At 31.4% G+C, this 57,671-nt stretch carries 56 protein-coding genes and 2 tRNA genes (2 of these 58 running past the window's edge); 16 read left to right on the top strand and 42 right to left on the bottom strand.

What is annotated here, in order from left to right:
• The 5 genes from ABMY20_RS02500 to ABMY20_RS02480 form a co-directional block, all read right to left on the bottom strand.
• On the bottom strand, positions 1 to 464 hold the 5' portion of the coding sequence (locus tag ABMY20_RS02500; protein ID WP_349264554.1) for an aminopeptidase P family protein. 1,324 nt of this gene lie to the left of the window's left edge; only the first 464 of its 1,788 coding nucleotides appear in the window; it begins with the start codon at positions 462 to 464; the stop codon falls past the left edge of the window.
• A gap of 10 nt (positions 465 to 474) precedes the next feature.
• Positions 475 to 1,719 carry an FAD-dependent oxidoreductase gene (locus ABMY20_RS02495; RefSeq protein ID WP_349264553.1) on the bottom strand — a complete coding sequence of 415 codons (1,245 nt, stop codon included), beginning with the start codon at positions 1,717 to 1,719 and terminating at the stop codon, positions 475 to 477.
• A 59-nt stretch (positions 1,720 to 1,778) separates the two neighbouring features.
• Positions 1,779 to 2,786 carry a 4-hydroxyproline epimerase gene (locus ABMY20_RS02490; RefSeq protein WP_047788642.1) on the bottom strand — a complete coding sequence of 336 codons (1,008 nt, stop codon included), beginning with the start codon at positions 2,784 to 2,786 and terminating at the stop codon, positions 1,779 to 1,781.
• Positions 2,787 to 2,942: 156 nt separating this feature from the next.
• Entirely contained in the window at positions 2,943 to 4,529 is a 1,587-nt protein-coding gene (locus tag ABMY20_RS02485; RefSeq protein ID WP_349264552.1) for an aldehyde dehydrogenase (NADP(+)), read from the bottom strand.
• A 22-nt stretch (positions 4,530 to 4,551) separates the two neighbouring features.
• On the bottom strand, positions 4,552 to 5,475 hold the full coding sequence (locus ABMY20_RS02480) for a dihydrodipicolinate synthase family protein (RefSeq protein ID WP_073181885.1): 924 nt from the start codon (positions 5,473 to 5,475) through the stop codon (positions 4,552 to 4,554).
• Positions 5,476 to 5,630: 155 nt separating this feature from the next.
• On the opposite strand from ABMY20_RS02480, the gene ABMY20_RS02475 reads away from it, so the two are divergent.
• Entirely contained in the window at positions 5,631 to 6,476 is an 846-nt protein-coding gene (locus ABMY20_RS02475) for a helix-turn-helix transcriptional regulator (RefSeq protein WP_073181883.1), read from the top strand.
• Between the two features lie 93 nt (positions 6,477 to 6,569).
• Positions 6,570 to 7,550 (top strand): type IX secretion system membrane protein PorP/SprF, encoded by a 981-nt coding sequence (locus ABMY20_RS02470; protein WP_349264551.1) that lies wholly within the window; start codon positions 6,570 to 6,572, stop codon positions 7,548 to 7,550.
• Here ABMY20_RS02470 and murI read toward each other — a convergent pair.
• The 8 genes from murI to ABMY20_RS02430 form a co-directional block, all read right to left on the bottom strand.
• Complete coding sequence (gene murI, locus ABMY20_RS02465) at positions 7,547 to 8,335, bottom strand: glutamate racemase (protein WP_156166993.1); 789 nt, start codon at positions 8,333 to 8,335, stop codon at positions 7,547 to 7,549. The genes ABMY20_RS02470 and murI overlap by 4 nt on opposite strands.
• 74 nt (positions 8,336 to 8,409) lie before the next feature.
• A complete protein-coding gene (locus tag ABMY20_RS02460; RefSeq protein WP_047788636.1) occupies positions 8,410 to 8,919 on the bottom strand; it encodes an OmpH family outer membrane protein in 510 nt (169 codons plus the stop codon).
• 37 nt (positions 8,920 to 8,956) lie between these two features.
• Positions 8,957 to 9,760: an OmpH family outer membrane protein gene (locus ABMY20_RS02455; protein WP_159493290.1), complete on the bottom strand. Its 804-nt coding sequence runs from the start codon at positions 9,758 to 9,760 to the stop codon at positions 8,957 to 8,959.
• A 63-nt stretch (positions 9,761 to 9,823) separates the two neighbouring features.
• Positions 9,824 to 12,367, bottom strand: a complete 2,544-nt coding sequence (bamA, locus tag ABMY20_RS02450) for an outer membrane protein assembly factor BamA (RefSeq protein WP_349264550.1) — start codon at positions 12,365 to 12,367, stop codon at positions 9,824 to 9,826.
• Positions 12,360 to 13,112 (bottom strand): isoprenyl transferase, encoded by a 753-nt coding sequence (locus tag ABMY20_RS02445; RefSeq protein ID WP_047788633.1) that lies wholly within the window; start codon positions 13,110 to 13,112, stop codon positions 12,360 to 12,362. The genes bamA and ABMY20_RS02445 overlap by 8 nt, the downstream gene beginning before the upstream one ends.
• Before the next feature lie 2 nt (positions 13,113 to 13,114).
• On the bottom strand, positions 13,115 to 13,795 hold the full coding sequence (locus ABMY20_RS02440; protein WP_349264549.1) for a DUF6089 family protein: 681 nt from the start codon (positions 13,793 to 13,795) through the stop codon (positions 13,115 to 13,117).
• 104 nt (positions 13,796 to 13,899) lie between these two features.
• On the bottom strand, positions 13,900 to 14,796 hold the full coding sequence (locus ABMY20_RS02435) for an NAD kinase (protein WP_082118619.1): 897 nt from the start codon (positions 14,794 to 14,796) through the stop codon (positions 13,900 to 13,902).
• Positions 14,797 to 14,827: 31 nt separating this feature from the next.
• The gene (locus ABMY20_RS02430; RefSeq protein ID WP_047788630.1) at positions 14,828 to 15,487 is read right to left on the bottom strand and encodes a CBS domain-containing protein; all 660 of its coding nucleotides are present in this window, start codon (positions 15,485 to 15,487) and stop codon (positions 14,828 to 14,830) included.
• A 59-nt stretch (positions 15,488 to 15,546) separates the two neighbouring features.
• Between ABMY20_RS02430 and ABMY20_RS02425 the strand changes: the two genes are divergently transcribed.
• Together ABMY20_RS02425 and ABMY20_RS02420 are read left to right on the top strand one after the other, a co-directional pair.
• Positions 15,547 to 16,260: a pyridoxine 5'-phosphate synthase gene (locus ABMY20_RS02425; RefSeq protein ID WP_349264548.1), complete on the top strand. Its 714-nt coding sequence runs from the start codon at positions 15,547 to 15,549 to the stop codon at positions 16,258 to 16,260.
• Positions 16,261 to 16,262: 2 nt separating this feature from the next.
• The gene (locus ABMY20_RS02420) at positions 16,263 to 17,030 is read left to right on the top strand and encodes an alpha/beta fold hydrolase (protein ID WP_125064430.1); all 768 of its coding nucleotides are present in this window, start codon (positions 16,263 to 16,265) and stop codon (positions 17,028 to 17,030) included.
• 74 nt (positions 17,031 to 17,104) lie between these two features.
• Here ABMY20_RS02420 and ABMY20_RS02415 read toward each other — a convergent pair whose 3' ends face one another.
• A complete protein-coding gene (locus ABMY20_RS02415; protein WP_047788627.1) occupies positions 17,105 to 17,362 on the bottom strand; it encodes a hypothetical protein in 258 nt (85 codons plus the stop codon).
• 145 nt (positions 17,363 to 17,507) lie between these two features.
• Between ABMY20_RS02415 and ABMY20_RS02410 the strand changes: the two genes are divergently transcribed.
• Positions 17,508 to 17,879 carry a hypothetical protein gene (locus tag ABMY20_RS02410; protein ID WP_047788626.1) on the top strand — a complete coding sequence of 124 codons (372 nt, stop codon included), beginning with the start codon at positions 17,508 to 17,510 and terminating at the stop codon, positions 17,877 to 17,879.
• 9 nt (positions 17,880 to 17,888) lie between these two features.
• On the opposite strand, the gene ABMY20_RS02405 is transcribed toward ABMY20_RS02410, so the two are convergent.
• The 4 genes from ABMY20_RS02405 to ABMY20_RS02390 all read right to left on the bottom strand — a co-directional run bounded on the left by ABMY20_RS02405 (position 17,889) and on the right by ABMY20_RS02390 (position 20,188).
• A complete protein-coding gene (locus ABMY20_RS02405; RefSeq protein WP_349264561.1) occupies positions 17,889 to 18,311 on the bottom strand; it encodes a redoxin domain-containing protein in 423 nt (140 codons plus the stop codon).
• A gap of 53 nt (positions 18,312 to 18,364) precedes the next feature.
• A complete protein-coding gene (locus tag ABMY20_RS02400) occupies positions 18,365 to 18,859 on the bottom strand; it encodes a DUF2867 domain-containing protein (protein ID WP_349264547.1) in 495 nt (164 codons plus the stop codon).
• Between the two features lie 121 nt (positions 18,860 to 18,980).
• Entirely contained in the window at positions 18,981 to 19,559 is a 579-nt protein-coding gene (locus ABMY20_RS02395; RefSeq protein WP_349264546.1) for an NAD(P)H-dependent oxidoreductase, read from the bottom strand.
• Positions 19,560 to 19,621: 62 nt separating this feature from the next.
• Positions 19,622 to 20,188, bottom strand: a complete 567-nt coding sequence (locus ABMY20_RS02390; protein WP_159493295.1) for a Crp/Fnr family transcriptional regulator — start codon at positions 20,186 to 20,188, stop codon at positions 19,622 to 19,624.
• A 196-nt stretch (positions 20,189 to 20,384) separates the two neighbouring features.
• Between ABMY20_RS02390 and ABMY20_RS02385 the strand changes: the two genes are divergently transcribed.
• From ABMY20_RS02385 to clpX, 4 genes are all read left to right on the top strand, one after another.
• The gene (locus ABMY20_RS02385; RefSeq protein ID WP_047788622.1) at positions 20,385 to 20,732 is read left to right on the top strand and encodes a phage holin family protein; all 348 of its coding nucleotides are present in this window, start codon (positions 20,385 to 20,387) and stop codon (positions 20,730 to 20,732) included.
• A 131-nt stretch (positions 20,733 to 20,863) separates the two neighbouring features.
• The gene (gene tig / locus ABMY20_RS02380; RefSeq protein WP_047788621.1) at positions 20,864 to 22,186 is read left to right on the top strand and encodes a trigger factor; all 1,323 of its coding nucleotides are present in this window, start codon (positions 20,864 to 20,866) and stop codon (positions 22,184 to 22,186) included.
• A gap of 129 nt (positions 22,187 to 22,315) precedes the next feature.
• On the top strand, positions 22,316 to 22,975 hold the full coding sequence (gene clpP / locus ABMY20_RS02375) for an ATP-dependent Clp endopeptidase proteolytic subunit ClpP (protein ID WP_047788620.1): 660 nt from the start codon (positions 22,316 to 22,318) through the stop codon (positions 22,973 to 22,975).
• Positions 22,976 to 23,019: 44 nt separating this feature from the next.
• Positions 23,020 to 24,258: an ATP-dependent Clp protease ATP-binding subunit ClpX gene (gene clpX / locus ABMY20_RS02370; protein ID WP_047788619.1), complete on the top strand. Its 1,239-nt coding sequence runs from the start codon at positions 23,020 to 23,022 to the stop codon at positions 24,256 to 24,258.
• A 73-nt stretch (positions 24,259 to 24,331) separates the two neighbouring features.
• On the opposite strand, the gene ABMY20_RS02365 is transcribed toward clpX, so the two are convergent.
• Positions 24,332 to 25,252, bottom strand: a complete 921-nt coding sequence (locus ABMY20_RS02365) for a hypothetical protein (RefSeq protein ID WP_349264545.1) — start codon at positions 25,250 to 25,252, stop codon at positions 24,332 to 24,334.
• A 136-nt stretch (positions 25,253 to 25,388) separates the two neighbouring features.
• On the opposite strand from ABMY20_RS02365, the gene dnaG reads away from it, so the two are divergent.
• Positions 25,389 to 27,398, top strand: a complete 2,010-nt coding sequence (gene dnaG, locus ABMY20_RS02360) for a DNA primase (protein WP_349264544.1) — start codon at positions 25,389 to 25,391, stop codon at positions 27,396 to 27,398.
• A 47-nt stretch (positions 27,399 to 27,445) separates the two neighbouring features.
• Here the strand turns inward: dnaG and nadE are convergent, their stop codons facing one another.
• Positions 27,446 to 28,234: an NAD(+) synthase gene (nadE, locus tag ABMY20_RS02355; RefSeq protein WP_047788616.1), complete on the bottom strand. Its 789-nt coding sequence runs from the start codon at positions 28,232 to 28,234 to the stop codon at positions 27,446 to 27,448.
• Positions 28,235 to 28,326: 92 nt separating this feature from the next.
• Here nadE and gldB point away from each other — a divergent pair, with 92 nt between their 5' ends.
• Positions 28,327 to 29,289: a gliding motility lipoprotein GldB gene (gldB, locus tag ABMY20_RS02350; RefSeq protein WP_349264543.1), complete on the top strand. Its 963-nt coding sequence runs from the start codon at positions 28,327 to 28,329 to the stop codon at positions 29,287 to 29,289.
• Entirely contained in the window at positions 29,289 to 29,627 is a 339-nt protein-coding gene (gldC, locus tag ABMY20_RS02345) for a gliding motility protein GldC (protein WP_047788614.1), read from the top strand. Before gldB ends, gldC begins: the two co-directional genes overlap by 1 nt.
• 28 nt (positions 29,628 to 29,655) lie before the next feature.
• Here the strand turns inward: gldC and folK are convergent, their stop codons facing one another.
• From folK to ABMY20_RS02315, 6 genes are all read right to left on the bottom strand, one after another.
• The gene (gene folK, locus ABMY20_RS02340) at positions 29,656 to 30,786 is read right to left on the bottom strand and encodes a 2-amino-4-hydroxy-6-hydroxymethyldihydropteridine diphosphokinase (protein ID WP_349264542.1); all 1,131 of its coding nucleotides are present in this window, start codon (positions 30,784 to 30,786) and stop codon (positions 29,656 to 29,658) included.
• A 277-nt stretch (positions 30,787 to 31,063) separates the two neighbouring features.
• Positions 31,064 to 33,292, bottom strand: coding sequence for a polyribonucleotide nucleotidyltransferase (locus ABMY20_RS02335; protein WP_349264541.1), 2,229 nt, complete (start codon positions 33,290 to 33,292; stop codon positions 31,064 to 31,066).
• A gap of 187 nt (positions 33,293 to 33,479) precedes the next feature.
• Positions 33,480 to 33,749, bottom strand: coding sequence for a 30S ribosomal protein S15 (gene rpsO / locus ABMY20_RS02330; protein WP_047788611.1), 270 nt, complete (start codon positions 33,747 to 33,749; stop codon positions 33,480 to 33,482).
• A 129-nt stretch (positions 33,750 to 33,878) separates the two neighbouring features.
• The gene (gene accD, locus ABMY20_RS02325; RefSeq protein ID WP_047788610.1) at positions 33,879 to 34,736 is read right to left on the bottom strand and encodes an acetyl-CoA carboxylase, carboxyltransferase subunit beta; all 858 of its coding nucleotides are present in this window, start codon (positions 34,734 to 34,736) and stop codon (positions 33,879 to 33,881) included.
• A 51-nt stretch (positions 34,737 to 34,787) separates the two neighbouring features.
• Positions 34,788 to 35,846, bottom strand: coding sequence for a class II fructose-bisphosphate aldolase (gene fbaA / locus ABMY20_RS02320; RefSeq protein ID WP_047788609.1), 1,059 nt, complete (start codon positions 35,844 to 35,846; stop codon positions 34,788 to 34,790).
• 95 nt (positions 35,847 to 35,941) lie between these two features.
• Positions 35,942 to 38,395, bottom strand: a complete 2,454-nt coding sequence (locus tag ABMY20_RS02315) for a BamA/TamA family outer membrane protein (protein WP_349264540.1) — start codon at positions 38,393 to 38,395, stop codon at positions 35,942 to 35,944.
• Positions 38,396 to 38,466: 71 nt separating this feature from the next.
• Between ABMY20_RS02315 and ABMY20_RS02310 the strand changes: the two genes are divergently transcribed.
• Positions 38,467 to 39,201, top strand: a complete 735-nt coding sequence (locus ABMY20_RS02310) for an RNA methyltransferase (RefSeq protein WP_349264539.1) — start codon at positions 38,467 to 38,469, stop codon at positions 39,199 to 39,201.
• On the opposite strand, the gene ABMY20_RS02305 is transcribed toward ABMY20_RS02310, so the two are convergent.
• The 4 genes from ABMY20_RS02305 to ABMY20_RS02290 all read right to left on the bottom strand — a co-directional run bounded on the left by ABMY20_RS02305 (position 39,198) and on the right by ABMY20_RS02290 (position 45,648).
• A complete protein-coding gene (locus ABMY20_RS02305) occupies positions 39,198 to 40,442 on the bottom strand; it encodes a radical SAM protein (RefSeq protein ID WP_349264538.1) in 1,245 nt (414 codons plus the stop codon). The genes ABMY20_RS02310 and ABMY20_RS02305 overlap by 4 nt on opposite strands.
• A gap of 76 nt (positions 40,443 to 40,518) precedes the next feature.
• The gene (locus ABMY20_RS02300) at positions 40,519 to 40,746 is read right to left on the bottom strand and encodes a hypothetical protein (protein ID WP_047788604.1); all 228 of its coding nucleotides are present in this window, start codon (positions 40,744 to 40,746) and stop codon (positions 40,519 to 40,521) included.
• A 411-nt stretch (positions 40,747 to 41,157) separates the two neighbouring features.
• On the bottom strand, positions 41,158 to 41,772 hold the full coding sequence (locus ABMY20_RS02295) for a deoxynucleoside kinase (protein ID WP_047788603.1): 615 nt from the start codon (positions 41,770 to 41,772) through the stop codon (positions 41,158 to 41,160).
• 168 nt (positions 41,773 to 41,940) lie between these two features.
• A complete protein-coding gene (locus ABMY20_RS02290; protein WP_349264537.1) occupies positions 41,941 to 45,648 on the bottom strand; it encodes a reprolysin-like metallopeptidase in 3,708 nt (1,235 codons plus the stop codon).
• Between the two features lie 86 nt (positions 45,649 to 45,734).
• Here ABMY20_RS02290 and lipB point away from each other — a divergent pair, with 86 nt between their 5' ends.
• Complete coding sequence (gene lipB, locus ABMY20_RS02285; protein ID WP_349264536.1) at positions 45,735 to 46,439, top strand: lipoyl(octanoyl) transferase LipB; 705 nt, start codon at positions 45,735 to 45,737, stop codon at positions 46,437 to 46,439.
• A 48-nt stretch (positions 46,440 to 46,487) separates the two neighbouring features.
• Here the strand turns inward: lipB and ABMY20_RS02280 are convergent, their stop codons facing one another.
• The 11 genes from ABMY20_RS02280 to trxA form a co-directional block, all read right to left on the bottom strand.
• On the bottom strand, positions 46,488 to 47,132 hold the full coding sequence (locus ABMY20_RS02280) for a YceI family protein (RefSeq protein WP_349264535.1): 645 nt from the start codon (positions 47,130 to 47,132) through the stop codon (positions 46,488 to 46,490).
• A 65-nt stretch (positions 47,133 to 47,197) separates the two neighbouring features.
• Complete coding sequence (gene dtd / locus ABMY20_RS02275) at positions 47,198 to 47,650, bottom strand: D-aminoacyl-tRNA deacylase (RefSeq protein ID WP_349264534.1); 453 nt, start codon at positions 47,648 to 47,650, stop codon at positions 47,198 to 47,200.
• Positions 47,651 to 47,723: 73 nt separating this feature from the next.
• Entirely contained in the window at positions 47,724 to 48,665 is a 942-nt protein-coding gene (gene rsgA / locus ABMY20_RS02270; RefSeq protein ID WP_349264533.1) for a ribosome small subunit-dependent GTPase A, read from the bottom strand.
• Positions 48,666 to 48,730: 65 nt separating this feature from the next.
• Positions 48,731 to 49,813, bottom strand: a complete 1,083-nt coding sequence (locus ABMY20_RS02265) for a bifunctional 3-deoxy-7-phosphoheptulonate synthase/chorismate mutase type II (protein WP_047788598.1) — start codon at positions 49,811 to 49,813, stop codon at positions 48,731 to 48,733.
• Positions 49,814 to 49,824: 11 nt separating this feature from the next.
• Entirely contained in the window at positions 49,825 to 50,691 is an 867-nt protein-coding gene (locus ABMY20_RS02260; protein ID WP_349264532.1) for a prephenate dehydrogenase, read from the bottom strand.
• Positions 50,691 to 51,833 carry an aminotransferase class I/II-fold pyridoxal phosphate-dependent enzyme gene (locus ABMY20_RS02255; RefSeq protein WP_349264531.1) on the bottom strand — a complete coding sequence of 381 codons (1,143 nt, stop codon included), beginning with the start codon at positions 51,831 to 51,833 and terminating at the stop codon, positions 50,691 to 50,693. Before ABMY20_RS02255 ends, ABMY20_RS02260 begins: the two co-directional genes overlap by 1 nt.
• Positions 51,830 to 52,654: a prephenate dehydratase gene (locus ABMY20_RS02250; RefSeq protein WP_349264530.1), complete on the bottom strand. Its 825-nt coding sequence runs from the start codon at positions 52,652 to 52,654 to the stop codon at positions 51,830 to 51,832. The genes ABMY20_RS02255 and ABMY20_RS02250 overlap by 4 nt, the downstream gene beginning before the upstream one ends.
• A 262-nt stretch (positions 52,655 to 52,916) precedes the next feature.
• Positions 52,917 to 52,990 (bottom strand) — tRNA-Asp (locus ABMY20_RS02245).
• A gap of 42 nt (positions 52,991 to 53,032) precedes the next feature.
• A tRNA-Asp gene (locus tag ABMY20_RS02240) sits at positions 53,033 to 53,106 on the bottom strand.
• A gap of 54 nt (positions 53,107 to 53,160) precedes the next feature.
• Positions 53,161 to 54,081 (bottom strand): DUF58 domain-containing protein, encoded by a 921-nt coding sequence (locus ABMY20_RS02235; protein ID WP_349264529.1) that lies wholly within the window; start codon positions 54,079 to 54,081, stop codon positions 53,161 to 53,163.
• Between the two features lie 70 nt (positions 54,082 to 54,151).
• The gene (gene trxA, locus ABMY20_RS02230) at positions 54,152 to 54,469 is read right to left on the bottom strand and encodes a thioredoxin (RefSeq protein WP_028892415.1); all 318 of its coding nucleotides are present in this window, start codon (positions 54,467 to 54,469) and stop codon (positions 54,152 to 54,154) included.
• A 321-nt stretch (positions 54,470 to 54,790) separates the two neighbouring features.
• Here trxA and metK point away from each other — a divergent pair, with 321 nt between their 5' ends.
• Both metK and ABMY20_RS02220 read left to right on the top strand, forming a co-directional pair.
• The gene (gene metK / locus ABMY20_RS02225) at positions 54,791 to 56,044 is read left to right on the top strand and encodes a methionine adenosyltransferase (protein ID WP_047788593.1); all 1,254 of its coding nucleotides are present in this window, start codon (positions 54,791 to 54,793) and stop codon (positions 56,042 to 56,044) included.
• Between the two features lie 247 nt (positions 56,045 to 56,291).
• The gene (locus ABMY20_RS02220) at positions 56,292 to 57,056 is read left to right on the top strand and encodes a hypothetical protein (protein WP_349264528.1); all 765 of its coding nucleotides are present in this window, start codon (positions 56,292 to 56,294) and stop codon (positions 57,054 to 57,056) included.
• Between the two features lie 50 nt (positions 57,057 to 57,106).
• Here ABMY20_RS02220 and sppA read toward each other — a convergent pair whose 3' ends face one another.
• A protein-coding gene (sppA, locus tag ABMY20_RS02215) for a signal peptide peptidase SppA (protein ID WP_349264527.1) crosses the window boundary here: on the bottom strand, positions 57,107 to 57,671 show its final stretch. 1,181 nt of this gene lie beyond the right edge of the window; 565 of the gene's 1,746 nt are visible here — the last part of the coding sequence; its start codon lies off the right edge, out of view; it ends in the stop codon at positions 57,107 to 57,109.

Here is a 57,671-nt window from a genome sequence, read left to right as displayed (position 1 = left end):
GTATTAGGTAAACTAGGCCTATTTATCCATATATTTTTTGCAAAATTAGGTTGATTTTTAAGTTGTATGTTTTTTAAAGTTGTATGTGATGTTAAATAATTTATTTGTGATATGGAAAACAACCTAAAGTCTAAGCCAATACAAGTTTCTGTATTCAGTAAATTACATAACCAAGCTACATGTTCTGGAGCATGAGGAATAGATTGTTTATGTAGTTGTACTTCAGAAGTGTTGCACTCTTCTTCAAACTGTAAAAAATATCGAGAATCAGTCCATAAAGCAGCTCTATCTTTTGTGACAATTAGAGTTCCAGCAGACCCTGTGAAACCAGAAAAGTATTCACGAAGTTTCCAATGATCAGCCACATATTCCGATTGATGAGGGTCAGTTGATGGAATTATAAAGGCATCAATCTTTTGAATAGACATGAAGTCACGTAAAGCTTTTAATCTTTCATTAATCATAATAGCTTTTTTAAGAAAAACGTTCAATGTTAAACGGTTTTATATCTAAACTTGTTTTTTTATTACTTATGATTTCAGAAACTAATTTACCCGTTGCTGGACCTAGACTCCATCCCATCATCGCATGACCAGTAGCTACTGTCACATTTTTAATTTTTGAGAGTTTACCAATATATGGTAACCCATCTGGAGAGCAAGGTCTGAGTCCACTCTCTACATTATCAATGTCTTTTTTTGTAATTTGTAAATTGTCGTAATATTGTTTAGCGGCTTGAGTAATTGTATGTACTCTTTTTAGGTTTATTTTATTGTTAATACCAGCAATTTCCATGGTACCACCAAAACGAGTAAAACCATTCATAGGTGTTACAGCTACTTTTGCCTCAGTTAATATAGCAGGAATTGTAATACCCGTATTCTCTTTTATATTAACCCGATAGCCTTTACCTGCTTGAATAGGAATATTAATACCAAGTTTTTTAGCTATTCTTTGTGTCCATGAGCCAGTTGCTAATATAAATTCATCTGCAGTAATTGTATCATTAAGAGTATTGATATATTGTATTTTATTGTTTTTGATATGAAAATCAGTAACCTGTTCGTTAGCTAAAAAAGTTACATTATTTTGTGTTAAATATAGCTTTAACTGGTTCATGTACTCATTAGGTGTCATGTGAGCATCTGAATGATAGTAGATAGAACCTTTAATATTTAGTTTAATATTAGGCTCTAATTTTTGAGTTTGTTCTTTAGTTAAATGTTCTACTTTTAACCCTTCTTTTATGCCTAATTTTCCTATATTCCACTCTTCTTCCCCCATTTTATCAGTTTTATAATGCATTAATAAACCTTTATGTTGATAATGAAAATCAAAATCATTAGAAGTTTTAATTTCCTCATAAAGCTCTTTACTAAATACATTAATATTTTTGATAATAGGAATAGAAGTTGCAACTTTTTTATGTGTAGCAGATTTTTTAAATAACCATGCCCATTGAAAAAAGTCATAATCTAGCTGAGGTTTAATAGAAAAAGGACTTGTAGAGCTAAACATCCATTTAATACCTTTATTAATAATGCCTGGTGCGGCTAGTGAAATAATATGACTAGGTGTTATAATACCTGCATTAACATAGGAAGCACCCGAAGAAAAGTTAGATTTATCTATAACAGTTACCTTATGACCTTCTTTTTGAAGGAAATACGCAGTAGATAAACCTATAATTCCTCCACCAATTATAATACAATCTTTCAATAATGTAACGTTTTAATTGTTTATTAATTGTTTTTTACCAATAACCTAAAATTAATGATTTAAATAACTTGAAAACCATAAGCATATGGGTCATCTTTATCATCTATTATAATGTTATTATACCCATATACTTTTGCCCATCCTTGTATACTGGGAATAATAGCTGGTTTACCATTTAAAGTTGTTTCTTTTTCTACACGACCAATAAACTTACTACCTATAAAGCTCTCATGTATAAAGTCTTCTTCAATTTGTAATTTTCCCTTTGTAAATAATTGAGCTAATCTAGCAGATGTACCAGTACCACAAGGGCTTCTGTCAATTGCTTTATCTCCATAAAATACAGCATTTCTTCCTGATGAGCTTGGGTTTATTGGATCACCTGTCCATAGCATATGTGTAACGTCTCTAATAGTTTTATTCTCTGGATGAATAAACATGTCAGGATATTTTTCATTTATTCGATTTCGAACAACTTGAGAGTATTGAATAATTTTAGATGCTGTAAAATTGTGTACACCCGAAAAGTTTTTTTGAGGATCTACAATTGCATAATAATTTCCACCATAAGCTACATCGAAAGTAATTTCTCCTAAATCTGGACAATCTACTGTGAGTTCTTCAGCTGCTAAATAACTTTTTACATTTGTCAAACGAACCCAATCTACTTTTTTTCCGGTTTGCTGATATTCAATTTCAACTAAGCCAGCAGGAGCTTCCATTCTAATCTTTCCTGGAACTTTAGGTGTAACTAAGCCTTCTTCAATTGCTATAGTGATTGTTCCAATTGTTCCGTGACCACACATGGGTAAACATCCAGAAGTTTCAATAAATAAAATAGCAAAATCATTTTTTGGGTTGTGAGGAGGGAACAAGATTGAGCCACTCATCATATCATGACCACGAGGTTCAAACATTAAACCTTTACGAATCCAATCATACTCTCTAAGGAAATGTTGACGTTTTTCGCTCATGTTGGCTCCTATTAAGTTAGGACCACCTCCTGCAACAACTCTCACAGGATTACCACAAGTGTGTGCATCTACACAAAAAAAAGTTTTTTTCATCTTAAATTGAATTGCCAGCTTGTATTCTGTAGTAGAAAAAACCCTTCAAATTTTTCTATTTTGGAAAGACGAAGCTGGCTTTATTTCAATTTCTTTAGATGCTCCAAAAGTAAGGTTTTGAACTTACAGGTTTTCTAAAGAAATTATTAAATTTTATTATACTATTTTCTCTTTTGTTAGTGTACCGTTAACAGAACGTAAAATATATAAAGGGTTTTCGTTTTTTAGTTCTTGAGGAAGCAGATAATTAGGCCAGTCTTGATAGCTAAATGGACGTACCCAACGTTTAATAGAGTTGATTCCTACTGCTGTGAATCTGCTGTCTGTTGATGCAGGGTATGGACCTCCGTGAACCATTGATGGACAAACTTCTACACCAGTAGGAACACCGTTAAAAATAATTCTTCCAACCCTGTTTTGTAAAGCTGAAACTATAGTAGGGTAGTTAGCTACTTCATTATCATCTGAAATAACTGTTCCTGTAAGTTGCCCTTCTAAGCTCGAAATTATTTCTTCTAACTGTTTTTCGTTTTTACATTGAACCACAATAGAATATGGGCCAAATACTTCTTGGTGTAAAGTAGGATTGTCTAAAAAAGTTTTTCCTTTAACAGTTGTAACTATTTGAGAAGCATAGTTGGCTTGTGTTTCCTCTTTATAGTTAGTAACTACAGTTAATCCTTCTTGAGCAATAGCTTTAGATTTGTTACTCTCGTATGCTCCAACAATGTTTGGATGTAGCATACAAGTTGGATTGATTTCTACAATTTTTTTAGCTAAAGAATTAATAAAATTATCTAAACTATCGCTTTCTATTCCTAAGATCAATCCAGGATTCGTACAAAATTGTCCTGTACCTAACGTAATAGAATTTGCATAAGTACTTGCTATGCTTTTACTTCTATTTTGTAATGCTTTTGGAAGCATAATAACTGGGTTAATACTTCCCATTTCAGCAAATACAGGAATCGGCTCCTCTCGTTTTGCAGCTAAATCTAATAAAGCTCTTCCTCCGTGGATACTACCTGTAAAGCCAACAGCTTTTACTTTAGGGTGAGCTACTAATTGCTGACCTACTTCAATACCACTAGAGTTTAAGTTAGAAAAAACACCATTAGGCATTTCAGTTTTTTCAGCAGCTTTAATAATTGCTGAAGCTATAAGTTCACCCGTACCTGCATGCATTGGGTGCGACTTAACTATCACAGGACAACCAGCGGCTAAAGCAGCTGCAGTATCTCCACCTGCTGTAGAATAGGCAAGAGGAAAATTACTTGCGCCAAAAACAACTACAGGACCTAAAGGAATATTCATTTTACGTAAATCTGATTTAGGACTTGGTTCTCTATCAGGAGTTGCAGTATCGATAGTAGCCTCTACCCATGAGCCCTCTTCAACTAAATCAGCGAAAGAGCGTAATTGAAATACAGTTCTTCCTCGTTCTCCTTTTGCACGACCTTCTGGTAATCCAGATTCAGCACAATATGTTTGTATCAATTTAGTACCTAAGGCTAAAATTTCATCAGCAATAGCATTTAAAAATTCAGCTTTTCTTTTACCAGAAATAGTTTGGTATTCTTTAAACGCTGTTGTAGCTAAATCGACAGCATTATTAATCTCTTCTGGAGTCGCTTCGGTAAAAATATATTCATTTTCCTGGTTTAATTCAGGGTTAAATGTTTTATAAGTTGTACTTCCTAAATTCGATAACTGATTTCCTATATAGTTTTTTCCTGTAATCATATTTAAATTGACAAAGAGTTAATTAGTGAGTAGCTAAAGTTTTATAATTGGGTAAAGTTGGTCTGTTTTTTAAGCCTGTTTCTATTACGCTTAAAACGTGTTTACGCTCTTCACCAATTAATGGTAGCCTTGGTGCTCTTACGTTTTCAGTACCGATACCTGTAGCTACTTCTGCTAGTTTAATGTTTTGCACTAATTTAGGGTTTATATCTAATTCCAACAACGGTAAAAACCAACGATAAATTTCTAAAGCTTCTTGTATACGCCCCGCTTTTTGTAGTTCATAAATAGCTACTGTTTCTTTAGGAAAAGCACAAACAAGACCAGCAATCCAACCATCTGCACCCATTAATAAACTTTCCAAAGCTATTGTGTCTACACCAGTCATTATCTTTAATCGATTACCAAAACGGTTCTTAATTCTAGTTACATTAGAAATGTCTCTTGTAGACTCTTTTACAGCTTCAATATTATCATGTTTTAATAATTCTTCAAACATATCTAGTGTAACCTCAATCTTATAATCAACAGGATTGTTATAAACCATAATTGGAAGTGAAGTGTTTTTTGCTACAGCTTTAAAGTATTCTACTGTTTCTCTGTCCCCAGACTTGTATCTCATGGGAGGAAGCATCATTAAACCCTTTGCCCCATCTTCTTCAGCTTTTTGAGCTGCTTCTATGGCTGCTTTTGTAGTTTGTTCAGCTATGTTAATTAATACAGGTACTTTATTATTAACAAGCTTTACGGTAGTTTGGGTTAATATCCTTTTTTCATCATCAGATAAAGTACTAGCTTCTCCTAGCGTACCGCCTAATACTATGCCGTGTACACCAGCATCTAATTGTGCTTTTATGTTCACTTCAAACATATTTAAGTCTAGGGCATCATCATTTGTAAACTTTGTAGTTACTGCTGGCATTACACCGTTCCAATTTATACTCATTTTAGTATTGTTTTTTTGGCAAAGTTATAAGTGAAGAAGTGACTGTCTTAGCTTCAAATTACCTAATACTGGTATAATATTACCTTATTAATTATTTTGATTAGTATTTGTTAGTAGTATTTGCATATTTTTGAATACTAATAGTAGTTTTATTAATGAAAGTTTTACCCTTTAAAATACCAAAAACTCATAATATTGGTTTGATCTATCAGGAGGATAAAGAACAATTCTTTTATGATAAATTCCATCAGCATGAGGAAATACAATTATGTGTAATAGTGAAGGGAGAGGGAACTTTAATTGTTGGTGATACTGTTAATAAATATTCATCTGGAGATGTCTTAGTTATAGGAGGTAATTTACCACATGTTTTTAAAAGTGATGCTTCCGTTATTAAAGAGTCTTTTATGATTTCCCTTTTTTTTACAAAAGAATCTTTTGGGAAGAGTTTCTTCCAGTTAGATGACTTTAAAGAATTAATTCCTTTTTTTGAAAAATCTATATCAGGATTTAAACTCTTAAATAACAAAAAAAAAGTTATAAGAATTTTATTAAGTTTACAAAAATCAAGTAATCTTAATCGTTTCATAGGTTTACTAAGAGTTTTAAAAATTTTAGTTGATTCTGATACAATAGAGCTTGCTAGCTTTATCTACCCTAAAAGATATACAGATAATGAAGGAAAAAGAATGCGTGATGTAATGGATTTTACAATAAATAATTTTGAAAAAAATATAGATTTATATGAAATAGCAGAAAAAGCAAATATGACTCCCAATGCTTTCTGCAGATATTTCAAACAAAGAACAAATAAAACGTACTTTACTTTTTTAAATGAATTGCGTGTAGAGAATGCTTGTAAATTATTAGTGTCAGACAAAAGCCTTCCAATTAGCTCAATAGCATATAAATCAGGATTCAATAATTTATCTAATTTTAATAGAAAATTTAAAGAAGTTAAAGGAATAAGCCCTTCAATTTTTAGACATAAAAATATATAAATAGTTTTTTGAATAATAGTTATTTTGTTTCTTAAAATTTAACATAAAAAGCAATATTTCTTAATTATATTTGTTTTTTATTTTCAAAAAATTATGAAGAGGGTAATTGTTTCTGTTTTTTTTTTATTATTAAGTTTAGTTTACAATGTTTCAGCACAGGAAACATTACCAATTTATGCTGATTATTTGTCAGATAATGTATATTTATTACATCCTGCAGCTGCAGGTATAGGAGATTGTGGGAAAATAAGATTAACAGCACGTCAACAATGGTTAGGGGTAGATGATGCTCCTGCTTTACAAACAGCAAGTTTTCATACAAAGTTAGGAGAATACTCTAGCACAGGAGTTGGAGTAATTCTTTTTAATGATAAAAATGGATATCATTCACAAAAGGGAGTTCAAGGTACCTATGCTTATCATATAGATATGGGAAATGAAAACCTTTTTAATCAGTTATCTTTTGGATTGTCTTTTTCTGTGGTTCAGAATGAAAGAGATCAAAGGGCTTTTATAAACGATCCTACAGTAAGTCAGGTTATAGAAAGTGATTTTTATTTTAATGCTGATTTCGGAATGGCATATCATAAAAATGGGCTGTCATCTTATTTTACTATAAAAAATATTTTCTTATCAGCAAAAAACAATTTAAACCCAGATTTTGAATCATATAATCTTAGAAATTATATTCTTGGAGGAGGATACTTTTTTGGTGATAAAGAAAAGTTACAATTTGAGCCCTCATTAATGTTTCAATACAAAGAACAGACTAAAGAAAAAATAGCAGACATAAATTTTAAAGTATACAAAACACTAAATACAACTCAAATATGGGCTGCCTTATCTTATAGAAAGAGCTTTGGAGGAAATGTCTTTGGAGATTCACAATACGTAACTCCAATAGTTGGAGTTAATTATAAAAAATGGATGTTTGCTTATACTTATACACAGCAAACAGGTGATGTAGTATTTTCAAATGGAGGTTTTCATCAATTATCATTAGGTGTAAATCTATTCTGTACTAAAAGAAGAGCAGCTGCGTGTCCTAATATTAATGGAAGTTTTACGTATTAAAAATTTAAGAATTTTATTGTACTATTTTTATAGTCTTTCAACATTGATTTTAAAACATCAGCCTCTTTGTTAATATAAAATGTGTTTTCGGTAACTTCATTACTATTATTTAGTAAATTTTGTTGAAGTAAAACATTTTTTACTTGTCTGGCTACAGCTTCGCCAGAGTCAATAATCTTTACATTTTTACCCGTAATTTTTTGTATTTGAGGTAATAAATAAGGATAGTGAGTACAGCCTAAAACAATATAGTCACATTTTTTATCTAGCATTGGTGTTAGGTACTTTTTTAATAATAAAGTCATCTTATTAGAATAGATGTTTCCATTTTCTATAAGTTCAACTAATCCTTCTCCTACTTGTTCAATAATATTAATTTGATCATTTAAACTTGAGGTTGTTTTTTCAAACAAAGCACTATTTAAGGTTCCTTTAGTAGCCAATATACCAATAGTACCCGTTTGAGTTTGTAATGAAGCTGGTTTTATAGCAGGTTCTATACCAATAAAAGGTATTTTATAATTAGCTCTTAGATATTCAATGGCATTAGTAGTAGCTGTATTACAAGCAACAACTATAATTTTGGCTCCTTTATCAATTAAAAATTCAGTATTTTTTATTGATAAATTAACTATTTCTTGTGTTGATTTTTGACCATATGGAGCATTTTTACTATCTGATAAATAAATAGTGTTTTCTTTTGGCAGTAGCTGATGGATTTCTTTCCAAATAGATGTACCTCCAATACCAGAATCAAAAATACCAATAGGTTGTTGTGTAATCATTTTCATACGTATAACAAAAATAAAAATCCTGCTGTTTAAACAGCAGGATTTTTATATAAATATATGTATTCTTTTTAGAATCCTAATTTAGCTCTTACAGCATCATAAATATCTTCTCCTTTGTCGTAAACGATTAAACCTTTACCTGGTGCAGCATCGAAAACGTATATAATTCCTTTTTCAGAAGCAACAGCTTTAATAGCATCTTCAGCTTTCTTTAAAATAGGAATAGTTTTTTCTTGATATTTCTTTTGCATTTCTTTACCAGCAGCTTGTTCAGCTTGGCTAATTCTTAATCTTTCTTGTTGAACTTCAACAGCTCTTTTTTGGTTTACCTCTTGTGTTTGACTTTTACCTTCAGCTTCATATTTCTTCATTTTAGCCTCAAGTTTCTTATACATTGTTTCAATGTCATCACGGTATGTTTTGTTTAGCTTTTCTAGTTCTGCTTTCATAGCTTTTGTAGCAGGCATTTCAGCTAATAATTTATCAGTGTTAATATGTGCAGTTTTCTGTGCATTCGCCACACCACCTAATCCAACCGTAAAAATTGCAACTAATAATAACGTTTTTAAATGTTTCATCTTTGTTTAATTTAATTAATGTTATTTTATTCTTGATTTATTTGTTCTGTTTTGTTTCCTCTTCTTTTTTCTTTCTAGCTTCTTCTTGTGCTTTTAATAAGGCTTTCCTCTTTTCTTGTAAAAGTTTTCTTTTATTAGCTCTTTCTTCTAAACGTTGTTTTCTTTTTTCTTCTATTTGTTTAATTTTAGCAAGTCTATCAGCTTCTTTTTTCTTTTTTAATTCTTCTCTTTTAGCTATTTTTTCTTTTTGTTCGTCACTTAAATTATCATTTTTAAGTAATGACTTTTTAGCTTCAATTTTATCCTTTTTAGCTTGCCTTCTTTGATCGATATTAATCATTTGTACAACAAGGTCGCTAATATCGTGTTTTTTGTTGGAATATAGCATAACTAAATCGCTAGATTTATCAAAAACAAAATCGTATTTTTTTCTAGAAGCAATCGTTTGTACAGCATTGTATACTTGGTCTTGCACGGGTTTTACTAATTGCTTTCTTAAATTGTACATGTCACCGTTTGGACCAAAATATAAAGACTCTAATCTTCGTAAAGATTCTTGTTTAATACTGATGTCTTCTTCACGCTCTTCAATTAAATCTTTAGTTAAAATGGCTTTTTCGTTAGTTAAATCAACTTTCAAAACTTCAATAGCACGAGCCTCTTTATCTAGTTTAGATTTCCATTTTTCTACTTTAGCATCTAAAGAGTTTTGTGCTTCTAAATATGCTGGGATACTTTGAAGAATATACTCCATATCAATGTAAGCTATACGTTGATTTTTTTGGGCAGCGGTTATACTTGCTATAAGTAAAAGAACGATTGATAAAATACTTTTTTTCATTTTTGATATAATGTGTTTAGAAAAAACCGTGCCAAAACCTAGACGCATTATGAATGCATGATTTTAGAACTGTCTTCCAATTATAAAATGGGTTTGCCAACCAGATTTTTCGGTTAAGCCAGGTAAAGGATCAAAACCATGAGCGAAATCAATACCTAATAATCCAAATGCAGGCATAAATATACGAACACCTACTCCAGCTGAACGCTTTAACTTAAACGGATTAAATTCGCTAAAATTGTCATAAGAATTACCTGCTTCTAAAAAGCCTACAGTGTAAATCGATGCAGTAGGCTTATCTGTAATAGAATAACGCAGTTCTAATTGAAATTTGTTATAAATAGCCCCACCATCAATAGAAGAGATACGGTTGTTCTCATATCCTCTTAATCCAATTGTTTCACGACCATCTAATTGACCTTGTGCAATACCGTCTCCTCCCACAAAGTATCTTTCAACTGGTGTTAAGCCTAATTCATCATTGTAAGAACCTAAATAACCTACTTCGAAATTAGACATTAATACTAACTTGTTAGCTAAGGCTGTATACCACTTACCTTTAGCAGAAATTTTATAGTATTCTAACCATCTGTATTTATCAGCTAAATAAGCTTGTCTTTCATCAGAAGTTGGGTTCGTAGGCTCAGTGTAGTCTTTTCCATTAACTAATGAATAAGGGAAAGTAGCTTTAGCTTTTAAAGTAAATTCAGAACCGTAAGTAGGGAAAATTAAACTAGGACCTGCAGAATTACGGCTAAGTGCTACTGTATATGCTAAGTTGTTTAAATCTCCTTGGCTAAGAATATTATTAGAAGAACCTACACGATAACCATAGTTTTGTAATTCTATTCTTTGATAACTAATGTTTTGAGAAAGAGTAAAATAATCATCAGGCCATTTTAAACGTTTACCTAAACCTATAGATGCACCAATTATACTAAGACTTTCATCTTTATTTACATCGTTCGTAGTAAAATCATAACGATATTGATTTGAAAAATATACAGAGAAAGATAAAGATTGAGGTGTTTTACCGCCTAACCATGGCTCTGTAAAAGAAAAACTATAGGTATTGTAAGTTCTACTTGCTTGTAAACGAAGAGAAAGTTTTTGACCATCTCCCATAGGTAGTGGCTTATAAGCATCTTTATTAAAGATGTTTCTAACTGAGAAATTGTTAAAAGAAAGACCTAAAGTACCTATAAAGGAACCACCACCATAACCTCCTTGTAACTCAATTTGACTTCCTCCTTTTTCAACAACAGAAAAATCAATATCAGCAGTTTTATTCTGATAATCAGGTTTAACATCTGGTGTTACATTAGTGTCGAAGAAACCTAATTGTCCAATTTCACGAATAGACCTAATAATATTTTCACGGCTAAATAAATCTCCCGGCTTAACACGTAATTCTCTGTAAATTACATGGTCGTTTGTTTTATCGTTACCCGTTACTGTTACCTTTTTTATTGTTGCAGGTTCATCTTCTCTAATACGAACTTCAACAGTAATGGAGTCATTTTCTACTTTAGTTTCTACAGCGTTTACTTGAGAGAATAAGAAACCATTATTATGATAGAGAGTTTGTATGTCTTGAGAAGTAGGTGTACCATCTCCAGAGATACGCTCTTTTAAAACCTTTCCATTGTAAATATCTCCTTTGTCTATTCGGAGGATGTTACTTAACTGTTCATCTGTATATTGTTTATTACCAATAAAAACAATTTCATCAAAACGGTATTGACGGCCTTCTTCAACTTCAATTTCAAGATTAATGGTATTGTCATCATTCCAAACAACTTTGTCAGATAAAATCCTAGCATCACGATATCCGTTTTCGCTGTATTTTTCAAGAATACTTTTTAAATCTTCTTTATAATCATCTAAGATATATTTAGAAGCTTTCCAAAAACGACCAAAAACTTTACGTTTGGTGTTTTTCATGGCACCACGCAAAGTAGCGTTAGACATGGCTTTATTGCCAGTAAAATTAATTTCTTTAATCTTTATACGATTACCCCTATCGATAAAAATAGACATGCTAACAGTGTTAACATCAGAAGTGTCTTTTTTAGTATCTAATGAAACCTTTGTTTTTAAGAAACCTTTATCTGTATATTTCTTTTTAATAAAGTTGCGAGTGGTAACAATAAGGTTATCTGTGACCATTACCCCTTTTTTTAATTCTGTTTCTTTTTTTATCTCTTTAATTTGTGATTTTTTTATCCCAGAAATGGTAACTCCAGTTAATTGAGGTAACTCAGTTACATCAAATTGAAGATATACTGTTTCACCATCGCGTTTAGATAAATAAACATCTACTTCACTAAATTGTTTACTTTCATATAGCTTTTTAATGGCACTTGTAAGTTTGTCTCCTGGTAATTTAATTGGTTGTCCTTCAACTAAACCAGTATATACTCTTACTGTTTGTTCGCTAAATTTTTGTAAGCCAGTTACAGTTATACCTCCTAAAATATACTCTTTTCCTTTTTCGTAGGAAATAATATTTGTGACAGTACTGTCTTTAGGAGTTGTGTCTTGCGCTTGAGTAGTCACCACAAATAGGGTGATAAAAAATACTAGTAAATACGAATATTTATTCATTTGTTTCAATCTGTTCACTGGTTTTTCCAAATCTTCTTTCTCTATTTTGATAATCAATTATTGCGTTATAAAGATGTTGTTTTCTGTAATCAGGCCATAGTACATCAGTAAAATATAACTCAGCATAAGCCATTTGCCACAGTAAATAATTGCTTATTCTTTGTTCCCCACTTGTACGTATCATTAAATCAACATCGGGCAAATTAAACGTATATAAATGATTATTTATAATTTTCTCGTTAATTTTTTCAATTTCTATCTCGTTATTAACAACTTTTTTTGATATGTTTTTGATAGCATTAACAATTTCCTCTCTTGAACCGTAGCTTAAAGCAAAGGTTAAAGTAATTTTAGTATTGTTTTTAGTTGCATCAATAACCTTACTCAATACTTTTTGGGCATTGCTTGGTAAATTTGCTAAGTTACCAATAGCATTGACTTTTACATTTTTACGTTGAAATTCGGGGAGTTCTTTTTTTAGAGTAGTTACCAATAAACTCATTAAAGCATCTACTTCTAGTTTTGGGCGATTCCAGTTCTCGGTTGAAAAGGCATACAGGGTTAAAAATTTAACACCAAGCTCAGAAGCAGTATCAGCTGTTTCTCTAATAGCTGTTAAAGCATTTCTATGTCCAAAAACACGTTGCATACCTTTACCTTTTGCCCATCTACCGTTACCATCCATAATAATGGCTATATGGTTTGGTACTTTTTGTAAATTAATACGCTGTAGTTTTTCTTCCATAATTATTGTGCTATTCCACCAAAGCAAGGTGGTCTTCCAAAGGTATATACAATAGAAACTCCTGAGAATACATACCAGTCATTTCCATTACCCCCAAAATCTAGTGAGTTTATTTTATCTGTTGTAAAGTCTAAATCGTCTACGAATGTGAATCGTATACCTGTTTCAAAAGCAATGGCAAAATTATCGGTTAATCTTCCCTTTAATCCAATACCTACAGGAATAGTATATGAAAATTTGTTTTTTAAGAGAACTGTATTACTTGATGAAGTTGGTTCTGGACTTTTGTAATTAAAAGCAGCAATTTCAGCTAATATATAAGGTGTAAATGAAGTTCTGTAATCGCTGATGTTATAATCAAAGAAATTAAATTCTACTCCAGCTGCAAATTCATGAATGGTGTTTGAAAAGCTAATACCTCTGTTTTGGCGAAAAGCATTATCAGCATTGTTATCATTATCAGAAATAGGCATGTAAGTATATGTTCCTCTTAAGGCAATTCTTGGGTTTAGGTTATACTTGTATATAAGACCACCAGCAAACTCATTAGGGTGTATGTAATTGGTACTACCAATATCACCAACATAGTTAGAACCACCGGCAAAGAAACCAATTTCGTGTGTTTGTGATTGTAAAGGTGTTACTACACAAGCCAATAATATTAATAAAATAAGTCCTCTCATTGTAAAATAGCGTGCAAATATAGGGAATTGAATTTGCTTTAAAAAGTTAATAATCTGTCTTTTTGATTAACTTTTTTTTTACGGTTTTATTGTAATCATTATAGTTATAACGATTCATTTCGTATGTCTTCTCCCCATAAAAGTTTTCCGCGCAAGGTATTTAAATAAGATTGATTCTTTGGTAAAATACTTTTTATGGTAAATGGTGCTTTTTGTATTTTTATTTCAGTTCCTAAGGAAACAGTGGTAATGCGTGAATCTAGAGAGATTAAAAAATCTTTTTCTCTAGCACTTACTTCTAAAAGAATATCAGTATCATCTGGAATAACCATTGGACGCGCATTTAAATTATGTGGTGCAATGGGAGTAATAACAAAGCTTTTTGAATTAGGTAAAATAACAGGACCATCACAACTAAGTGAATATCCTGTAGAACCTGTTGGTGTTGCTATAATTAATCCATCAGCCCAATAATTTGTTAAATATTCTTCGTTTAATGAGGTTTTAATTCCAATCATAGAAGTTGTGTTTCTTCTAGCAATAGTAACCTCATTAAGAGCAAAGTTAAGTTCAGAAAAATCTTCTGTTGTAGGAGAAGTTTCTATTTGTAATAAAGATCGTTCTTGAAGTGTATATTCTTTTTTAAGCATTAAGTTAATTGCTTCTTCAATTTGATCTTTTTGTATGGTGGCCAAAAAACCCAAACGCCCCGTATTAATACCCATAATAGGAATATCTAAATCTCTAATGTAGGTTACAGCTCTCAAAATAGTACCATCTCCACCTATGGTAAACATTACATCAAAAGTGTTTGATAAGTCATTAAAATGTGCGTAGGTAGGATACTTTTTATTTAGTGAATTCTTTTCAAGAAATAAATTATAGAATTGTTGTTCAAAAAAAACAACAATATTATGTTTTTCTAAGATAGTTAAAAGAATTTTAACCTCTTTATCTGCAAGTGTAGTATATGCTTGACCGTAAATAGCGACTTTTTTCACTGTTAAAATTTTGTGTTGGTTATTGAAAAAATTACATATCCAAGTACTTTCTTAAATAAGCAGCTCTATCTTTAAGTTCTTCTAAATAAAAATCATCTTCGTGTTGTGTAATAACGTTGTAACCGTACCTACGAAATGTTTGAATAATTTCATTTATTTCTTCTGAAACAACTTTAAGGGTTACTTCAATGCTATTTATGTTTTCTGAAGAAATATATGCACCTAATAATTTACCGTTATTGGCTTCAACTATTTGAGCTACTTGCCCCATAGAATAATCTGTTTTATTCTTGTCAATAATTAAAGTATCACTTTCATTATGTAAAAAAGGGCTGTTAGCAAAAGCATCTAAAATATCACTCAATTCATAATAGCCTACATAATGCAGGTTTTTATCTATAACAGGAATTAAATTCGAGTCGTTATCAGCAAATAAAGTAATTAAATCGAGTAGTGTAGCATTTTCATTTGTGTAAAAATGATCTAGTAAATAAGAGTATTCACTCAGTGTACGATTTTTATTTTCAATAGTTTGAATATCACTTTCAGGTAAACAACCTATTAATCTGTCGTTTTCAACAACAGGAATATGAGTTATAGGTAAATCATTACACAGCTTTTGAGCACTTTTCACTGTGTCGTTTAGCGTAAGTGCTTTAATTTCTTTTAATATAAAATCATTGATTTTCATTACTACGAATATAGTTTAAAATGTTTGAATGCGTTACCTTTGTCCTATAATTTTACAACATGACAAAGTTAAGTGTTAATATTAATAAAATAGCTACACTTCGTAATTCTAGAGGTGGTAACGTGCCTAATTTACTAAAAGTAGCAACTGACATACAAAGTTTTGGGGCCGAAGGAATCACAATTCATCCAAGGCCAGATGAACGTCATATTCGTTACCAAGATGCTTATGATTTAAAATCAATTGTAACAACTGAATATAATATTGAAGGAAATCCAATTGATAAATTTAAACAAATGGTGTTAGAAATTAAACCAACACAAGTAACGTTGGTGCCTGATAGCGTTGATCAACTTACATCTAACGCTGGTTGGGATACTATAACACATCAATCGTATTTAAAAGATGTGATTGCTGAGTTTAAAGAAGCAGGAATTAGAGCATCAATTTTTATTGATACAAATTTAAAGTTAATTGAAGCTGCTGCTAAAACAGGAGCCGATAGGGTTGAGTTGTATACAGAGGAGTTTGCCACGCAGTACGATAAAGGAAACAAAGAAGTGGTAAAACCATACGCGGAAGCTGCAATTTTAGCAAATGAATTAGGTTTAGGAGTTAATGCAGGTCATGATTTAAGCTTAGATAATATTCAATTTTTTAAACAAAATATTCCTCATTTGGCTGAAGTGTCTATAGGGCATGCGTTAATATCTGAAAGTTTATATTTAGGCTTAGAAAATGTTGTGAATATGTATTTACATCGTTTGCAATAATTATGGAAGTATTACATTCAAAAATCATTGGAGAAGGATCCCCGTTACTTATTTTGCATGGATACTTTGGTATGGGAGACAATTGGAAATCGCATGCCAATAAATTTGCAGAAGATGGTTTTGAGGTGCACTTAATAGATCAGCGTAATCATGGGCGAAGTTTTCATTCGGACGCTTTTGATTATGAGTTAATGGTAGGAGATTTGTATAATTACATTCAATATCATAATCTTAAAAAAGTAGATTTGTTAGGGCATTCTATGGGAGGAAAAACAGTAATGTTATTTGCAACCGAATACCCTGAGTTAGTAAATAAACTAATTGTAGCCGATATTTCTCCAAGAATGTATCCGCCACATCATCACGAAATTTTAGCGGCGTTAAACTCCGTAGATTTTTCGGTGCAAACCTCACGTAAGTTAGTAGATGAAAAATTAGCTGAGTTAATTCCAGAAAAAGGAATCCGTCAATTTTTAGCAAAGAATGTGTACAGAAAAACGAAAGACGAATTAGGGTTTCGTTTTAATTTAAAGTCGTTAACAGAAAATAATAGTGAAGTAGGTGTTGCGTTGCCGTCTTTTACAGTTTTTGAAGGAAAAACGTTGTTTTTGCGTGGATCGAATTCAGGATATATATCAAAAGAAGATGAGCCATTAATTCAGGCACATTTTCCAAAAGCAGTGATAAAAACAATACTCAATGCTGGACACTGGCTGCATGCTGAAAATCCAGAATATTTTTATAAAGAAGCTGTAACTTTTTTAAAATAAAAGCGAGGAGGAATTTATTAATCCCTAGTCCCTCGCTTAAAATAATCGCCCCCCGGCGAAAAACAAAAAAATTATTAAGGGAAATCACTGTTTATCTCGTCAATTAAATAGTTGATATTGTCATCAATTATTTGTTGGTTTTTCATGTAGTTGTAAAAAACATTTACTATAGCTTTTTCAACAATTAAGTTTTTCCTTTTACCTGAGTATACTTTTTGTATGGTTTCTAAAGAGAAATCATGACCGTTTTTACTCAAGTAGTTTTTTACCTTGTCGCGGTATTTAGGTGGCTTAATTTTTTCTAATTCTTTTCGTTGTGTAGCAGTTATCATAAAAACTCAAGTTGTTTTTTAGAAGTTGATAGCACTTTTTAATTTATATTTGTACGTATTGTGTACTTATTACGAAGTAAAAATACAAACAAAAATCTAAATACGAAAACAAAATTAAATAAATTTTAGAAAAAAGTTATTTTTAATGAGCGACTTTGTAGATGAAACATATAAAAGGGTAGAGGAGGTGATTAACTATAAAAGGTTAAATATAAGGTCTTTTGAAGAAATTATTGATGTTTCTAACAACTCTATTGGAACGGCAATACGAAGAAAATCATCATTTAAAAGTAATGTTTTAAACAAAATTCTACATTCTTTTCCTGAAATAAACCCAACTTGGTTATTAACAGGTAAAGAAGAAATGCTTTTGTCAGTAACAAACGAACCTTCTTCAATATATAAAATCAAAGATATTAATAGTCGTTTAAAAGATAGTTTGTTGTATTTGTTACAAGAAGATAAAGAAGTTAAAGAGGCAATAGCCAGTCAAGTAGCGAAGGTGTTAAAAGAATAACTAGCTAATCTAATTACTTGTTTTGGTTAAACTTTCTAAGGCGTAATATAATCTATTTTGAGCATTATCTTGCGATCCAAAGATAGATCTATACACTTCACCATTAGGGGTCATTAGTACCCATTGAGGTGTTCCTTCCGAATTAAAAAAATCATACATTTTGTGGTTGTTATCTATATAAATAGGGAACGGGAGTTCGTTTATAGTAAAAATACTCAAGATATCATCCCTGGTAACATTGTTACTGCTAAAGTTACTATGAATACCAATAACTTCAATATCTTTGTATGCTTGTTTAAACTTATAGGCTAGTGGAATGGCTCTACCAGTGCAACCTAAACAAGCATTGTTGTAAAACAACAATAATAGAATTTTGTTAGCATACTTTTCAAGTAAGTTAACTTCGTTTTGATTAAAATCGGTTACTTTTATTGAGGTTACAGGTTTGATAGAGTTATTTTTTAATAGCTCAAAAGTACAAAAAGTTAATTGTTTAATTTATAAGCATTTTTAACCATTCTCTTAACAACTAACCTATGAAAAGGTTTTATAAGCTTCATGTATACTTCACCTTTTTTATTATTGTATTCAACCAACGTAATAACGTTGATGTTATAAAAAGGATCGTGATTGTTGTGTACGATTGCTCTAAAATTTAAATGAGTGTCATTAGCGCCTAATACAACTTCATTACTTGATATAGAAAAAATTTTAAAGAAACTTACATATCCGCCAACATCAAACCGCTCGTTATAATCATCAGGGTAGTTGTTTTTTAAATTAAAAAAAGCAGCAATTTTATTACGTAATTTAAATAAAAAGTCTACCCAAACTGGAGGTTTATTAAAAATTAAATTTACAATTTCTTCTATTGTGTTTGTATGATTAGTGGTAGAGAATGTGTCATGAAAATTTATTGTAGGAAGTAGTTTTTTAATGTCTTTATTCAAAAGAGTTTTATCTTCTTTAACTTTTTTCATATTACTAATCTCATAAAAATATGAATGTAAATATATAAATAGTAATTGTAGAATTTTAGTATATAGCTATTTAAATTTTAACATAAACTAGTATTTTTTTAACCAAAAAAAGAAAGTTGAGTTATTGTTTGTTTTTACCTAAAGTATATGCTTTACGTAACCATAAGTTTCTTTGTTTAGGAGTTGAATCTTTTATTACTGAAAAGAAAGTAGTTTTTACAGGAGTTATACCGCAAAATTCTAAGGTTCCCTTTTTAAACTGTCTAATAGCGGGTCTTTTCATAAAAAGATAATCATACCAGCTTGGGGTGTCAGAAGTTATGATAAGTCGAGCAGTTTTACCTTTTAAAAGTTTTTTAGGAAAAGGTTTTCCTTCAATAGGTTGAAAAGTTATTCCTGGTAAAAAAGTTCTATCAATAAAACCTTTCATTATAGCAGGGTAACCAGCCCACCAAATAGGAAAAAACCATACAATATGATCTGCTTTTTTAATTTTAGTTAAAGCTTCTTGTAAATCAAGTTCAAGTTCCGTTCTTTTTCGGTAACCAAATTTAAGGTTGGGATTAAAGTTTAAGTCAGTGATGGTAATTTCTTCAATAATAGCATCGGTTTCCAAAACGCCTCTTTTGTAAGAAGCTGCCAGTGCATGGTTAAAACTTTCTTTATCAGGATGTCCGTTTATTAATAAAATATGCTTCATAATATAGTTAAGATTATAATGCAAAGTACGGGTGGTTTTACAAGTCTAAAAAGGACAATTGTCTAATAAAAAACCGATTTTCTAATTCGGCTTAAATGTCGTTGTGTAATTCCTAAATAAGAAGCTAGGTACTGTAATGGGATGGTTTTTAAGTAGTTTGGGTGCGTTTCTAACAGTTTTTTGTAACGGTTTTCAGCGCTTTCATTTTGCAAAACAAATATTCTGTTTTCAAGATTTATATATTCTTGCTCAGCAAATATTTTAAAAAGGCGTAGCCAATTGGTACTTGAGTTTTCTAGTGCTACAAATTGTTCTTTGGTAATGATGTATAGTTCAGCGTTGGTTAACGCTTGAATATTTTCATTAGTTTTTGTTTGAGAAATAAAAGATGAATATGCAGTAACAAATGAGTTTTCTGATAAAAAACAATAAGTAGCTTCTTTTTCGTCAGACGAATGATAAAACGACCTAAAAATACCAGAAGTTATAAAAGCTACTTCTTTGCAAGTGTTACCTTCTTGAATAAAAAAATCACCTTTGTTAAGTTTTTTATATCTAACTAAATTTACAAAGTTGTCTATTTCTTCTTCGTAAAGAATATTATAAGAGGCCAAGTGTTTTTTGAGCATTTTATTGTTTTAATTAAAAATAAGACGAAGTTAAAATAAAAATCCATCAAAAATTAAAACAAAGCTTTAAACCTGTCAAAACAGCAGGTTTCTGTTTTGGTATGGTTATGGTAAAGTATATGAAGTGTTACGAATTAATAGTTTCAGTGAAAAAGAGTAAATTTATAATTCATAACCAATTAAATAAAAAAGAAATATGAAAACATTTTTAAAAGTATTGTTAACGGCATTAGCAGTAATTGTATTGGCAAATATTTTACCAGGAGTAACAGTAGCTAGTTATACAACTGCAGTAATTGTAGCAGTAGTAATTGCGTTGTTAAACCTGTTTGTACGTCCGTTGTTAGTGTTTTTTACACTACCAGCAACCATCGTTACATTAGGGTTATTCTTATTTGTGATTAATGCAGTGATTATATTATTGGCAGATAAATTAGTGTCAGGATTTGCAGTTAGCGGATTTTTTACAGCACTCTTGTTCAGTGTGTTGCTGTCAATTTTCAGATCGTTAATGTTTTCACTATTAAAAGAAGGAGACGAATAAGTAACCTAAAACATTAAAAACTAGAAAATAAGGGAAGTAAAAAAGATAATATTCTTATAACTAAAAGTCTTGGTTATCAATAAATAAAGTAGTAATTTTGCACCCGATTTTTTAAGAAACAGATTTTTAAGATGAATATAACAAAAGAAAACGTAGATGCATTAAATGCAGTTGTAAAAGTTGATATTGTTGCAGAAGATTATCAAGATAAAGTAACAAAAGTATTAAACGATTACCGTAAAACAGCTAACATTCCTGGTTTTAGAAAAGGTCATGTACCAATGGGAATGGTAAAGAAGCAGTACGGAAAATCAGTAATGATTGATGAGGTAAACAAGCTTTTACAAGAGTCGTTAAACAAATTCTTAGTTGAAGAGAAGTTAGATATCTTAGGTAACCCATTACCAAGAGTTCAAGAAGATTTCAATTGGGATGCTGATAAATTCTCTTTTGAATTCGAATTAGGATTAGCTCCTGAGTTCGACGTAAACTTACAACCAAAAAACAAAGTAACTCAATATAACATTGTTGCTACAGACGAGTTAATCGAGAAAGAAGTTGAAAACATCCAATCTCGTTACGGTAAAATGTCAGCTAAAGACGAAGTTGCTGAACAAACTAATGTAACTGGTACTTTTGTAAACGAAGAGAAAGAAATCAACAAAAAATCTACAATTTCTGTAAAAGATATTAAAGGAAAAACAAACTTAAAGAAGTTTGTAGGTGCTAAAGTTGGAGACGTTTTAGAATTAAAAACTAAAAACTTATTTGAAGACGAGCACAAGTTACAAGGGGCTTTAGGAGTATCTCACGAAGAGGTTCATGACTTAGATATTCCTGTAACATTTACTATTGAAGAAATTACTGAGATAGAACCAGCAGAATTAGATCAAGAGTTATTTGATAAGTTATTTGCTGATGGAAGTGTAAAAACTGTAACTGAATTAAAAGATAAAATTAAAGAAGACGCAGAAAAGCAATTCCAACAACAAGCAGATCAACAATTGTTAAACGCAATTACCGAGAACTTAGTGGATAACACAAAGTTTGATTTACCAGTTGAATTCTTACAAAAGTGGTTACAAACTGCAGGAGAAAAAGAATTAACTGCTGAAGAAGCTGTTGAAGAATATAACAAGTCTGAAAAAGGATTACGTTACCAATTAATCGAAGGAAAGATTATGAAAGATAACGACATCAAATTAGACTATGCAGAGTTAGTAGACTATGCAAAAGGATTTATTAGAGCTCAAATGGCTCAATTTGGAAACATGAATCCAGAAGAAAAAGAGTTAGATGATATCGCAGGAAGAATCTTACAAAATCAAGACGAAGCTCAAAAATTACAATCTCAATTAATAAGCCAAAAATTATTAGCTTTTTATAAAGAAAACATGAGCTTTGATACAAAAGAAGTTTCTTACGAAGATTTCATTAAAGAAGTATACAAGTAATAGTTAATTACTAAAATTATAAATAAAAACCTGAATGTACATTCAGGTTTTTTTAGCCATTAACAGTAACAAAATACTAAAGAAATAGTTCTTATATTTACATCTTTATAACCCAAAAACATTTTAAAAATGGATTACGGAAAAGAGTTCGAAAAATACGCAACAAAACACCACGGAATAAATAGTAATTACTTAGGAAAAATAACAAGTAGCTTAACTCCATATATTATGGAAGAACGCCAAATGAACATTACTCAAATGGATGTTTTTTCTCGTTTAATGATGGATAGAATTATTTTTTTAGGTACTGGAATTAATGACCAAGTAGCCAATGTAATTCAAGCACAATTATTGTTTTTAGAAAGTGTAGATGCATCAAAAGATATTTCAATTTACATTAATTCACCAGGAGGTGGTGTATATGCTGGTTTGGGTATTTACGATACTATGCAATTTATTAAACCAGATGTAGCAACAATTTGTACAGGTATGGCTGCTTCAATGGGAGCTGTATTAATGTGTGCAGGAGAAAAAGGAAAGCGTTCAGCGTTACCACACTCTCGTATTATGATTCATCAGCCACTAGGTGGAGCACAAGGACAAGCATCTGATATTGAAATCACAGCTCGTGAAATTTTAAAATTAAAAGATGAGTTGTACGAAATCATAGCTAAGCACTCAGGTCAAACAGTAGAAAAAGTAAACAAAGATTCTGATAGAGATTATTGGATGAAGGCCGACGAAGCAAAAGCATACGGTATGGTAGACGAAATTTTAACTAGAAAATAATAAACAAGCTAATAGCACTGAGCTATTGGCAATAAGCTGATAAGATGTCGAAAGAAGAAAATTTACAATGTTCCTTTTGCGGGCGTAAAAAACCAGAAACCGATTTATTAATTGCTGGTTTAGATGCACATATATGTGATAAATGTATAGAGCAAGCCTATGGAATTGTAGAAGAGGAAATAGCTGAAGCTAAAACAAGCGATTTATCAAAAGATTTAACCTTGAAAAAGCCAAGAGAAATCAAAGCTTTTTTAGATGAATATATTATAGGGCAAGATCAAACCAAAAGAGCTATGTCTGTAGCTGTATACAATCATTATAAAAGATTGTTACAAACCAGAGATGATGAAGATGAGGTAGAGATAGAAAAATCGAACATTGTTTTAGTAGGAGAAACTGGAACAGGAAAAACCTTAGTGGCTCGTACAATTGCTAAAATGCTAAATGTACCATTTTCTATCGTAGATGCAACTGTATTAACACAAGCAGGTTATGTAGGAGAAGACGTAGAAAGTATTTTAAGTCGTTTGTTACAAGCAGCAGATTACGATGTTGAAAAAGCAGAAAGAGGTATAGTATTTATTGATGAGATAGATAAAATAGCTCGTAAAGGAGACAATCCATCAATTACACGAGATGTTTCTGGAGAAGGTGTGCAGCAAGCTTTATTAAAGTTATTAGAAGGAGCAGTTGTAAATGTGGCTCCTAAAGGAGGAAGAAAGCATCCAGAACAAAAGTTTATTGAAGTAAATACTAAAGATATTTTATTTATTGCAGGAGGAGCATTTTCTGGAATTGATAGATTTATTAGTAAGCGTTTAAATATGCAAGCAGTTGGTTATAGTGCTTCGGTAGAAGAAGATAAAATTGACCACGATAACTTATTGCAATACATTACACCTCTAGATTTAAAGTCTTTTGGTTTAATACCAGAAATCATTGGTCGTTTACCAGTATTGAGTTATATGAATCCGTTAGATGAAAAAACACTTAGAGCTATTTTAACAGAGCCTAAGAACTCAATAATCAAACAGTATACAAAACTGTTTGCAATGGATGATGTAACGTTTGAAATGACTGAAGATGCATTGCAATTTATTGTTGATAAAGCAGTAGAGTATAAACTAGGAGCTCGAGGATTACGTTCGTTATGTGAAGCTATTTTAACCGATGCGATGTTCGATATGCCAAGTTCTGAAGAAAAAGAATTTAAGGTAACAAAAGAATATGCTGAATCTAAACTAACAAAATCGGCATTAAAAAAATTAAGAGCAGCATCTTAAAAATATTAATTGAAAGAAATAAAAAAAGCCATCAAATTTGATGGCTTTTTTAGTACGTTTGAAACTAAATATGTTATTCTGTTTTATGAAGCTTACTATATTGCTGTATCCATTTAGTAATCTCTTCGTCTTTAATATCATATTTGTACATAAGATCTTCTTTTATCTGCTTTAAGTATGTTTCGTTTAATACGCTTTTTTCATATTCAGAAACAACCAATTTTATAAAGCTTTCGGCATACTTTTGTACAGGTTTTTTTATTTCCTTAGGCTTGTTTTCAGTAGTTTCTACTTTATTTTCTTCTTGTTCTACAACAATCTCTTCTTTTTTTGCTACCTTGTTATCAGAAACAGTACCATTACTGGTTGCATATGTAGTTTTTTCGTCTTTATACCATCCTTGAGGAATGTTAGCTAATTGCTTTTCACTAACAATTATAGTTTTAATTTTATTACCAGTAACATCCATACTTTCTAAATTAGGGCAGTTTGAAACGTCTAACGTAGTAAGTTGATTGTAACTTGCATATAAACTTTGAATGTTTGGGTTTTCACCAAGTATTAAAGAGGTTAATTTGTTATAATCACAACTTATGTAAGTTAAATTATGATTTTTGCTAACATCTAAACGTTCAATTTTATTTTCACTACAGTTTAAAAAACTAATAGAAGAGCTTTGTGATAAATCAATTTTAGTAATTTCATTGCCAAAACAATCTAAACGTCTTAAATTAGGAAAACTTTCTAAACCTGTTAAGTCTTTAATTTTAGAATATACATTAGGTAAATTTTTGTTTGTAACAGGGTCATTAACGTTTAAGTTCGTAACATATTCAGCGTCACTAATGGTAATACTTCCATTTAAACCGTTAGAATCAATTTTTAAGTTAATTAAACATTCTTCTAAGCCAATATCAGGAATACGAATTGTTTCTTGTGAGTATATGTTAAATGCCAAAAAGGTTGCAAAACAAGTTGATGTAATTATTTTCATTATTTGTATTTGGGGAAATTTTTGCCAAAATTATGTAATTATATGTTTTTAGCAAATTAAATTTGCCTAGAGTTTTGTAACAATAAAATAACTTTTAAAACTAGTAGTATATTTGTTTGCTGTATTTCTGTAGTATATGATAACCCAACAAACCATTGATAAAGTTTTTGAAAGCGCCCGAGTAGAAGAGGTGATAGGAGAATTCGTTCAGTTAAAAAAATCAGGAAGTAACTTTAAAGGGTTAAGTCCGTTTACAGACGAACGTACTCCTTCGTTTATGGTATCACCTGTAAAACAAATATGGAAAGATTTTAGTACGGGAAAAGGAGGGAATGCAATTTCATTTTTAATGGAACACGAGCATTATACCTATCCAGAAGCAATAAGGTGGTTAGCTAAAAAATACAATATTGAAATTGAAGAAACCGAGCAGTCTGATGAACAAAAACAGCAGATGAATGAGCGAGAAAGTATGTTCCTGGTTTCAAAATTTGCCAAAGACTACTTTCATGATGTATTAATGAATACACAAAACGGAAGAGCAATTGGGCTGTCTTATTTCAAAGAGAGAGGATTTAGAGAAGATACTATTGAAAAGTTTGATTTAGGGTATTGTAAAGACGAATGGGATAATTTTACCAAAGCAGCATTGGACAAAGGGTATGATTTAAAATATCTAAAATCTACAGGTTTAACGATTGTAAAAGAAGGAGGAGTAGAAGATAGAAAGTTCGACCGATTCAAAGGGCGTGTGATGTTTCCTATTCACAGTATGTCTGGTCGTATTTTAGGTTTTGGAGGTAGAATACTTACTAACGATAAAAAGGCCGCAAAATACCTCAATTCTCCTGAGAGTGATATCTATCATAAAAGTAAAATTCTTTACGGTCTATACCAAGCTAAAAAAGAAATAGCGAAAGAAGATAACTGCTTTTTAGTAGAAGGATATACTGATGTAATTTCATTTCATCAATCAGGAATTGAAAATGTCGTAGCCTCTTCTGGTACAGCATTAACACCCGATCAAATTCGTTTGGTAAATCGATTAACACAGAATATAACTGTGCTTTTTGATGGTGATGCAGCTGGAATTAGAGCCTCAATTCGAGGAATAGATTTAATTCTTGAGCAAGGAATGAACGTTAGGGTAGTAGCTTTTCCAGAAGGTGAAGACCCTGATAGTTTTGCTAAAGCGCATTCGAATGCTGAATTAAAACAATATTTAGAAGAAAAATCACAAGACTTTATAGAGTTCAAAGTTTCTTTATTAATGAAAGAAGCAGCGAATGATCCTGTAAAAAAAGCAGGTTTAATTCGAGATATAGTTACAAGTATTTCTAAAATTCCTGATGGTATTCAACGGGAAGTGTATGTGCAAGAGTGTGCACGTATTATGGACATTTCCGAGAGAGTATTATTTAGTGAGTTAGCCCAGTTGTTAAAAAAAGGAGCAACAGCAACGAGAAAGAGTAGTGCAGGGCAAGACCCTAACCAACCACCTTCAGAATACTTTCAAGAGCAAGGACAAGCTTCAATGGAAGCAATAAAAGGAGGAAAAGGGAAGTTGCAACACAATATCAACCAATTAAATATTCTTGAAAAAGAGGTTATTAGAATATTGTTGTTATACGGAAATGAAGTTGTTGATTTTGTAAACTGGGTAGATGCAGTTGATGAAAGAGGGCGTCCATTTTTAGAAAAAGAAGAATATCAAAATACGGTTTCAAATGAGTTGTACTTGAACTTACAAGAAGATGAAATAGAGTTTACCAACGAAATATTTCGATTAACCTACTATGAGTTAATTCATCAATTAAATCAAGATGAAAAAATTAAAGTAGATCATTTGGTAATGCACGAAAATCCACAAATATCTAGTTTAGTAACTAATATTTTGATGGATGAAGAAAAATATAATCTAAGTGATTGGGAACGCAAAGAGGTTTTTGTAACAGAAACCGTTAAAATTCTTCCAAAGTTGGTAACTGATGCTATTTTAAACTTGCGTAGAGTCTTAATTGAAGAAAAAATTAAAGAAATCCTACAAGAAAGCCAAGAGCAAAAAGCAGTGCCTAATCTAGAAGAAATAGGTAATTATACAGGGTTGAAAAAACGTCTTTTTGAAAAATTAAACCGTGTAATCTAAATATCACTTACTAAGAATAAAATTAATAGAAAAGTAAAATTATTTTATTATTTAAATTCTTTAGGAATTTCACATATAGGAATTGGAATCATTTTATGCTGATTAATTCGGTTGAGACGTGTATAAATTTTATATACTTCTAACTCTCTACCAGAAAAGTCATCCACAGTTTTACCAGCATCTTGCATTTCCATTGCCCATTCTAACTCGTCGTATGAAGCTCCTATTTGGTCTTCGTCTGTTCTACTATCACCAAATAAACCATCAGTAGGTTGTGCTTTTTGAATAGAAGAAGGAACATCTAAATATGCGGCCAATTCATATACTTCTGATTTTACTAAGTCAGCAATAGGACTTAAATCTACACCGCCATCACCGTATTTGGTATAAAACCCAACACCAAAATCCTCCACTTTGTTTCCAGTTCCTGCAACTAATAAACCGTGCAACCCAGCAAAATAGTATAAGGTTGTCATACGTAAACGAGCACGAGTGTTTGCTAAAGCTAAATCAACTTTAGGAGAAGACTCTATTGGAGGAACCACCGTTTTAAAATCTTCAAAAGTAGAGGTTAAGTTTACCTCTGCTTCACTCACATTGCTAAAACGTTCTTTTAATTGTTTTATGTGTTCATTAGCTCTGTTTACCTGACTTTTAGCTTGATGAATAGGTAACTCAACACACAACGTAGGTAAACCAGTTTTAGCACACAAAGTAGAGGTAACTGCACTATCAATACCACCAGAAATTCCTACAACAAAACCATTCACTTTTGCATTAGTAGCGTAATCTTTTAACCAATTTATAATGTGTTCAGCAACCTTAGGAGTATTCATTTTTGTGATATTTTAAGAGTTTACAGTTAAGAGGTAAAAACTAATTTAGTAATTTCGACGTTGTAATTTAGAATGTAAATATACTAAAGTTCATGAGAAAAATTTTAGCACTAGTTGTCTTAGTTTTTATAAGTTTTTCATGTAAAAACGAAGAAAGTAATAAGTTAGATGTTGATGTATCTAATATTAGTGTAAATGTCAATTTAGAACGTTTTGATGTTGACTTTTATACAACTAAAACAAACGAGCTTACTAAGACAAAAGAAAAGTACCCGATGCTTTTCCCTCCACAACCTGATAGTGTTTGGATAAATAAGATTAATAATAAAGATGAGCAAGAATTATTTGCTGAAACTCAAAAGGTTTTTTCTGATATCGAAGAAGAAAAGGAGCAATTAATATCATTGTTTAAGCATGTAAAATATTATAACCCAAGGTTTGTTAGTCCGAAAGTGATTACCATGCTAACAAATATTGATTATAATAACAGAATTGTATATACAGATAGTTTGTTGTTGGTTTCTTTAGATGCTTATTTAGGTGAAAAACATGAGTTTTATAATGATTATCCAGCTTATGTAAAACAAAATAATACTAAAAAGCACATCGTAGTTGACGTTGCCAAGGCTATAGTAGGTAAACAAATGCTACCTAGTATGGCAAGGAGTTTCATAGATAAAATGATTTATCGAGGAAAAAAAATGTATTTGCTAGATGCTTATTTACCTAACGTAGCCGATGCTGTAAAAATAGGGTATTCACAAAAAAAACTAGAGTGGGCAGAGAGTAATGAAGAACAAATATGGATGTATTTTATAGAAAAAGATTTGTTGTACAGTACTAGTAAAGATGTAGATAAACGCTTTTTAGATTTAGCTCCTTTTTCTAAGTTTTATATGGAAGAAGATAGTCAATCTCCAGGAAGAATAGGAGAGTGGATTGGTTGGCAAATCGTACGTTCGTACATGCAAAAGAATGATGTATCTTTGCATCAATTATTACAAACGAGTGAAGAGGAGATTTTCAAAAACTCAAGATATAAACCAAAAAGATAATGGCGATAGAACATACATCAAAAATAACATTTAAAGTAGGGTTAGACGAAAATAGAATTCCAGAAGAAATTACTTGGAATGCAGAAGACGGAGGTATAAAAGATGAAGCTTCAAAAGCAATTATGCTATCTGTTTGGGATCATAAACAAAAAGATACGTTACGTATGGATTTATGGACTAAAGATATGCCTGTAGATGAAATGAAGCAGTTTTTTCATCAAACCTTAGTGTCTATGGCAAACTCTTTTGAAAGAGCTACAAATGATGAAAAAATGAGTGCTACCATGCGCGATTTTTGCGACTACTTTGCTGAAAAGCTTGAGTTAATTCAGAAATAAAAAAAGCAGCTTTAAAAGCTGCTTTTTTTTATGCGTTGTAATTTTTTATCTTATTAATAATTGTTTCATAATCATTAGAATTGTTTACAAAATCTAAATCAGAAACATCAACAATTAGTATGTTTAAATCAGGTTGTGTTTTAATGAAATTACTGTAACCATCATGGATTTTTTGTAAATAACTTGCTTCTATATTTTGTTCGTAATCGCGCCCGCGTTTTTTAATGTTTTCTAATAAACGCTCAGTATTTTGATATAAGTACACATATAAATCAGGCTTTGTGATTTCTTTGTACATTAAATCAAACATTTTTCTGTACAATTTATACTCATCACTATGTAAAGTAATTTGAGCAAAAATAAGTGATTTAAAAATGTAGTAATCTGAAACAATAAAATTTTTAAATAAATCGAACTGTGCTAAATCATCAGAAAGCTGTTGGTAACGATCTGCTAAAAAACTCATTTCTAAAGGAAAAGCATAGCGTTCATTGTCGTTATAAAACTTTGGTAAAAACGGATTGTCCGCAAAACGTTCTAAGACAATTTTTGCATTAAATTCATCAGACATCATATTGGCTAATGATGTTTTTCCGGCACCAATATTACCTTCAATAGCTATATAATTATACTTTTCGGTAATAGGAATTGGCCTTTCTAATTTTACATCTAACTTGATAATTTCAGAAGTGTCTGCGCAGTTTTCTAAACAAATGTATAAATGCTTTTTTTCAATTGGATGAATAACATTACGAGCAATTTGAACCAAAGGAACTAAAGCAAATTTACGATCTAACATTCGTGGATGTGGAACAATTAAGGTTTTTGAAAATATAATTTCATCATCAAATAATAAAATATCCAAATCAATCAATCTGTCAGAATATTCTTCAGCATTTTTTCTAGTTCTTCCAAGCTCTTTCTCGATATAGAGTAACCTAAGTATTAATTGTTCAGGAGGTAAATATGTTGAAACTTTAATACAAGTGTTGTAAAAATTATTACTGTCAAATCCCCATGAAGCAGTTTCGTATACAGATGCTACTTTTAATACAGCACCTACTTTATCTGCAATTAAGTTAATTGCTTTCTGAATGTTAGTTAGCTTATCTCCTTGGTTGGTTCCTATAGAAATGTATGTGATTCGTTGTATTTTCATGAATGGGATGCAAAGAAAACTAAAACTAAAAAAAGAAAGGCTAAAAAAAGATTTTTATTTAAATAAATTTTTCAAAAAAAAAGTAGGGTATTTTATTTTTCAACTGTTGTAGTAATGGATTTCTTTATAGAGTAAGATTTTTATATGATTATTGGGGAATGATCTGAAATAACTCTAAAGTTAAAGGCTGCTAATTTTAGCAGCCTTTCTTTATTTAAAGAGGTGTATAAAAACAAAAAGCAACCTTATAAGGTTGCTTTTTTATATCTAAAGAATTTTATGATTCTTTTTTATCCTGTCTAGGTTTTCTATCGTCACGACGATTATCGCGATTACGATTATCTCTTCCTTTGTTGTTATCTCTAGGAGGTCTTGCTACATAACCTTCTGGTTTAGGTAATAAGGCTTTACGAGATACTTTTTCTTTACGTGTTTTTGGGTCAATTCCGAAGTATTTTACATCTAAAATATCTCCTAAATTAACAACGTCAGTTACGTTGTTTGTGCGTTCCCAAGCTAATTCGCTAACGTGTAATAAAACTTCATTTCCTGGAGCTTCAGTATATTCTACAACAGCACCAAAATCTAATAACTTCACTACTTTTACTTCATATACAGAACCTTTTTCAGGTTTAAACATCATTGAATCGATGCGAGCAATAACCTTATCAATTCCTTCTTGGTTTGTTCCCAAAATCTCAACGATACCTTCTTCAGTAACAGGGTCTTCGTTAATAACAATCGTAGTTTCTGTTTCTTTTTGTAACTCTTGGATGTGTTTTCCACCCGGACCAATAAATGCTCCAATTAAGTCGTTAGGAATTACTCTATTTACCATTTTAGGTGCATGAGATTTAACATCATCATTTGGAGTAGCGATAGTATCCGTTAATTTTTCTAAGATATGTAAACGACCATCACGAGCTTGTTTTAAAGCTTTTACTAAGATTTCATATGACAATCCTTTAATCTTAATATCCATTTGACAAGCTGTAATACCATCAGCAGTACCAGTTACTTTAAAGTCCATGTCTCCTAAGTGATCTTCATCTCCTAAAATATCAGATAAAACTGCATAACGATCACCATCAGAAATTAACCCCATTGCAATACCAGAAACTGGTTTTTTCATTTGAACTCCTGCGTCCATCAGTGCCATTGTACCCGAACAAACAGTAGCCATTGAAGAAGAACCATTAGATTCTAATACTTCAGATACTATACGAACTGTATAAGGGCAATCTTCAGGAATCATTCCTTTTAAAGCTCTTTGAGCTAGGTTACCATGACCAATTTCACGGCGAGAAGTTCCTCTTAAAGGGCGTGCTTCTCCAGTTGAAAAAGGAGGGAAGTTATAGTGTAAGTAGAATTTCTCTTCTCCTTGCATTGTTGGAGAATCTACCATGTTTGCATCTCTAGAAGTACCTAAAGTTACTGTAGCTAATGCTTGAGTTTCTCCACGTGTAAAGATTGATGAACCATGAGTTCTTGGTAAGTAATCTACCTCACACCAAATAGGTCTAATATCAGTAGTGGTACGTCCGTCTAAACGTAAACCTTCATTTAAAGTTAAATCTCTAACAGCAGCTTTGTGTGCTTTACTAAAATATTTTCCTACTAAATCACCGTATTCTTCTAATTCTTCTTCGGTGAACATTGCAATAACCTCTTCTTTAACTTCAGAAAAAGCTAATCCTCTTTCTTGTTTAGAAGTTCCTTTTTTAGCAATGTCATAACATTTTTGGTAAGCTGCATCATGAATTTTTTGTGCTAACTCTTCGTCTTCAGCTTCTCCTTCATACTCACGAGTTTCTTTTTTACCAAAAGCTTCTGCCAATGCTACCTGAGCATCACATTGTACTTTAATAGCTTCGTGTGCCACACGGATTGCTTCTGCCATTTCTTCTTCAGAAACTTCATCCATTTCTCCTTCAACCATTGCAACAAAGTCATTAGAAGCTCCAACCATTAAGTCGATATCCGCTTTAGCTAATTGAGTAGCACTAGGGTTGATAATGAATTCACCATTAATACGCGCAACACGCACTTCCGAAATTGGTGCTTCAAAAGGGATGTCTGATAATTGAATTGCAGCAGAGGCAGCTAAACCAGCTAAGGCATCTGGCATTACTTCTTCATCATGAGACATTAATTGAATCATTACCTGAGTTTCTGCGTGGTAATCTTTTGGGAATAGTGGACGCAATACACGGTCTACTAAACGCATTGTTAAAATCTCCTCATTTGAAGGACGTGCTTCACGCTTCATAAATCCACCAGGGTAACGACCTGCAGCTGCAAATTTTTCACGGTAATCTACCGTTAATGGTAAAAAGTCAATACCTGGATTTGCAGTTCTTGCTGATACAACTGTTGCTAATAACATTGTATCTCCCATTCTTACAACAACAGAACCATCTGCTTGTTTTGCTAATTTTCCTGTTTCTAATGTGATGGTTCTTCCATCTCCAAGTTCTATTACTTGGTTAAATACTTTTGGAATCATAAATTAATTCTTCTAAATTTTAATTCGTTTTTGTTTGTTGTTGTGTTGTTGTTGCTCCAATGGAAAATCAAAATTGTTGTTAGTAATTTTGAGCTTTTTATATATAAATTTCTGTTTGTTAGTCAGAAATAAACTTTATGTAAAAATAAAAAAGAGGCACGTTTATAGAGCCTCTTTTCTTGTAGAATTATTTTCTAATTCCTAATTCTTTAATAATCGCACGATATCTATTAATCTCTTTTTTCTTTAGATAATCTAATAAGCTTCTACGCTTACCTACCATACGTACTAACGAGCGTTCTGTGTTAAAATCTTTACGATTTTTCTTTAAGTGCTCAGTTAAGTGGTTAATTCTGTGCGTAAATAACGCGATTTGACCTTCTGCAGTACCAGTATCATTTGCTCCTTTACCGTGTTTTGCGAAGATTTGTTCTTTAACTTCTTTTGTTAAATACATGCCAATATTATTTAAATGATTATTATGTACTCAATGCATTTACATTGAAGATGCAAATGTACGATTATTTTTTTGAATGGTAACGAAAAAGTTAGAAAGCAAAAAAGCTAGCAATCGCTAGCTTTTTTGTTATGCTCTTACAGGTTGATTTTGTATTAAATCTAAATACAAGTTTACCTGTTTTTTTAAGTCTTTTCGTTCGTAAATACCATCTAAGAAACCGTGTTCTAATAAAAATTCAGAACGTTGGAAGCCTTCTGGTAAATCTTTACCAGTAGTGTCTTTTACTACACGAGGTCCCGCAAATCCAATTAAAGCATTTGGTTCAGCAATGTTTATATCTCCTAACATGGCAAATGAAGCTGTGGTTCCTCCAGTAGTTGGATCGGTACATAAAGATATGTATGGAATTTTAGCCTCTGCTAATTGCGCTAGCTTTGCAGAAGTTTTAGCTAATTGCATTAAAGAAAGTAAAGCCTCTTGCATACGAGCTCCTCCTGATTTAGAAATCATTAAGAAAGGAATATTGTTTTTGATAGAATAATCAATAGCTCTTGCTATTTTTTCACCAACAACACTTCCCATAGATCCACCAATAAAAGCAAAATCCATTGAAGCAATTACTAAATCTTTTCCCATTGATTTACCAACAGCAGCACGAGCAGCATCTTTTAATCCTGTTTTCTTCTGAGCAGCTTTTAGTTTTTCAGGGTACTTTTTAGTATCCTCAAATTTTAATGGGTCTTTAGCAGATAATTTTGGATCAAGTTCTGTGAACTTATTATCGTCAAAAAATATTTCAAAATATTCTTTACTCCCTATACGTACATGATATCCATCTTCTGGACTTACGTATAAATTTTTTTTAAGTTCGTCTGTGTCAATTATCTTTCCGCTTGGGGTTTTATACCACAAGCCTTTTGGTGTGTCTTTTTTTTCTTCTGTTGGGGTTTGAATCCCTTTGTCTGTACGTTTAAACCAAGCCATAATTTAGTTTTTTAATCTTTAGTTGTTTGGTTTTTCTTTTTTCAAAGAATTTTATAATGTGTTTACATTATTTAGGTCTTCAAAAGCTTTCTTTAATCTAGCTTTAAAAGTTTGTTCTCCTTCACGTAACCATTTACGAGGGTCATAATGTTTTTTGTTAGGAATATCATCTCCTTCAGGGTTACCGATTTGAGATTGCAAATATGCAGATTTTTCTTTCATATAATCACGAACACCTTCGGTAAATGCATATTGCAAATCAGTATCGATATTCATTTTTATAACTCCGTAACTAATTGCTTCACGAATTTCTTCTAAAGTAGAACCAGATCCTCCGTGGAAAACAAAGTCGATTGTGTTATGAGGAACGTTATATTTTTCTGAAATATGTTCTTGTGAGTTCTTTAAAATTTTTGGAGTTAATTTTACGTTTCCTGGTTTATATACTCCGTGAACATTTCCGAAGGCAGCAGCAATAGTAAATTGTGGACTAACTTTCATTAATTCTTCATAAGCATAGGCTACTTCTTCTGGTTGTGTGTATAATTTAGAGCTATCAACATCTGTATTATCAACACCGTCTTCTTCACCTCCAGTAATTCCTAATTCGATTTCTAAAGTCATTCCCATTTTACTCATACGAGCAAGGTATTCTTTACAAATTTCAATATTTTCTTCTATTGGTTCTTCACTTAAGTCAATCATGTGAGAACTGTATAGAGGTTTTCCTGTTTCTTTATAAAATTGCTCACTAGCATCTAATAAACCATCAATCCAAGGTAATAATTTTTTTGCAGCATGGTCGGTGTGTAAAATAACAGGAATACCATATGCTTCAGCTAATAAGTGTATATGCTTAGCGCCAGCTACTGCACCAGCAATAGCAGCTTTTTCATTATCGTTTGATAAGCCTTTACCTGCATTGAATTGAGCACCTCCATTAGAGAACTGGATTATTACAGGCGAGTTAAGTTCTTTAGCTGTTTCTAAAACCGTATTAATTGTGTTTGATCCTACAACATTAACAGCAGGTAAAGCAAAACCTTTTTGTTTTGCTAATTTAAAAATTGCTTGAACTTCTTTTCCGGTGGCAACTCCAGGTTTAATCATTTTTTATTTTGTTTAGTAGTGTGTTACTTAGTTTAAGGAACAAATCTACACTTTTTTATACAAGTTGCGATAAATTTTTATTAGAAAGTACTTTGTTAAAAGGGGTAATTAATACCTATATTTAGCACAGAGTTAGAGAAATTGAAGTTTTGGAACCACTTATTATTAATTAAATATGGTTCATGTGCTTTGAATCCTAAATCCAATCTTGCAATTAAAAATTTAAAGTCGTAACGAAGCCCGAAACCAGCACCAACAGCCATATCTTTTAACGATTTAAAACCATTAAATTTAGCTGGATCATCAACAAATTCTGTGTTGGTTATATCCCAAATGTTTCCTGCATCAATAAATAAAGCAGACTTTAAAGAACCAAAAACGTTAAAACGGTATTCAAAGCTAGTTAAAAATTTTAAGCTACCAATGTTGTATTCAAGAAGAGGTGCTCTAGTACCAGGACCCAAATCGTAGGTTCTCCATGCACGTATGTCGTTAGAACCTCCTGCAAAATAACTACGAGAAAAAGGAACGCCAGAATTATCATAAGTAAAAATAGCTCCAAGAAAAGTTCTGTGCGCTAAAACATTGTTATCACCTAAATCCCAATATTTTTTATACTCAATATCTGTTTTAAAATATTGAGCAATAGGAATTTTAAAAACAGTTTTTTGTCCAGAACTATTGGTCTTATTTGATAAAAGTCCCATAATATTTCCTGAGTTAGCAACTCTAAACTTAAAAAAAGAAAAGCTAGCATCTTTAATACTTTCTTGATTATTATAGGTATAACTATAGGCAATTTCTGGAATTAAAAAGTCGGATGTTACAATATTATATCTGTTAGCAAGGTTTAAGACGTTTTGAAACTCAATTGGGTTTGATGCTGCAAAATTAGCATCGGTAAGAACGCCTGAAATGAAATTAATTATTTCACCTGAGTTACTAGGGGTATTGTCTGGAAACGTATATGAAGGATCATAAATTTCAGCGACTTCAGATAATTTTCGATATTCAGAATTATATATAGAAAAATAATTATCAACATTTAGATTTCTAATATATTGAGTATTTAATAGTTCTAATTGAATGGATTTTCTTTTGTTATAGTCCCATTTGTAATCTATACCAATAGATATATTTTGTTTATCCAATCCTATGTTTTTTTGAATTCCTATTCCTGAGTAAAACTTAGTTCTAGGAAACATTCTTTTTGGAACCAATTTATGCAATCCGAAAGGAGCCATAAATCGAGGAACTTCTAGTGAAATATCCGAACCAATTTCCCAACCGGGTCCATTATTGGAGTTAAAATAAGAACCAAAAGTAGAGAGTTTAAAAAGCTCAGCACCTTTAAATGTATTTCTATTAGTTAATGAAAACTTTAAAGAAACATCAAAGTTACGAATGTTGGAACGTGATAATTCTGTTTCAAAACCTAAAGTGTATTTTTCTATAGGGGTTAAATATACATTGGCTTCCAGTTCGTTTTCGCTTAATTCATTATATCGAATAGAGGTTGCTTTGAAGTTTTTTAACCCTCTTAAATGTGTACGTGTTAAATTTCTTAGTGAGTCACTATAAACGGTATTTGGTTTTATGAATAAAGATTGAGATAAGTACTTAGGATTGTATTTTAGTTTTCGAAGTGCGTAAAAATTAATTCCATTATAACTTACACTGTCTTTATGCTTAGAGTTTCTAGTGCTATAATTATAGTCGGTATAAACGTTTACTTTTCTTAATTTCTGAATTTGAAAAGGAATAGTTTTATCAGAAATATTGATATCTACATCGGTTTTTTCATAATTTTTTAAAGTGTCATTTTCAAAGGAGATATAATTTTCATTAAATTGATATATTCCTTTATTCCTAAAAAGTTTTACAAGTCGATTCGCTTCCTTTATAAAGTTGTCATTCTTATAATGATCTCCAGGTTTTAGATAGCTTTTCTTTTTTGTAAGTTGATATAAAGAATCAAGAACTGGAGATGTAATAAAAGTTTTAATACTATCTAAATAAGAAGGATTCCCTTTGGTAATATGGTAGCTAATTTCTCCTTTTTTCTTACCAATAGTATCTTTTTTAGAGAAAACTTTAGCTCTAAAATATCCTTCAGTTTGAAAGTAAGCTTTTAAGTTATCTACAGTTTTATCTGTTTTTTTATCGTCAATAATAATTGGGGGTTCCCCACTAGTTAAAAACCAATTATTAAAACCAATAAGTGTTTTAGCTACAGCTATACTTTGCTTTTCTGAAAATACATCTTTGTAAAAATTATAGGTTTTTGGATTTTTTTTAGCCCATTCACTAGGTGTTTTTGGAGCTTCGGGATTTCCTAAATTATAAAAATGTAATGATAATGGTATACCCAAAGCCTTAGCGTTAGGGCGTTGTAATAATAATTCAGCAATATTATCACTAGAGTTTTTTACACTATCAATATATACTGTGTTTTTAGCTAGTAATAACTCATTTTTTTTAACATATTTAATTGTGCTACATGAGCTGAATAAGCCTACTAATAAAAAGAAGAAAGAAAGTTTTTTCATTAACTTTACGCCTCGTATTAAGAATCAAAAATACTATTTTTTAGTGGTTTTAGAGTGTTAAAAATAATTTAATGAATTTATCTAAAAACAACATAAAGTTAATAACTAGTTTACAGCAAAAAAAGTATAGACAAAAGCATCAATTATTTGTAGGAGAAGGTGTAAAGGTGGTTAATGAATTACTAGCGTCTTCTTTGGTAGTAGAACAATTATATACTACAGAAGAGTCATTTATTTCTTCAAAAAATGTAGAGGTTATTTTGATTTCTGAAAACGAGTTAAAAAAGATTAGTACTTTAAAAACACCAAACAAAGTTTTAGGAATTTTTAAAATTCCAAACAAAAAAGAGGTTAATAAGGGCAATTTTATAGTTGCTTTAGATGGTATTAATGACCCAGGAAATCTAGGAACAATTATTCGTTTGTGTGATTGGTTTGGGATTTCTGAGTTGGTATGTTCTAAAAATACGGTTGATTGTTATAATCAAAAAGTGGTACAGTCTACCATGGGATCGTTAACTAGAGTTCAGGTTTCATATGTTGATTTGCCTAAGTTTTTAAAGAGTACTCCATTGCCTGTTTATACAGCAGATATGCATGGTGATAATGTTTATACTACTCCATTACCTCAAAAAGCAGTTTTAGTAATGGGAAATGAGGCAAATGGAATTTCTCTTGAAGTTGCTGATATTGTAAAAAACACTGTAACCATCCCAAGGTTTGGCGATTTACAAAAAACGGAGAGTTTAAATGTTGCCACTGCTACAGCTATATTATTAAGTGAGTTTAAAAGAAACTTGATTTAATATGATTGATTAGCTAATGCTTTATTTTTCTTAGAGAAAGCTTCCAATTCTTTTTTGTAAGGAGTGTAAGTGCTTTGAGCAAAAGTTGAAAGATAATTTGTAATTTCTATAGGTTTTATTGGTTGGATGTTCTCTTTTTTATGTAGCTCTGGATAACATGATATAAAGAACTTTTGTATGTGAGCAATAAGCTTAATTAAATCATTACAGTAAACAGAAGGGTTATTGAAACCATTTTTTTTGCTATAACGATGAACCAATCTACCTCCTTTACAAATTTCATTTAATGGACATTCTAAGCATTGTGTACAAAGCTTTGTGTTAAAATCATTAAAATATAATTTACCTAAAGAGGTATGTTGTATGTCTTGAAAATTGTTCTTTTTAATATTAAGACCTGTTTTAGTAAAACCGTGACCGCAAGCTTTAAGAGAATCAATAGCCTCGATTTCTCCATTTGTTTCGATAACCAAAACGGTTGATTCGTTTTTTGCTTTTTCATTAACTCTCATTAGAGAGTTTAACAAGCCTAAAAATAATGGGATTTTAAATCGCTTTGTATCTTTAATCCAAATATCAAATAAATTAATTAACCAATCGGCCATTAAGGTTTTGTCTTTATCGAAGGGAAAATTGTCATGTGTGTAATCAGGAATTAAAAAGTTTACATAACTAACATTCATTTTTTTAAAACTATCGTAAATTTCTTTTGGGCTTTCTTCAATATTAATAACACAAGCTATGTCAGCAAAATTCATTTCATTTTTTAATAACTTGACACTTTCAAAAACTGTGTCGTAGCTGCCATTTCCTTTATGGTCTACTCTATACATATCGTGTGCCTTTTTAGTTCCGTCAACGCTTACACTAGGGTAAATGTTCAAGCTTTTGAATAACTGTATCCAACTTTTATCTAAAAGAACACCGTTTGTTTGCAAGTCAAAAGAAAAAGATACATCGGTTAATTCTTGTTGTATTTTGTGCACTTTATTTATAAAATTAATATAAAAATCTTTAGAAGCGAGTAGAGGTTCGCCTCCATGGAAAATAAAGGAAAAATCTTTTTTATTATACTTTTTTATATAATTTTTAGTCTTTTCAATAATATTATCAACAACTTCTGAAGACATGAATTTAGGTTGGTTTTTATAGGTAGTGTCTCCAAGATTATACATAAAACAGTATGAACAATTAAGATTACATCTACTAGCAATTTTTATAGCTAAAGAATTAAAATTCATAATTAGAAAAGGTGTTGGTTAAAACAAGGAAACTATACAGTGTACAATTTCCTTGAGAAGATTTTAAAATTCTGTGTTATAATCTGAAGTGCTCTTTTTCAGCTTCAACTTCTATTAATTTCACACATTTTTGTAGCTTGTTACTCCAAACTAATCCGTCAGGACATACTCTTCCTCCTCCACTAGTAGGGTAATAAATTTCTTCTTCCACATAAATAGCTCCTCCTTTAATAAGGTCTAGATTGTCAGCTTGTAAGTTTGTGAACTTTTCTAATCCCTTTGGTAAAAAAAATGTTTTCTTCATAATTATTAATTTTAAGTTAATTGCTTACTCTATTTCTTTTTAAGTTTAAAAGATTACATTTTCAGCTACCTGTAAATCATTAAACTAATAGAAGTTAATAGGCTTGTTTTTAAACAAGTTTCTTAAATGAATTGCAACAAATATTAATGATTTGAGATGAAAAAGTAAGGTGATTAGGTGACTATTTATAAAAAATGGATGCATAATTTAAAAATTATAACACCCTTTTAGAGGGGTAATTAACTTGTTTCTGAAGAGAAGAGATTTGAGAGTAAGATTTCTGTTTGAAGCTAGATTTTTATTTTTTAGGATAGCGAATACGCTATAAAGATATAGATTGATAAAAGAAAACCTCTTTGTTTTTACTAAAAAACAAAGAGGTTGTTATTGTAGGCTTAAATTCTTTAAAACTTAAAATAATCCATTTATTTGAGCATCTATTCTATCGATAATAAAACCTAAGTCTTCTTGGTTATCAACAAAATCTAAATTATCAACATCTATAATTAATAATTTACCTTTATTGTATTGACTAATCCAAGCTTCATAGCGTTCATTTAACCTACTTAAATAATCAATACTGATAGAGTTTTCATATTCTCTACCACGTTTATGAATTTGACCTACGAGTGTAGAAATATCTGCACGTAAATAAATTAATAAATCAGGAGGGGTTACTAAGTTTTCCATTAATTCAAATAATGAAGAATAGTTACTATAATCTCTATTGGTCATAAGCCCCATTGCATGTAGGTTTGGAGCAAAAATATGAGCATCTTCATAAATAGTTCTATCTTGAATTATTTTTTTACCAGATTTACGAAGTTCTAAAACTTGACGAAAACGGCTATTTAAAAAGTATACTTGCAAATTAAAAGACCAACGCTCCATTTCTCCATAAAAATCATCTAAGTATGGATTTTCATCAACCGATTCAAAATGAGCTTCCCAATCGTAGTGTTTTGCTAATAATTTAGTTAAAGTGGTTTTTCCCGCGCCTATGTTTCCGGCAATTGCTACGTGCATAATTGTTTGTGTAAAAATGTTTTTAATATTGCTGGCACAGCCAGATTAGGGGGTGGTAAAATTACATAAAAAAAGGAATTAAGAAACAAGTTTAATAAATGAATATTAGATAAAAATAAAAAGCAAGCCAATTAGCTTGCTTTTTACTTTTCTGACATAGTTTATAACCTACTTAACAACTATTTTTCTTGTCACTTGTTTACCCGCATTTTCAACTTGTAATAAATAAAGTCCGCTTGCAGCTTTGGTTAATTGTATTTCTTCATTAAACTGACTAGAAATAGTTGAAAATTTTTGTGTTTCAAGTAATCTTCCCCTAAAATCAAAAAGTCTAATAATTGTTGATTTTTTATCTTTTACAGTGAATTTAAATTTTTCAAAAGCTTTTCCAGAATCTATTGGGATTGGACCTATCTCTAAGTCATCAAATAAAGTGTTATCGGTAGCAAAACTCTCTTCAACGGTAATAGTATAGTCTTCTACCTCACCATTAAAATTTAATCCACAAGAATTAGGGTTACTATTTACTTTTGTAGAAATTCTCATAGTTGTAGAACCTAATAAAGCATCTTCAGGAACGATAATAGAAAGAGTATTAGAAGTTAAGTCATAAGTTTCATTAGCATCAAATGCACAGTTTTGGTTCCAGTCTATCCAAGCAAATGTGTTTGTATTACTGTTTCCTGCTGTATTGATAGTGGTTGTTAAATCATAAGTTTCTCCTCTAACTACTTGGGTTGTTACTGATTTAAAATCAGAGTACCCATTTGCTTTATCAGAATTATTGTTGATACCATTAAAAGTAACATTAGTAATACTTAATTGAGACTCAGTGTTACCTGAAGAATTACAAAGGCTGTTGTTTACGTTTAAAAGGATATTTACTGACTTAGCCATTGAACCTGATGCTGCAGTAACAGTAATTGTGTAATCTCCTGTATCTACTACTACTACTTCTTCTTCTTCTTCTTCGGCGGTTAAATTACTTATTGTTAAGGTAAATTTTCCACTAGCATTCATACTAGTAGGGGTTAATGTTATAGTAGAATTAGTTGGTGCTCCTGAATAAGAAAGGTTAACAGTTTCATTAAACCCATACAAAGCTGTATAATCAAAATCAAAGGTTACTTCATTTGTAGCTTGTTTACATACAGATAGGTCTCCTGTACTATTAGAAATAGAAAAAGTAGGTTCTAAAACTGTAATAGTATAATCTTCAACTTCACCATTAAAGCCCAAGTTACAAGAATTTGGGTCAGCGTCTGACCTTGTAGAAACTCTCATAATAGTTTCTCCTGTTGGGATGCCTTCAGGAACCGTGATTAAAATAGCGCTAGTAGAGGTTAAGTCGTAAGTTTCATTAGTATCAAAAACACAATTTTGGTTCCAGTCAACCCAAGCAAATGTTTTTACATTATCATTTCCAGCTGTATTAATAGTAGTTGTTAAGTTATAGTTGTTACCCCTAACTACCTCAGTGTTTTGACTAGTGAAGTTAGAATAACCAGTTGTTTTAGTAGAGTTATTGTTAATACTATTAAAGGTAACATTCGTAATGCTCAATTGCGATGCAATATTTCCAGAAGAATTACAAAGATTGTCATTTACGTTTAAAAGTATATCAACAGATTTAGTTATTGAACCTGACGTAGCTGTAACAGTAATTGTATAATCTCCTTTTGAAATATTTGTAAGGTTAGTTACGGTTAAGGTAAACTTACCGCTACTACTTATTGAAGAATTACTTAACGTAACAGTAGAGTTAGCAGGAGCTCCTGAGTAAGACAAATTTACTGTTTCATTAAATCCGTATAAAGCATTGTAGTCAAAATCAAAAACAAGCTCATTTGTAGCTATATTACATACAGATAAATCTCCTGTATTATTAGCTATTGAATACGTTGGAGCTGTAGGGAAAATGGTTAAATTGCTATTGTTTATGTTATAAAAAATATTATCTGAAGCTTCTACTAATATTCGTGCATTTGTAGTAGGGGTATCAGGTATAATAATATCTTCTGAACCGTCATTCGGTGTATTGTTTTTTAGAATGATAGGGTAAGTAAGGCCTCCATCTGTTGAAAGTTTTATGTTTACATTAGCACAGTTAATAGGTGATTGGTCTGTAGTTCCTTTATTCCATATAATGGTTTGGGTAGAACCAACTCCCCAAGATACGGCAGAATTAGGACTTGTTACAATAAAAGCCTCTGCATCTGTTACAGTTACTTTTATATCATCTCTAGCTGAGCTACCTCCACCTGCGTGATTATCTCTTACAGTTAAAGCAAAATCTAATTCTCTAGCCACAGAAGGAAGAACTTCCCATGTGGTAGAAGTATTACCACTTAATACGGTAGATAGTGCAGGCATGTATCTATCAGCTGATGAAGAAGGAAGTAATGATCTGAACATAGGACCTCCTGTATTTGTAGATAATGGAGACATGGTTGCTACTTCATTATCAATTTGTTCCCAAGTATAAGATAAAGATTCTGTTCCATCAACATCTGTAGCGGTTCCTTTTAAAACAAATGGTGTCGATTTAGGAATACTAACATTATTTCCCGCATTAGCTGTAGGAGCAGTATTACCTGTGTTTGAAGTGCTGGCACAATTCCCTGAACCTTGAATGTGATTCCACATTTGAGCAATGCTAACCGCATGAAAATAGTCATCACTTACATTTTGTACATTTGGACCGCAAATACCAGCATATCCCATAATTGTTGAACCACTACCTGGTTCAACAGCAGTACTAGAGCTTCTATTCCCCTCACATGAATTATTAAATGTATGAGTAGCTCCGAATTGGTGTCCAATTTCATGAGCAACATAATCTATATCGTAAGTATCTCCTATAGGTCGGCTTCTTCCTGTAACTCCTTGAGCCTTATAGTTTGTAGCACAAACAGAGTTTAGCTGAGCTAGTCCTCCTGCTCCAGTACTAAACGTATGTCCAATATCATAATTAGCATCACCAATAATTTCATCACATTTTTCTTGACTTTCATCAATCAAGGTTCTGGCACTATCATTTGTTAAGCCATCTGTATCAGCATCTAAAAAGATTAAAGCATCATTATTGTCCACGATAACCATTCTTACAGCTAAATCTCTTTCATAAACCTCATTAACACGAGTAATTGTAGTATTCATAGCAGATAGTACAGCTGCTTTTTTTTCTGCATCACTAGCTGTAGATGGTACTCTTTGGTTGTTTATGTGAAACTGAGCATATTCACCTGTACAAGCAATGGCCATTCTATAGGTTCTTAAATTGCCATCATCAGCATTTCTTCGTTGATGTGGTGATATGTTATTTTTTTGTACAGTGTCTTCTACCTTACACGAAAATTCATCTTTGCTTGGAGGTAGACTACTTTTCTTATAAACAATATATTCTTTATAGTCTTTGGTGTATGGATTTATGTAGGAAGTACCTTCATTTGCTGAAGAAATAATTACGTGAACTCCATCTTTTCCAATACTTATCTTAGCCGAAGAAGAAGGATTGTCAATTCCTTGAGCTGAAAAAGATTTAATCATAGGGTATTTTTCAGCTAGGGAAGGAGCTAAATAAGAAGTTTCTTTTATAGAAAATCTTTCTAGTTGTCCGTTAGCATTAGGAAGCTGGATAATTTTTGAATTAGGTGTATTTTTAGATAATGAGCTAGGCAATGTACTTTTAAAGCCTTCTAAGTTTAAACTCATTAAAATGTATTCTTTAGGTAAAGTGTTATTTGTATTAAAAATTTCTTTCTTTTGTTGAGTAATGGCGTCTTTATGACTCCTTGTCCATAGTTGTTGTGAAAACAAGCTAGCTATTGATAAATAGAAAGCAAATAAAAAAGGAAGGGTACTTTTTTTAAACATGATTTTTGTTATTGATATACGTTTAGTTTATAACAGTAAAACTCTAAATTTCCCTACCTTTGTAGGGTAGTTTAGCGCCACAATTTATGAATAAAAAAATAAGAATTAGTGATCTAGGAAGAAAAGATTACAAGGAAACATGGGATTATCAAACGAATCTTTTAGATGAAATAGTATCATTAAAAAGAGAAAGAAGAAATGGAGATAGTGAAATAGAAACTCCTAATTACTTTTTGTTTGTAGAGCACTCGCATGTGTACACCTTAGGAAAATCAGGAGATATGAAAAATCTTTTGTTGAATGAAGAAAAATTAAAAGAGAAAGAAGCAACTTTTTATAAGATTAATAGAGGAGGGGATATAACTTATCATGGACCAGGACAAATTGTTGGTTATCCAATTTTAGATTTAGAAAATTTTTTTACAGACATCCATAAATATTTACGTTTGTTGGAGGAGTCAATCATTTTAACAATAGCAGAGTATGGGTTGGAAGGAGAAAGAAGTGAAGGAGAAACAGGTGTATGGCTTGGAGTAGGTACGCCGTTTGCTAGAAAAATTTGTGCCATGGGAATTAGAGCCAGTAGATGGGTAACTATGCACGGATTTGCTTTAAATGTGAATGCTAATTTAGGTTATTTTGATAATATTATTCCTTGTGGAATACGTGGAAAAGCTGTTACTTCAATGGAGGTTGAATTAGGTAGAAAGGTCTCAGAAGAAGAGGTAAAAGAGAAAATTATAAAACATTTTAAAGAACTGTTTGAAGTGGAAGAGTTTATAAAAGCATAAAAAAAGGTTGACAATCGTCAACCTTTTTTTATGCTTTAGAACTAAAATTTATTTTTTAGCTTTGATTTCAAAAGAAATTTCCATTAAATCATTGATGAATTTGTCTTTTAAAGCAGCGTCAATTTTTTTAGACTTGTAAGTAACACCAAAGTCAGTTCTGTCAATACTAAAAGTATCACTTTTAAAAGTTACCATATCATCAGCTTCTGTAATAGTAGCTGGTATAGTAACACTTTTAGTAACGTCTCTAAGAGTTAAGTTTCCTGTAACGTGTACCTTTCCGTCTTTTACTTCAGAGGTAGCTACTTGAAATTTAGCAGTAGGGAATTTTTCAACATCAAAGAAATCAGCATTTTTTAAGTGTCCCTCTAAATCTTCTTTACCGTCTCCAGCTTTTAAATCTTCACAAGAAATAGTAGTCATGTCAATAATGAACTCACCAGATTTTACGTTTCCGTTTTCGATTTCTAACGTTCCTTTACTTAAACTTACGACACCATTATGAGAACCAGTAGGTTTGCTACCTTTCCAAGCAACAGAAGATTCAGCGATGTTAGCCTTATAAGTATTAATAACATTCTCTGTTTTTGCAACTTCTTTAATTTCGTCACTAACAGTAGTCTTGTTTTTATCTGTTTTACAAGAAACAGCTCCAATTGCAACAAATGCAATAGCTAAAATTGTTTTTTTCATTTTTGTGTTTTTAATAATGATACTTAATCAGATACAAATATAATTAAAAATAATTCCCATGGAAATTATTTTTTATCTTTGGAATCAATAATGATAGTTATAGGTCCATCATTTAGCAACTCTACCTTCATATCCGCACCAAACTGACCTGTTTGTACTTTTTTACCTAAATCAATCTCAATTTGTTGAACAAACTTTTCATATAAAGGAATAGCAACATCAGGTTTGGCAGCTTTAATATAACTAGGACGATTTCCTTTTTTGGTAGAAGCGTGTAAAGTAAATTGACTTACTATAATGGCATCTCCATTTATATCTTTAATCGATTTATTCATAACACCTTCTTCGTCATTAAAAATACGAAGGTTTGTTATTTTGTTTGAGAGCCATTTAATATCATCAGGTGTATCTTCAGTAACAATTCCAAGTAAAATTAAAAGCCCCTGTTGTATTTTAGCTACTCTTTCACCTTCAATAGTAACGCTAGCTTTTGAAACACGTTGAATGACAATTTTCATTTTATATAAATTGTTGAATTTTTAAATATTTGAATGTTTTGAACCTTAGTGGAGATTAGACTAAAAAATTATATTACTCCCAAATGTCGGTTCTGTAGTGTTCTTCTTCGCCTTCTAAAATTTGTAGATAACTTTTATAACGAGACCAAGCTATTTCTTCATTTTCTAAGGCTTCTTTAACTGCGCACTGTGGTTCGTTAATATGAATGCAATTGTTGAATTTGCAGTTTTGTTTTAAAGCAAAAAACTCAGGAAAATAATCGCCTAATTCATCTTTGTCCATATCAACTACTCCAAAACCTTTAATTCCGGGAGTGTCAATAATACGAGCATTAAAACTTAAATCGAACATTTCAGCAAACGTAGTAGTGTGTTGTCCTTGTTTGTGTTGTTCAGAAATTTCCTTCGTTTTTAAGTCTAAAGATGGTTCAATAGCGTTAACTAAGGTTGTTTTTCCAACTCCTGAATGACCTGCAAACATACTTACTTTGTCTGTCATCATCTCTTTTATTTTATCAATATTGATGTTTTTAGTCGCGGAAACTTCAATGCATTCGTAACCGATGGCTTCATAAATATCTTTTAAATACAAAATTTCGGCACGCTGCTCAATTTCGTAAGAATCAATTTTATTGAAAACTAATATAGTTTTAATTGAATAGGCTTCGGAAGTAACTAAAAAGCGATCAATGAAAGTAGTAAATGTAGGAGGGTTGTCAATAGTAATCAATAAAAACACCTGATCAATATTAGAAGCAATAACATGAGTTTGTTTTGAAAGATTAACAGACTTGCGAACGATATAGTTTTCTCGTTCGTGAATATTAGTAATCAATCCTGTTTCTTCATCATTTTTAGTTTCTAACGAAAAATCAACAATATCACCTACAGAGATGGGATTGGTACTTTTAATTCCTTTGATACGAAACTTTCCTTTAATGCGACACTTATATAGCTCGTCTTCAGATTTTACCCAATACCAACTTCCTGTAGATTTATAAACCGTTCCTATCATAAAACAAAGATGAGAATAAATTAGAAAACTCAATGTAAAAATCCCGCTTTTGCGGGATTTAATATTTAGTTGTTGATAATTTTTTCTTGATGATTAATACTTTCTTGATGTATTGCTTTGAACATTTTAAGTACAAACTCTTCACTTAAACCACGTTCATCACCTTCTAAAATCATTTTGCCTAGTATCTCATTCCACCGTTTAGTTTGTAAAATAGCGACGTTTTTCTCTTTTTTTAACTGACCAATTGAGTCTGCTATTTTCATACGCTTTCCTAACATTTCAATGAGTTGATGATCTACTACGTCAATTTGAGTACGTAGCGTATTTAAAGCATTTCTGTACTCAGTTTCTGTATCCGTGGCTTTTCTAACTTTTAAATCAATCATCATTTGGATTAATGATTTAGGAGTAATTTGCTGAGCTGCATCGCTCCATGCATTATCTGGATCGTAATGAGTTTCAACCATTAAACCATCAAAGTTTAAATCTAAGGCAGTTTGACAAACATCGAAAATAATATCACGACGACCAGCGATGTGTGACGGATCACAAATCAGTGGTAAATCAGGGAAACGGTTTTGCAATTCAATAGGAATTTGCCATTCAGGGTTGTTACGGTACCTTGTTTTTTCATAAGTAGAGAATCCTCTATGGATAACCCCTAGTTTTTTAATATTTTTAGCGTACAAGCGTTCTATGGCACCTAACCACAATGGTAAATCGGGGTTTACAGGGTTTTTTACTAAAACAATTTTATCTGTACCCTCTAAAGCATCTGCTATTTCTTGAACAATAAAAGGACTTACGGTAGTGCGAGCACCAATCCATAAGATGTCTACGTCGTGCTCAATTGCAAGTTTTACGTGATCTTTGTTGGCTACTTCAGTAGCAATTAACATTCCTGTTTCTTGCTTTGCTTTTTGTAACCATTTTAGCCCTAAAGCACCCACACCTTCAAAATTACCTGGTCTTGTACGAGGTTTCCAAATTCCAGCTCTTAAAACAGTAGCATCTGTATCTTTTAATTCGTGTGCAATTTGTAGTACTTGTTCTTCTGTTTCGGCGCTACAAGGTCCTGCAATTACTAGTGGATGCCCTAACCCGAAAGCATCTAACCATTTTTTTAACTCTTTTGTATTCTCCATTTTTGATATTCTTATTGTTGAGGTATTCCCTCTAAAATTCCATTTAATATTTGTTTTATATGATTGGTGTTTTCCATTTCTATATAGATTTCTGGAAAATCGTTGTTTTCTAATAAAGTTTTGAATTGTTGTAAGTTATGAATATATTCATTCAGAGACTCAATAACATTTTCTTTATTTTGCTCAAAAATAGGTGTCCACATTGCTGGTGAGCTTTTTGCTAAACGCACAGTAGAAGCAAATCCACTACCAGCCATATCAAAAATATCACGCTCGTTTTTCTCTTTTTCAATAACTGTTTTACCTAACATGAAAGAGCTGATATGTGATAAATGTGATACATAGGCTATATGCTTATCGTGCGATTTTGGATCCATGTATCGAATACGCATTCCTAATTTTGAAAATATATCTAATGCTTTTTCCTGTAATTTGAAAGCTGTTTTTTCTACCTCACAAATAATATTAGTTTTATTTCTAAATAAATTTGTCAATGCTGCATTTGGTCCTGAAAACTCAGTTCCAGCAATAGGGTGTGTTGCTAAAAAATTTCTTCTTTTCGGATGGTTTTTAACGGCATCACAAATTAGTTCTTTAGTCGAACCTACATCGAAAACCAAACAAGTATCAGAGATATTATCCAATGTTTTCAAAATAATCTCTCGTGAAACATCAACAGGAATAGCAATAATGACTATATCTGCATTTTTCAACTCTGAAAAAGTTGCTTTTTGATGGATAATCCTTTTCTCTAAAGCAAGGTCTCCATGCTCTTCGTTGGAATCTATTCCGTAGATAGTAGCATTTTTAAATCCTAGCTGAATATCTAAGGCAAAACTTCCGCCGATTAATCCTAGTCCTATGATAAATACGTTCATTATATTCTGTTGATTGCTTCGTTAATTTTTTCTTCTGGAACGCATAATGAGAAACGAATATAGCCTTCTCCTTGATTACCAAAAATGGTTCCTGGAGCAGCGAAGATGTGTTTATTATATAGTAAATCATCAATCATTTCTTCAGATGTTTTTCCATCAGGAAGTTTGCACCAAACAAACATTCCAGATGCGTTTTTATCGTAGGTACATCCTAATTTTTCTGCTAACTCAAATACTAGTTTTTGCCTTTTTTTATAGGTGTTGTTTAGCTGAGTAAACCAATCTTTGTCTAACTCTAATGCTTTAGTGGCTCCTTTCTGAATTCCATAAAACATACCTGAATCCATTTGAGTTTTTACTTTTAAAATTTCAGTTAAAAATTCAGGTTTACCTAATAACATTCCAACACGCCATCCAGCCATGTTAAAAGATTTACTTACTGAGTTTAATTCTAAAGCAACATCTTTTGCGCCTTCAATTTGTAAAATACTTTGAGGGTGTTCATTCAATATAAAGCTATACGGATTGTCATTTACAACAACTATGTTATGTTTTTTTCCAAAGTCAATCAACTTTTGAAAAGTTTCTTTGGTAGCATCAGCACCTGTTGGCATGTGTGGATAATTTACCCACATCAACTTTATTTTTGAAGTATCGAGTTTTTCCAAAGCTTCAAAGTTAGGTTGCCAGTTAGTTGCTTCTTCTAACTCGTAAAAAATAGGTTCTCCTCCTAATAAATTGGTCACAGAACTATAGGTCGGGTATCCTGGATTAGGAATTAATACCTGATCTCCTTCGTTTAAAAAAGTTAATGAAATATGCATAATTCCTTCTTTACTTCCCATTAAAGGTAGTACTTCGTTAGCAGGATTAATGCTAACTTGATAGTTATTCTGATAAAAATTTGAAACAGCTTGTCTAAATTCAGGTAACCCTTGATAGCTCTGATAACTATGGGCTCCAGTATCTTGTAAACTATTTTGAATAGCTTCTAATACAGATGCTGGAGGTTGTAAATCAGGACTACCAATTCCAATGTTTATAATTGGTTTTCCTTCTGAAATTAACTGACGTACTTCTTTTAATTTTTTTGAGAAGTAGTACTCTTGTACGGTTTGTAGTCTGTTAGCAAACTGTATCATAATCTACCGTTTTTATATTCACCTAATATTTTAAATTCTTCTGCCATAATTTGTATGATAGCTTTTGCTTTTTCGTAATCTTCATATTTTTCAAAAGTTACATCTACGAAAAAAGAGTACTTCCAAGGTGTTTCAATTTTGGGTAACGATTGTATTTTAGTAAGGTTTAATTTACAGTCACTCATTACATTTAGTACTGTAGCTAAACTTCCTCTTTTGTGATTTAGTTCAAATTTTAATGAAGCTTTATTGATTTCACTTTTACCATTTTTTGGAAGACTTCTTTGAAGAAATACAAATCGAGTTGCGTTATTTTTAATCGTTTGAATTTCATCTTCAATAACAGATAAATTAAAAATATCAGCAGCCATTTTTGGTGCAATTGCTGCAACTCCTTTTAATTGTTGATCGGCTATTCTTTTTGCAACAGCAGAGGTGTCAACATCTTCAACTAACTTGATGTGCTTATGTTGTTTGAAAAAATCTTTACATTGTAGTAATGCCATCGGATGCGAACAAACCTCAGTAATGTCTTCAATTCGTTGGTCAGGTAACGCCATTAAATGATGATGTATAGACAAGTAATACTCACCAGAAATATGCAAATTGTACTTGTCAATTAGGGCATAGTTGGGTATGATTGAGCCTGCTATGGTGTTTTCTAAAGCCATAATTGCTTGCTCACTTCTTGAATTAATAAGGCTATCAACCAATACGTCAAAAGATAAGCACTCGTGTAAGTCGATGTTTTCTCCGTAGTAGTTGTTTGCAACAATATGGTGGTTGCTTCCTTGTATTCCTTGAATGGCTATTTTTTTCATTTTACATCAAAAAAAAAAGCCTCGATAAATTCGAGACTTTGATTGGGTATATATTTTTTGTTAGGTTAACAATATGATACAAAGTCTCGTCTCTTACTAAAAAAGTAAAAGTAAAAATAGAAACCTTGCCATACGTTTTGTAACATCATTGTATTTGTGTTCTTTGTACGGAACAAATCTTAGAAATAAATTTAACTAAACCAAATTTTTTTTAAAAAAAGTGTAAAAAAGAAAAAAGCTTCTCATTTTGAGAAGCTTTTTGCGGTCTGGACGGGACTCGAACCCGCGACCCCATGCGTGACAGGCATGTATTCTAACCAGCTGAACTACCAGACCGTTGCTTTAAGCAATATGTTATATGTTTTAGAGAAACTTTAGCGGTCTGGACGGGACTCGAACCCGCGACCCCATGCGTGACAGGCATGTATTCTAACCAGCTGAACTACCAGACCGTTGCTCTAAGCGGATGCAAATATATAACCTTTTTTTAAATAAAAAAGAGTTATTTATAAAAAATTCTGTCTAGTGATAAGATAAGCTATAAGTACTTTATCATAACCTTCACTAATATCTACAGGAATGTAATCTATTTTGTATTGTAAGCATTTGTTTTTTAGGTTCTTGAAAAAAAAGGAGCTCAATTCTTGATATTTTTGCTGTACATTTTCGGCGTATAAATTTATTTCTTCTCCAGTTTCAATATCTACAAATTTTTTTGGTGAGTTGTCAAAATCAAACAAAAATTCTGTTTTTTTATCATATGTATGAAACAACACTACTTCATGTTTATTAAATTTTAGATGCCTTAAAGCATTAAAAAGTTCTTCTTCATTCTTTGAAGTTTGAAACATATCGGTAAATAAGAAAATTAAAGACCTTCTATGAATCTTCTCTGCTATTTCATGTAAGTGTTGATAGGTTTTTGTATTTGAAGTAGAATTAGATGATAATAAATGCTCTAATTGATGTAATAACATTTTACGATGACGTTCACTACCTTTTTCTGGAGCATAGTATTCATAAGTGTCAGAGTAAATACTTAAACCAACAGCATCACGTTGTCGCTTTAAGATATCCATTAAAGAGGCAGCTGCTACTGCAGAGAAACCAATCTTATTTAAATCATTTATTGATTCATTATTGCTTGGAGGATAATGCATCGACGCAGAATTATCAATGATTATATGACACCTAAGATTCGTTTCTTCTTCGTACTTTTTAGTGTACAATTTTTCAGTTTTGGCAAATAGCTTCCAATCTATATGTCGAGTACTTTCTCCTTTGTTGTAGAGTTTGTGTTCAGAAAATTCAACTGAAAATCCGTGAAATGGACTTTTATGCATTCCTGTAATAAAACCTTCTACCACTTGTTTAGCAAGTAGCTCAAGGTTGTTAATTTTTGAAGCAGTACTGTTTAAATCAATCATAGATTACCGAAAATAAGAAAAGGTTTGGCGATAGCCAAACCTTTTTTATAATATCAAATAATATCTTTACTTATAAAGCAGCATCAATTTTATCTGTATATGCTTTTTTTGGAGCAGCACCAACTTGTTTGTCTACAACTTCTCCGTTTTTGAAGATTAATACAGTTGGTATGTTTCTTACACCATACTTAGCGGCAAATTCTTGGTTTGCATCTACATCTACTTTTCCAACTACAGCTTTACCATCGTATTCATTACTAATTTCATCAACGATAGGAGATACCATTCTACAAGGTCCACACCAAGCTGCCCAAAAATCTACTAATACTGGTTTGTCAGATTTTAATACTACTTCTTCGAAAGAAGCATCTGTAATTTCTAATGCCATTTTATTTATGTTTTATCTAAAGTTATTTTCTTATTTATTTACGTACAAATGTAAACAAATATTTTACCAATACAATTTTACAAAAATTACTTTTTATTATCATAATATCAATACTTTCTATTTATTTACGTGTAAGTTTGTTTTTGTGTATGTAAAATAATCTATAACTTTGTCAAATATATTTTGAGGAAAAATTTGACTGATTGCAACCTCATTGAACAATGATTCAAAATAAAAATGCTAAAGCAGTAATTTCTACTCCTTTTAGCGACTTAGCAATTCAGATTTTTTCTTTTAGTTAAATTTTTAAAAAAAGTATTTATGTCATATTTTTTTACTTCAGAAAGTGTTTCTGAAGGACATCCAGATAAAGTAGCAGATCAAATATCTGATGCTCTAATAGATAATTTTTTAGCTTTTGATTCAAATTCAAAAGTAGCATGTGAAACATTAGTAACAACTGGTCAAGTAGTATTAGCAGGAGAAGTTAAGTCTTCTACTTACTTAGATGTTCAAAAAATTGCTCGTGAGGTAATTAATAAAATTGGATATACCAAAGGTGAGTATATGTTTGACGGTAATTCTTGTGGAGTGTTGTCAGCAATTCATGAACAGTCAGATGATATTAACCGTGGAGTAGATAGAGCTTCAAAAGAAGAGCAAGGAGCAGGTGATCAAGGAATGATGTTTGGTTATGCTACAAACGAAACTGAGCATTATATGCCGTTAGCGTTAGATTTATCACATATAATTTTAAAGGAATTAGCAGCAATCCGTAGAGAGAATAAGGAAATTACTTATTTACGCCCAGATGCTAAAAGTCAGGTAACTATTGAGTATTCTGACGATAACGTACCACAGCGTATTGAAGCAATTGTTGTATCTACACAACATGATGATTTTGCTGATGATGAAACAATGTTAGCTAAAATTAGAAAAGATATTGTTGAGATTTTAATTCCTAGAGTAAAAGCACAATTAACCCCAGAAATTCAAGCGCTATTTAATGATGATATTAAATATCATATTAATCCAACAGGAAAGTTTGTAATTGGTGGACCTCATGGAGATACAGGGTTAACAGGCCGTAAGATTATTGTTGATACTTATGGAGGAAAAGGAGCGCATGGTGGTGGAGCATTTTCTGGAAAAGATCCAAGTAAAGTAGATCGCTCTGCAGCGTATGCAACACGTCATATAGCTAAGAATTTAGTAGCTGCTGGAGTGGCTGATGAGGTTTTAGTACAAGTATCGTATGCTATTGGAGTAGTAGAACCGATGGGTATTTTTGTAGATACTTACGGAACTTCAAAAGTGGATTTAACTGATGGAGAAATTGCTCAAAAAGTTTCTGAAATTTTTGATATGCGTCCACACGCTATTGAAGATCGTTTAAAGTTACGTAATCCAATGTATAGTGAAACAGCAGCTTACGGGCATATGGGAAGAAAAAATGAAGTAGTTTCTAAAACATTTACACAACCTAATGGAGAAAGTAAAACAATGGAAGTTGAATTGTTTACTTGGGAAAAATTAGATTATGTGTCTAAAGTAAAAGAGAGTTTCAGTTTGTAATAAACGAAATAAAAACATAGTGAAAAATACCTGTAATTTTATTGCAGGTATTTTTTTATACAGCTATTTTTGTATGAAATTTAAAAACAATATAAACCGAACTTGTTTTTTATATTTTTCAAATTGCTAAAAATTGCTGTTCTCTTCTTTTACTCATTTCTATTAATTGTCTTAAAGATTTTATGTAGGGGGAAATACTTAGTTTTTGCTTGAACAATAAAAATGAGTTCATTAAAAATCACAAAAAATGAAAAAATTAAAGTATGTTTTTGCTATTGGATTAGGAGTAGCATTATTAACCTCATGTAGTAGCTCTGCTTCAGACGATTTTGATGAAGTTAACGGAGAAGCTAAAAAGAAAAGATTAAAAACTGTTGCAGCGACAAATCAAGAAAATGAAACAATTACTACACAGTTTATGTATAATGCTGAAAAAGAATTGGTAAGTGTTTCTGGAACAAATGGAACAGACGCTACTTTAATAAACTATAGCAATGACGGGAGTACTATTAAGGTGACAGAAGACAGCGATCTTTCAGAAAGCCTTTCAATAGAAGAGTTGTATCAATCACCATATAATATTTATGAAACAGGAATGGCATTAGAATATGATTCTAACAAAAATCCTAGTAAAGTTTTATTCCAAGTTGAGGTTTATGATTGGGAAACTGAAATGAATGTTGTTGAAAATTATACAGCAGAAATATTTTATGACAATAAGCCAAATATGTATTTTTCTACTTTAGAATCTGCAGGAGTTATAGAAGTATTAGATGGAGTTGATGTTAGTTTTGGGGCGAATCCTCAAGCTTCAGAAGTAATTAAAGCTAGAAGATTATTGCCATTAAATAACGTAACGAAGATTATCTATAAAGACGGAGGTGATAACGTTATAGGTACTTTAACTGTAGATTATACTTATGATTCGGATGGGTACCCTTTAATAGGAAAAGGAGTAGCTGTTGCTGGTGAAGAATCAATTGCTATAAATACTACTTATAGTTACGAATAAACTAGATTATAATAAAAAAAGCCTCGACATTGTCGAGGCTTTTTTTGATTTTATTTCACTTGAAATACAAAAGGTATTCTAGCTTGAATTCCTTTTAGGTTTTTCATTTTTTGAATGTTATGGTATAATTGGTAATTTTCATCACCTAAAGTTTCTTTAAGTATTTCTTCTTTTGAAGCTTTCATAAATGGAGAGAATTTTAGAGCTTCTTTTAAGTCAGTTTTGTAATTAGGGTAATTACGAACTCTAAAATTTTGAACTTCTGCTAATTCAGCGGCAACTTTAATGGCGTCATTTAATCCTCCTAATTGATCTACTAAGCCATTTTCAATAGCTTCTTTACCAGTCCAAACTCTACCTTGTGCAATTTCGTTTACTTGCTCAAAAGTCATGTTACGCCCTGCAGAAACACGGTTAACAAAAGTAGTGTAGATTTGTTCAACACCTTCTTTAGTTACATCGTAGAATTTCTGGTTCATTGGCTCAAAAACACTATAAGAAGCGCTGTTGTTAGTAGATACTTGTTCTGCATTGATACCAATATTATCGGTAAATTGATTAAAGTTAGGAATGGCTCCAAAAACTCCAATAGATCCTGTAATTGTAGTAGGTTCT

Source organism: Tenacibaculum sp. SSH1-16, assembly GCF_040104435.1.
GTDB classification, from domain to species: domain Bacteria; phylum Bacteroidota; class Bacteroidia; order Flavobacteriales; family Flavobacteriaceae; genus Polaribacter; species Polaribacter mesophilus.
The sequence above is the reverse complement of the archived record's forward strand: the minus strand, read 5'-3'. Positions and strand labels throughout refer to the sequence as shown.

What these genes read in the sequence shown, in the direction of transcription:
- bamA (WP_349264550.1), bottom strand. Translation starts at nt 12,367, where the DNA reads ATGAATAAATATTCGTATTTACTAGTATTTTTTATCACCCTATTTGTG.
- fbaA (WP_047788609.1), bottom strand. Translation starts at nt 35,846, where the DNA reads ATGATTAAACCTGGAGTTGCCACCGGAAAAGAAGTTCAAGCAATTTTT.
- ABMY20_RS02260 (WP_349264532.1), bottom strand. Translation starts at nt 50,691, where the DNA reads ATGAACGTATTTATCATAGGACTAGGATTAATCGGCGGAAGTTTTGCC.
- ABMY20_RS02455 (WP_159493290.1), bottom strand. Translation starts at nt 9,760, where the DNA reads ATGAAAAAAAGTATTTTATCAATCGTTCTTTTACTTATAGCAAGTATA.
- ABMY20_RS02440 (WP_349264549.1), bottom strand. Translation starts at nt 13,795, where the DNA reads ATGAGAGGACTTATTTTATTAATATTATTGGCTTGTGTAGTAACACCT.
- lipB (WP_349264536.1), top strand. Translation starts at nt 45,735, where the DNA reads ATGAATAAAAAAATAAGAATTAGTGATCTAGGAAGAAAAGATTACAAG.
- ABMY20_RS02460 (WP_047788636.1), bottom strand. Translation starts at nt 8,919, where the DNA reads ATGAAACATTTAAAAACGTTATTATTAGTTGCAATTTTTACGGTTGGA.
- ABMY20_RS02280 (WP_349264535.1), bottom strand. Translation starts at nt 47,132, where the DNA reads ATGAAAAAAACAATTTTAGCTATTGCATTTGTTGCAATTGGAGCTGTT.
- rsgA (WP_349264533.1), bottom strand. Translation starts at nt 48,665, where the DNA reads ATGATAGGAACGGTTTATAAATCTACAGGAAGTTGGTATTGGGTAAAA.
- ABMY20_RS02305 (WP_349264538.1), bottom strand. Translation starts at nt 40,442, where the DNA reads ATGAATTTTAATTCTTTAGCTATAAAAATTGCTAGTAGATGTAATCTT.
- ABMY20_RS02400 (WP_349264547.1), bottom strand. Translation starts at nt 18,859, where the DNA reads ATGAAAAAAGTTAAAGAAGATAAAACTCTTTTGAATAAAGACATTAAA.
- rpsO (WP_047788611.1), bottom strand. Translation starts at nt 33,749, where the DNA reads ATGTATTTAACAAAAGAAGTTAAAGAACAAATCTTCGCAAAACACGGT.
- accD (WP_047788610.1), bottom strand. Translation starts at nt 34,736, where the DNA reads ATGGCTTGGTTTAAACGTACAGACAAAGGGATTCAAACCCCAACAGAA.
- ABMY20_RS02300 (WP_047788604.1), bottom strand. Translation starts at nt 40,746, where the DNA reads ATGAAGAAAACATTTTTTTTACCAAAGGGATTAGAAAAGTTCACAAAC.
- ABMY20_RS02315 (WP_349264540.1), bottom strand. Translation starts at nt 38,395, where the DNA reads ATGAAAAAACTTTCTTTCTTCTTTTTATTAGTAGGCTTATTCAGCTCA.
- murI (WP_156166993.1), bottom strand. Translation starts at nt 8,335, where the DNA reads ATGATTACACAACAACCTATTGGTATTTTTGATTCTGGTATTGGAGGT.
- ABMY20_RS02425 (WP_349264548.1), top strand. Translation starts at nt 15,547, where the DNA reads ATGACAAAGTTAAGTGTTAATATTAATAAAATAGCTACACTTCGTAAT.
- trxA (WP_028892415.1), bottom strand. Translation starts at nt 54,469, where the DNA reads ATGGCATTAGAAATTACAGATGCTTCTTTCGAAGAAGTAGTATTAAAA.
- ABMY20_RS02220 (WP_349264528.1), top strand. Translation starts at nt 56,292, where the DNA reads ATGAAAAAATTAAAGTATGTTTTTGCTATTGGATTAGGAGTAGCATTA.
- ABMY20_RS02335 (WP_349264541.1), bottom strand. Translation starts at nt 33,292, where the DNA reads ATGATTCCAAAAGTATTTAACCAAGTAATAGAACTTGGAGATGGAAGA.
- ABMY20_RS02445 (WP_047788633.1), bottom strand. Translation starts at nt 13,112, where the DNA reads ATGGAAGAAAAACTACAGCGTATTAATTTACAAAAAGTACCAAACCAT.
- ABMY20_RS02265 (WP_047788598.1), bottom strand. Translation starts at nt 49,813, where the DNA reads ATGGAGAATACAAAAGAGTTAAAAAAATGGTTAGATGCTTTCGGGTTA.
- tig (WP_047788621.1), top strand. Translation starts at nt 20,864, where the DNA reads ATGAATATAACAAAAGAAAACGTAGATGCATTAAATGCAGTTGTAAAA.
- clpP (WP_047788620.1), top strand. Translation starts at nt 22,316, where the DNA reads ATGGATTACGGAAAAGAGTTCGAAAAATACGCAACAAAACACCACGGA.
- ABMY20_RS02385 (WP_047788622.1), top strand. Translation starts at nt 20,385, where the DNA reads ATGAAAACATTTTTAAAAGTATTGTTAACGGCATTAGCAGTAATTGTA.
- ABMY20_RS02395 (WP_349264546.1), bottom strand. Translation starts at nt 19,559, where the DNA reads ATGAAGCATATTTTATTAATAAACGGACATCCTGATAAAGAAAGTTTT.
- ABMY20_RS02415 (WP_047788627.1), bottom strand. Translation starts at nt 17,362, where the DNA reads ATGATAACTGCTACACAACGAAAAGAATTAGAAAAAATTAAGCCACCT.
- clpX (WP_047788619.1), top strand. Translation starts at nt 23,020, where the DNA reads ATGTCGAAAGAAGAAAATTTACAATGTTCCTTTTGCGGGCGTAAAAAA.
- ABMY20_RS02420 (WP_125064430.1), top strand. Translation starts at nt 16,263, where the DNA reads ATGGAAGTATTACATTCAAAAATCATTGGAGAAGGATCCCCGTTACTT.
- ABMY20_RS02480 (WP_073181885.1), bottom strand. Translation starts at nt 5,475, where the DNA reads ATGAGTATAAATTGGAACGGTGTAATGCCAGCAGTAACTACAAAGTTT.
- ABMY20_RS02310 (WP_349264539.1), top strand. Translation starts at nt 38,467, where the DNA reads ATGAATTTATCTAAAAACAACATAAAGTTAATAACTAGTTTACAGCAA.
- ABMY20_RS02290 (WP_349264537.1), bottom strand. Translation starts at nt 45,648, where the DNA reads ATGTTTAAAAAAAGTACCCTTCCTTTTTTATTTGCTTTCTATTTATCA.
- dtd (WP_349264534.1), bottom strand. Translation starts at nt 47,650, where the DNA reads ATGAAAATTGTCATTCAACGTGTTTCAAAAGCTAGCGTTACTATTGAA.
- metK (WP_047788593.1), top strand. Translation starts at nt 54,791, where the DNA reads ATGTCATATTTTTTTACTTCAGAAAGTGTTTCTGAAGGACATCCAGAT.
- ABMY20_RS02295 (WP_047788603.1), bottom strand. Translation starts at nt 41,772, where the DNA reads ATGCACGTAGCAATTGCCGGAAACATAGGCGCGGGAAAAACCACTTTA.
- ABMY20_RS02235 (WP_349264529.1), bottom strand. Translation starts at nt 54,081, where the DNA reads ATGATTGATTTAAACAGTACTGCTTCAAAAATTAACAACCTTGAGCTA.
- ABMY20_RS02410 (WP_047788626.1), top strand. Translation starts at nt 17,508, where the DNA reads ATGAGCGACTTTGTAGATGAAACATATAAAAGGGTAGAGGAGGTGATT.
- ABMY20_RS02365 (WP_349264545.1), bottom strand. Translation starts at nt 25,252, where the DNA reads ATGAAAATAATTACATCAACTTGTTTTGCAACCTTTTTGGCATTTAAC.
- ABMY20_RS02490 (WP_047788642.1), bottom strand. Translation starts at nt 2,786, where the DNA reads ATGAAAAAAACTTTTTTTTGTGTAGATGCACACACTTGTGGTAATCCT.
- gldB (WP_349264543.1), top strand. Translation starts at nt 28,327, where the DNA reads ATGAGAAAAATTTTAGCACTAGTTGTCTTAGTTTTTATAAGTTTTTCA.
- ABMY20_RS02470 (WP_349264551.1), top strand. Translation starts at nt 6,570, where the DNA reads ATGAAGAGGGTAATTGTTTCTGTTTTTTTTTTATTATTAAGTTTAGTT.
- ABMY20_RS02255 (WP_349264531.1), bottom strand. Translation starts at nt 51,833, where the DNA reads ATGATACAGTTTGCTAACAGACTACAAACCGTACAAGAGTACTACTTC.
- ABMY20_RS02430 (WP_047788630.1), bottom strand. Translation starts at nt 15,487, where the DNA reads ATGAAAATCAATGATTTTATATTAAAAGAAATTAAAGCACTTACGCTA.
- ABMY20_RS02250 (WP_349264530.1), bottom strand. Translation starts at nt 52,654, where the DNA reads ATGAAAAAAATAGCCATTCAAGGAATACAAGGAAGCAACCACCATATT.
- ABMY20_RS02475 (WP_073181883.1), top strand. Translation starts at nt 5,631, where the DNA reads ATGAAAGTTTTACCCTTTAAAATACCAAAAACTCATAATATTGGTTTG.
- ABMY20_RS02390 (WP_159493295.1), bottom strand. Translation starts at nt 20,188, where the DNA reads ATGCTCAAAAAACACTTGGCCTCTTATAATATTCTTTACGAAGAAGAA.
- folK (WP_349264542.1), bottom strand. Translation starts at nt 30,786, where the DNA reads ATGAAAATACAACGAATCACATACATTTCTATAGGAACCAACCAAGGA.
- gldC (WP_047788614.1), top strand. Translation starts at nt 29,289, where the DNA reads ATGGCGATAGAACATACATCAAAAATAACATTTAAAGTAGGGTTAGAC.
- ABMY20_RS02485 (WP_349264552.1), bottom strand. Translation starts at nt 4,529, where the DNA reads ATGATTACAGGAAAAAACTATATAGGAAATCAGTTATCGAATTTAGGA.
- dnaG (WP_349264544.1), top strand. Translation starts at nt 25,389, where the DNA reads ATGATAACCCAACAAACCATTGATAAAGTTTTTGAAAGCGCCCGAGTA.
- nadE (WP_047788616.1), bottom strand. Translation starts at nt 28,234, where the DNA reads ATGAATACTCCTAAGGTTGCTGAACACATTATAAATTGGTTAAAAGAT.